This window comes from Nostoc sp. (assembly GCF_036917155.1).
Lineage (GTDB): Bacteria > Cyanobacteriota > Cyanobacteriia > Cyanobacteriales > Nostocaceae > Nostoc.
In genome coordinates this window covers 57,672-115,342 of record NZ_JBALDZ010000225.1, presented here as the reverse complement: position 1 = coordinate 115,342, position 57,671 = coordinate 57,672, and the positions used below count along the sequence as shown (strand labels likewise).

At 43.4% G+C, this 57,671-nt stretch carries 51 protein-coding genes, 2 pseudogenes and 2 riboswitches (1 of these 55 only partly in view); of the genes and pseudogenes, 27 read left to right on the top strand and 26 right to left on the bottom strand.

From position 1 onward, the window contains the following. Positions 1-422 precede the first annotated feature (422 nt). A complete protein-coding gene (locus V7K67_RS30215; protein ID WP_334734077.1) occupies positions 423-548 on the top strand; it encodes a hypothetical protein in 126 nt (41 codons plus the stop codon). Between the two features lie 142 nt (positions 549-690). Here the strand turns inward: V7K67_RS30215 and V7K67_RS30210 are convergent, their stop codons facing one another. Continuing rightward, on the bottom strand, positions 691-1,602 hold the full coding sequence (locus V7K67_RS30210; RefSeq protein WP_335169665.1) for a general stress protein: 912 nt from the start codon (positions 1,600-1,602) through the stop codon (positions 691-693). Positions 1,603-1,660: 58 nt separating this feature from the next. Next, the gene (locus V7K67_RS30205; protein ID WP_334697054.1) at positions 1,661-1,939 is read right to left on the bottom strand and encodes a GlsB/YeaQ/YmgE family stress response membrane protein; all 279 of its coding nucleotides are present in this window, start codon (positions 1,937-1,939) and stop codon (positions 1,661-1,663) included. 204 nt (positions 1,940-2,143) lie between these two features. Between V7K67_RS30205 and V7K67_RS30200 the strand changes: the two genes are divergently transcribed. The 11 genes from V7K67_RS30200 to V7K67_RS30160 all read left to right on the top strand — a co-directional run bounded on the left by V7K67_RS30200 (position 2,144) and on the right by V7K67_RS30160 (position 12,024). Next, entirely contained in the window at positions 2,144-2,302 is a 159-nt protein-coding gene (locus V7K67_RS30200; RefSeq protein ID WP_334734079.1) for a hypothetical protein, read from the top strand. Between the two features lie 108 nt (positions 2,303-2,410). Then, positions 2,411-3,220, top strand: coding sequence for an SDR family oxidoreductase (locus tag V7K67_RS30195; protein ID WP_334734080.1), 810 nt, complete (start codon positions 2,411-2,413; stop codon positions 3,218-3,220). A gap of 104 nt (positions 3,221-3,324) precedes the next feature. Beyond that, positions 3,325-4,518, top strand: coding sequence for an NAD(P)/FAD-dependent oxidoreductase (locus V7K67_RS30190; RefSeq protein ID WP_335169662.1), 1,194 nt, complete (start codon positions 3,325-3,327; stop codon positions 4,516-4,518). A 142-nt stretch (positions 4,519-4,660) separates the two neighbouring features. Further along, positions 4,661-5,308 carry an HAD-IA family hydrolase gene (locus tag V7K67_RS30185; protein WP_334734082.1) on the top strand — a complete coding sequence of 216 codons (648 nt, stop codon included), beginning with the start codon at positions 4,661-4,663 and terminating at the stop codon, positions 5,306-5,308. Between the two features lie 205 nt (positions 5,309-5,513). Beyond that, entirely contained in the window at positions 5,514-7,247 is a 1,734-nt protein-coding gene (locus tag V7K67_RS30180; protein WP_334734083.1) for an ABC transporter permease, read from the top strand. A gap of 25 nt (positions 7,248-7,272) precedes the next feature. Then, positions 7,273-8,661 (top strand): ABC transporter ATP-binding protein, encoded by a 1,389-nt coding sequence (locus V7K67_RS30175; RefSeq protein WP_334707540.1) that lies wholly within the window; start codon positions 7,273-7,275, stop codon positions 8,659-8,661. A gap of 203 nt (positions 8,662-8,864) precedes the next feature. Next, positions 8,865-8,975: a DUF6888 family protein gene (locus tag V7K67_RS34645; RefSeq protein WP_442943968.1), complete on the top strand. Its 111-nt coding sequence runs from the start codon at positions 8,865-8,867 to the stop codon at positions 8,973-8,975. An 83-nt stretch (positions 8,976-9,058) separates the two neighbouring features. Further along, complete coding sequence (locus V7K67_RS34640) at positions 9,059-9,166, top strand: DUF6888 family protein (protein ID WP_375491707.1); 108 nt, start codon at positions 9,059-9,061, stop codon at positions 9,164-9,166. Next, positions 9,163-9,357 (top strand): DUF6887 family protein, encoded by a 195-nt coding sequence (locus V7K67_RS30170; RefSeq protein WP_334707539.1) that lies wholly within the window; start codon positions 9,163-9,165, stop codon positions 9,355-9,357. Before V7K67_RS34640 ends, V7K67_RS30170 begins: the two co-directional genes overlap by 4 nt. A 146-nt stretch (positions 9,358-9,503) precedes the next feature. Next, positions 9,504-10,364: a Tab2/Atab2 family RNA-binding protein gene (locus V7K67_RS30165; protein WP_334734084.1), complete on the top strand. Its 861-nt coding sequence runs from the start codon at positions 9,504-9,506 to the stop codon at positions 10,362-10,364. A gap of 346 nt (positions 10,365-10,710) precedes the next feature. Next, positions 10,711-12,024, top strand: a complete 1,314-nt coding sequence (locus tag V7K67_RS30160; protein ID WP_334734085.1) for a TldD/PmbA family protein — start codon at positions 10,711-10,713, stop codon at positions 12,022-12,024. A 130-nt stretch (positions 12,025-12,154) separates the two neighbouring features. On the opposite strand, the gene V7K67_RS30155 is transcribed toward V7K67_RS30160, so the two are convergent. From V7K67_RS30155 to V7K67_RS30140, 4 genes are all read right to left on the bottom strand, one after another. Next, positions 12,155-12,796 carry a type I restriction endonuclease subunit R gene (locus V7K67_RS30155; protein ID WP_334734086.1) on the bottom strand — a complete coding sequence of 214 codons (642 nt, stop codon included), beginning with the start codon at positions 12,794-12,796 and terminating at the stop codon, positions 12,155-12,157. A 3-nt stretch (positions 12,797-12,799) separates the two neighbouring features. Then, entirely contained in the window at positions 12,800-13,696 is an 897-nt protein-coding gene (locus V7K67_RS30150) for an ROK family protein (RefSeq protein WP_334734087.1), read from the bottom strand. A 135-nt stretch (positions 13,697-13,831) separates the two neighbouring features. Further along, positions 13,832-14,041, bottom strand: coding sequence for a hypothetical protein (locus V7K67_RS30145; protein ID WP_334707568.1), 210 nt, complete (start codon positions 14,039-14,041; stop codon positions 13,832-13,834). Positions 14,042-14,121: 80 nt separating this feature from the next. After that, positions 14,122-15,018, bottom strand: a complete 897-nt coding sequence (locus V7K67_RS30140) for an ABC transporter permease (protein WP_179069241.1) — start codon at positions 15,016-15,018, stop codon at positions 14,122-14,124. 238 nt (positions 15,019-15,256) lie between these two features. On the opposite strand from V7K67_RS30140, the pseudogene V7K67_RS30135 reads away from it, so the two are divergent. Further along, positions 15,257-15,391, top strand: a pseudogene (locus tag V7K67_RS30135) (element excision factor XisI family protein); the annotation flags it as partial. Positions 15,392-15,577: 186 nt separating this feature from the next. Here the strand turns inward: V7K67_RS30135 and trxB are convergent. The 3 genes from trxB to V7K67_RS30120 form a co-directional block, all read right to left on the bottom strand. Next, positions 15,578-16,948, bottom strand: a complete 1,371-nt coding sequence (gene trxB, locus V7K67_RS30130) for a thioredoxin-disulfide reductase (protein WP_334734088.1) — start codon at positions 16,946-16,948, stop codon at positions 15,578-15,580. Between the two features lie 209 nt (positions 16,949-17,157). After that, positions 17,158-17,799 carry a PepSY-associated TM helix domain-containing protein gene (locus tag V7K67_RS30125; RefSeq protein ID WP_335169671.1) on the bottom strand — a complete coding sequence of 214 codons (642 nt, stop codon included), beginning with the start codon at positions 17,797-17,799 and terminating at the stop codon, positions 17,158-17,160. 72 nt (positions 17,800-17,871) lie between these two features. Beyond that, positions 17,872-18,014: riboswitch (cobalamin riboswitch) on the top strand. Between the two features lie 126 nt (positions 18,015-18,140). Next, the gene (locus V7K67_RS30120) at positions 18,141-18,269 is read right to left on the bottom strand and encodes a hypothetical protein (RefSeq protein ID WP_334733617.1); all 129 of its coding nucleotides are present in this window, start codon (positions 18,267-18,269) and stop codon (positions 18,141-18,143) included. Positions 18,270-18,411: 142 nt separating this feature from the next. Between V7K67_RS30120 and V7K67_RS30115 the strand changes: the two genes are divergently transcribed. From V7K67_RS30115 to V7K67_RS30100, 4 genes are all read left to right on the top strand, one after another. Then, positions 18,412-19,413 carry a methyltransferase domain-containing protein gene (locus V7K67_RS30115; protein WP_334707530.1) on the top strand — a complete coding sequence of 334 codons (1,002 nt, stop codon included), beginning with the start codon at positions 18,412-18,414 and terminating at the stop codon, positions 19,411-19,413. Positions 19,414-19,687: 274 nt separating this feature from the next. Then, positions 19,688-20,746, top strand: a complete 1,059-nt coding sequence (gene cobW, locus V7K67_RS30110; RefSeq protein ID WP_334707529.1) for a cobalamin biosynthesis protein CobW — start codon at positions 19,688-19,690, stop codon at positions 20,744-20,746. A 964-nt stretch (positions 20,747-21,710) separates the two neighbouring features. After that, positions 21,711-23,120: a serine hydrolase gene (locus V7K67_RS30105; protein ID WP_335169657.1), complete on the top strand. Its 1,410-nt coding sequence runs from the start codon at positions 21,711-21,713 to the stop codon at positions 23,118-23,120. 645 nt (positions 23,121-23,765) lie between these two features. Further along, complete coding sequence (locus tag V7K67_RS30100) at positions 23,766-24,425, top strand: pentapeptide repeat-containing protein (RefSeq protein ID WP_334707527.1); 660 nt, start codon at positions 23,766-23,768, stop codon at positions 24,423-24,425. A 156-nt stretch (positions 24,426-24,581) separates the two neighbouring features. On the opposite strand, the gene V7K67_RS30095 is transcribed toward V7K67_RS30100, so the two are convergent. The 3 genes from V7K67_RS30095 to fraC form a co-directional block, all read right to left on the bottom strand. After that, positions 24,582-25,361, bottom strand: a complete 780-nt coding sequence (locus V7K67_RS30095; RefSeq protein ID WP_334707525.1) for an ABC transporter permease — start codon at positions 25,359-25,361, stop codon at positions 24,582-24,584. Between the two features lie 114 nt (positions 25,362-25,475). Further along, positions 25,476-26,498: a septal junction protein FraD gene (gene fraD / locus V7K67_RS30090; protein WP_334707524.1), complete on the bottom strand. Its 1,023-nt coding sequence runs from the start codon at positions 26,496-26,498 to the stop codon at positions 25,476-25,478. A gap of 64 nt (positions 26,499-26,562) precedes the next feature. After that, entirely contained in the window at positions 26,563-27,114 is a 552-nt protein-coding gene (gene fraC, locus V7K67_RS30085) for a filament integrity protein FraC (RefSeq protein WP_335169654.1), read from the bottom strand. 237 nt (positions 27,115-27,351) lie between these two features. Here fraC and V7K67_RS30080 point away from each other — a divergent pair, with 237 nt between their 5' ends. Together V7K67_RS30080 and V7K67_RS30075 are read left to right on the top strand one after the other, a co-directional pair. Beyond that, positions 27,352-28,488: a cob(I)yrinic acid a,c-diamide adenosyltransferase gene (locus V7K67_RS30080; RefSeq protein ID WP_334733611.1), complete on the top strand. Its 1,137-nt coding sequence runs from the start codon at positions 27,352-27,354 to the stop codon at positions 28,486-28,488. Between the two features lie 99 nt (positions 28,489-28,587). Next, the gene (locus tag V7K67_RS30075) at positions 28,588-28,776 is read left to right on the top strand and encodes a hypothetical protein (protein ID WP_334733610.1); all 189 of its coding nucleotides are present in this window, start codon (positions 28,588-28,590) and stop codon (positions 28,774-28,776) included. Between the two features lie 309 nt (positions 28,777-29,085). On the opposite strand, the gene V7K67_RS30070 is transcribed toward V7K67_RS30075, so the two are convergent. The 3 genes from V7K67_RS30070 to V7K67_RS30060 all read right to left on the bottom strand — a co-directional run bounded on the left by V7K67_RS30070 (position 29,086) and on the right by V7K67_RS30060 (position 35,401). Further along, entirely contained in the window at positions 29,086-30,054 is a 969-nt protein-coding gene (locus V7K67_RS30070) for a PleD family two-component system response regulator (RefSeq protein ID WP_334733609.1), read from the bottom strand. Continuing rightward, positions 30,051-34,268 (bottom strand): PAS domain S-box protein, encoded by a 4,218-nt coding sequence (locus V7K67_RS30065; protein ID WP_334733608.1) that lies wholly within the window; start codon positions 34,266-34,268, stop codon positions 30,051-30,053. Before V7K67_RS30065 ends, V7K67_RS30070 begins: the two co-directional genes overlap by 4 nt. Before the next feature lie 896 nt (positions 34,269-35,164). Continuing rightward, complete coding sequence (locus V7K67_RS30060) at positions 35,165-35,401, bottom strand: hypothetical protein (RefSeq protein ID WP_334711485.1); 237 nt, start codon at positions 35,399-35,401, stop codon at positions 35,165-35,167. A 326-nt stretch (positions 35,402-35,727) separates the two neighbouring features. Here V7K67_RS30060 and V7K67_RS30055 point away from each other — a divergent pair. Next, positions 35,728-35,958 (top strand): annotated as a pseudogene (locus tag V7K67_RS30055) (cyanophycin synthetase); the annotation flags it as partial. Positions 35,959-36,110: 152 nt separating this feature from the next. On the opposite strand, the gene V7K67_RS30050 reads toward V7K67_RS30055, so the two are convergent. From V7K67_RS30050 to V7K67_RS30035, 4 genes are all read right to left on the bottom strand, one after another. Next, positions 36,111-36,461, bottom strand: a complete 351-nt coding sequence (locus V7K67_RS30050) for a hypothetical protein (RefSeq protein ID WP_334710278.1) — start codon at positions 36,459-36,461, stop codon at positions 36,111-36,113. Positions 36,462-37,368: 907 nt separating this feature from the next. Beyond that, a complete protein-coding gene (locus V7K67_RS30045) occupies positions 37,369-37,848 on the bottom strand; it encodes a YbjN domain-containing protein (protein WP_334710279.1) in 480 nt (159 codons plus the stop codon). A gap of 232 nt (positions 37,849-38,080) precedes the next feature. Beyond that, complete coding sequence (locus V7K67_RS30040) at positions 38,081-42,970, bottom strand: CHAT domain-containing protein (RefSeq protein ID WP_334733607.1); 4,890 nt, start codon at positions 42,968-42,970, stop codon at positions 38,081-38,083. Positions 42,971-43,216: 246 nt separating this feature from the next. Then, positions 43,217-43,489, bottom strand: coding sequence for a hypothetical protein (locus tag V7K67_RS30035; protein ID WP_335169650.1), 273 nt, complete (start codon positions 43,487-43,489; stop codon positions 43,217-43,219). A gap of 63 nt (positions 43,490-43,552) precedes the next feature. On the opposite strand from V7K67_RS30035, the gene V7K67_RS30030 reads away from it, so the two are divergent. Both V7K67_RS30030 and V7K67_RS30025 read left to right on the top strand, forming a co-directional pair. Beyond that, positions 43,553-45,388: a ShlB/FhaC/HecB family hemolysin secretion/activation protein gene (locus V7K67_RS30030; protein ID WP_334733605.1), complete on the top strand. Its 1,836-nt coding sequence runs from the start codon at positions 43,553-43,555 to the stop codon at positions 45,386-45,388. 351 nt (positions 45,389-45,739) lie between these two features. Then, the gene (locus V7K67_RS30025; protein ID WP_334733604.1) at positions 45,740-45,994 is read left to right on the top strand and encodes a DUF7219 family protein; all 255 of its coding nucleotides are present in this window, start codon (positions 45,740-45,742) and stop codon (positions 45,992-45,994) included. 159 nt (positions 45,995-46,153) lie between these two features. Here the strand turns inward: V7K67_RS30025 and V7K67_RS30020 are convergent, their stop codons facing one another. After that, the gene (locus V7K67_RS30020; protein ID WP_334733618.1) at positions 46,154-47,185 is read right to left on the bottom strand and encodes a VOC family protein; all 1,032 of its coding nucleotides are present in this window, start codon (positions 47,183-47,185) and stop codon (positions 46,154-46,156) included. A 187-nt stretch (positions 47,186-47,372) separates the two neighbouring features. Then, positions 47,373-47,927, bottom strand: a complete 555-nt coding sequence (locus V7K67_RS30015) for a hypothetical protein (protein WP_334733603.1) — start codon at positions 47,925-47,927, stop codon at positions 47,373-47,375. A 424-nt stretch (positions 47,928-48,351) separates the two neighbouring features. Here V7K67_RS30015 and V7K67_RS30010 point away from each other — a divergent pair, with 424 nt between their 5' ends. Then, positions 48,352-50,340: a S8 family serine peptidase gene (locus V7K67_RS30010; RefSeq protein ID WP_334733602.1), complete on the top strand. Its 1,989-nt coding sequence runs from the start codon at positions 48,352-48,354 to the stop codon at positions 50,338-50,340. 147 nt (positions 50,341-50,487) lie between these two features. Here V7K67_RS30010 and thiC read toward each other — a convergent pair whose 3' ends face one another. From thiC to V7K67_RS29995, 3 genes are all read right to left on the bottom strand, one after another. After that, positions 50,488-51,861, bottom strand: coding sequence for a phosphomethylpyrimidine synthase (gene thiC / locus V7K67_RS30005; RefSeq protein WP_334707888.1), 1,374 nt, complete (start codon positions 51,859-51,861; stop codon positions 50,488-50,490). Positions 51,862-51,868: 7 nt separating this feature from the next. Continuing rightward, positions 51,869-51,965: riboswitch (TPP riboswitch) on the bottom strand. A gap of 75 nt (positions 51,966-52,040) precedes the next feature. After that, positions 52,041-52,256, bottom strand: coding sequence for a DUF6887 family protein (locus V7K67_RS30000; RefSeq protein WP_335145455.1), 216 nt, complete (start codon positions 52,254-52,256; stop codon positions 52,041-52,043). Continuing rightward, positions 52,253-52,390: a DUF6888 family protein gene (locus V7K67_RS29995; RefSeq protein ID WP_335169646.1), complete on the bottom strand. Its 138-nt coding sequence runs from the start codon at positions 52,388-52,390 to the stop codon at positions 52,253-52,255. Before V7K67_RS29995 ends, V7K67_RS30000 begins: the two co-directional genes overlap by 4 nt. Positions 52,391-52,925: 535 nt before the next feature. On the opposite strand from V7K67_RS29995, the gene bioU reads away from it, so the two are divergent. Further along, positions 52,926-53,948: a (S)-8-amino-7-oxononanoate synthase BioU gene (bioU, locus tag V7K67_RS29990; protein WP_334733600.1), complete on the top strand. Its 1,023-nt coding sequence runs from the start codon at positions 52,926-52,928 to the stop codon at positions 53,946-53,948. A gap of 67 nt (positions 53,949-54,015) precedes the next feature. On the opposite strand, the gene V7K67_RS29985 is transcribed toward bioU, so the two are convergent. Then, positions 54,016-54,138, bottom strand: a complete 123-nt coding sequence (locus V7K67_RS29985; protein WP_335169644.1) for a hypothetical protein — start codon at positions 54,136-54,138, stop codon at positions 54,016-54,018. Between the two features lie 42 nt (positions 54,139-54,180). Here V7K67_RS29985 and V7K67_RS29980 point away from each other — a divergent pair, with 42 nt between their 5' ends. Continuing rightward, positions 54,181-55,134: an alpha/beta fold hydrolase gene (locus V7K67_RS29980; protein ID WP_335169642.1), complete on the top strand. Its 954-nt coding sequence runs from the start codon at positions 54,181-54,183 to the stop codon at positions 55,132-55,134. A gap of 41 nt (positions 55,135-55,175) precedes the next feature. On the opposite strand, the gene V7K67_RS29975 is transcribed toward V7K67_RS29980, so the two are convergent. Continuing rightward, a complete protein-coding gene (locus V7K67_RS29975; RefSeq protein ID WP_334733598.1) occupies positions 55,176-55,541 on the bottom strand; it encodes a phospholipid-binding protein in 366 nt (121 codons plus the stop codon). A gap of 268 nt (positions 55,542-55,809) precedes the next feature. Between V7K67_RS29975 and ilvN the strand changes: the two genes are divergently transcribed. Then, positions 55,810-56,328 carry an acetolactate synthase small subunit gene (gene ilvN, locus V7K67_RS29970; RefSeq protein WP_179064652.1) on the top strand — a complete coding sequence of 173 codons (519 nt, stop codon included), beginning with the start codon at positions 55,810-55,812 and terminating at the stop codon, positions 56,326-56,328. Positions 56,329-56,952: 624 nt separating this feature from the next. Further along, positions 56,953-57,671 carry the start of a metallophosphoesterase gene (locus V7K67_RS29965; protein WP_335169640.1) on the top strand. The gene runs 922 nt beyond the window's last position, so the window shows 719 of its 1,641 coding nt (coding positions 1-719); it begins with the start codon at positions 56,953-56,955; its stop codon lies off the right edge, out of view.

Genomic DNA, 57,671 nt, shown 5'->3' with positions numbered 1-57,671 from the left:
TTTTTTCAAAAATCAAATAGGATTCCTATAATTCAACGCTAATTTAATATCCTAGTACAACACGACGTAAATAAACCACCCATTTAAAATAGGCATAATGCTTACAAAATAAGCATTCTTTCTTTTTACTTTTGCCTTCTTGTACTAGTGGCGTGGCAAGCAAAAAAATTGTGCATTAGATAGACGTAGGTTGGGTGGAGCGGAGCGCAACCCAACATATATCAGGATGTTTGGTTACGCAAAGCCTCCAACGCCACTTGCTACAACGCGGGTTCCCCGCGCAACGCAGTGGCTCCCCAACCTACAATTTTTTTGTAACATTTTAGTCTTGCCACGCCACTAGTTATGATTATTCAACAATTTTGTGTCTTTAAAAAAGCTGGATAGTAAAATCAAGTAGCCGAATAATGAAAATTAAGTTTATGAAAACACAATTTCTAGAAACGCTAAATATAGTAGCTTTCGCGGTTGAATATCACATCAACGCCATTGTACATCAATACACAGTTAAACTGATACCTTGGCGATCGCAAGCAGTTTTCTGGTAGAAAGTTAAGGTTTCAAAAGGCAACCAATACTCTTATGAGTAGATGATTTATAGAACAAGTGTATTACTTGGCTAATAAATTTTCAGGAATACACACAATCGCGATATTTACCGAAGCCTCTTGATATTAACTTGACGTTGAATTATAAATTTGTCATAATCTGGCGATCGCTTCTAGTCGCATCAAGTTCAGATGGGCTATAGATAGTAAAATGTTGAATCTTGTTACTCTCTAAAATAGCTCTTGCACCAGCTACGTATATATCAGTGCTTTTTAGGACTACGAGGTAATGCTCCAGGGTCAGATGATGCTCATAATACCTGGCTAGATCGTCAGAAATTCCTAAAACAGCGTATTTATCCTGGGAACTGCTGATGTTTACCTCCGAAATACCATCTAGACTGCTTGTATTTTTAGTAACTATCGATATTTGACTCATTGGAAAGCCCGCAGTTCTCAGTTCAGTAAGTGCTTTTTCCGCATCTTGGCACGTATAAAAAATACCAAGTGCGTGTTTATAGCGACTATTTGGGGTAGAGTATGGCTCATAAGCCCCCCACTGTTGAATATCACGACGATTAAAAATCCTCTTAGCAATGCGAATTTCTATCTCTATGCCAGTTACTATCACTAAATAGTAACCTTTGCAGACAAGATCGCTATAACCCTGTGCTTGCTTTTCAGCGATTCCCAAACTTAGCAACAAAGCAGGCAAACCACCTGCTAAAGTGGTAGCGATCGCAGTTACTTCTGTTCCGGCTAAGATGACTGGACCGATACCAGGAATTACCAAGAGTACTAAACCGACCAATAAGCCAGTAAGACCATCTAAATCAGCACCAGTAACGGCTCCAGTAGCATCTCCTGAGGATGTATTGCTAGTGTGTTCTCTAATTTTAACACCAGCAATATCACTTTGTTTTTCTGTATTCCGTGCAACAACAGAAACTTTGTGCATTGGAAAATTAGCAGCTTTTAACTCCTGAAGTACCAATTGTGCATCGGAATACCCAGCGAAAACTCCTACAGTTCTTCGCTCTTTTTCTAGTGTCATTTTATCGGTTTATTGCAGCTAGAAGTGATTCCCAAAACTGTTAGCTAACTTGAGGTAATTACACAGCTCGACGAGTCAGTAAACCCCAAAGGAAAATCAGTATCATCGCCCCAATCACAGAAAATAAAATGCTTCCCAGAGATAAAGCTCCTACAGATGCGGCGGCGGCTGAACTACTTCCTAGCAATACTTGACCCAAATAACCCCCGAATACGGCTCCAAGGATTCCTAATACAATGGTGGAGAGAATACCACCACCTTGGGTACCGGGATAAAATAACTTAGCTAATGCACCTGCAATTAAACCCAAAACCAGCCAAGCAATAATGTTAGTCATAGAATTTCTCCTTCTTTGAGGATCGGCTTTGTTTGTTTTTGACTTACTTTATATTAAAGTTTGCCTGCAAAATTTCTGATCTATCTAGAGAACTAATATCAAAAATCTTTAGATATTACTGATAGGTAAGCTGTTCGACTTTTAACTTGCATAATTAAAACGGGTTTTTCGACGCATCCCACAAGAGCTATATAAATTTTAGATATGCAAACTAGATGTCATTTAGCTTATGGCGATCGCCAATTGATGATTGTGCTGATTTTGCGACTCGAATCGGGATTGCAATTACAAATTCTGCACCCTGTCCTGGTGATGAAATACATTGCAAAGATCCAGGATGAAAGAATGACTGGGGACTGGTGACTGGTATTTTTACTCAGCACTCATTACTCAGCACTTAGGAATACTGCCCGACGCATTTTTTCAGTAGATTAACAATAGACTAAGATTTTGAATTCGGAGCGAAGCGACGTGACTTCAGTTGAAGATTTGGTACTAGTTGCTGGTGCTACTGGCGGAGTAGGGCAACTGGTGGTAGGCAAGTTGCTAGAGAAAGGCTTGAAAGTTCGTGTCTTGACACGCAATGCCGTAAAAGCTGAAGAGATGTTTAACCAGAGAGTGGAAATTGCTGTTGGTGACATTCGCCAGCCAGCGACACTGCCAGCTGCAACCCAAAATGTTACCCACATCATAAATTGTACTGGAACTACTGCCTTTCCCTCTGCGCGCTGGGAGTTTGACCAACCCCCGAACTTGATTGAATGGGGAATCACTTTCCTTAACCCCAAATCTAGTGAAGCAAAAGCAAAGAATAGTCCGGCAAAGGTTGATGCCCAAGGTGTCAGCAATTTAGTGGCAGCAGCACCCCGGAATTTGAAGCGATTCGTTTTCGTTTCTTCTTGTGGAATTCTCCGTAAAAATCAGTTTCCTTTTAGTATTCTTAATGCCTTTGGCGTGTTAGATGCCAAACAAAAGGGTGAGGAGTCCATTATTAATTCAGGATTACCCTACACCATTATCCGCCCAGGACGGCTTATAGACGGGCCCTATACCTCATACGACCTTAATACCCTCCTGAAGGCAAAAACAGGGGGTAAATACGGCGTAATCGTAGGCACTGGCGATCAACTTTCGGGTGATACCAGCCGGATTGACGTAGCCAGCGCTTCTGTGGAATGCCTTTTTCAGCCAAGTAGTTCTAGGAAAGTTTTTGAAATAATCAACCAAGGACAAAGACCGCCTGTAATTGACTGGGGAACTCTTTTATCTAAGCTGGAGTGAGTAATGCCTAATTCTGGGTTGACCATCTCACCCAGGTCTTTCCGTTTCAGTTACCCTGAAGTTAGTTATCCAACTAGTATTGACTGTCCCATAGTATAGAATAGATGACTCAACAAACTTCTAGAATTTGTATCCTTGGCGGAGGCTTTGGTGGTCTATACACAGCCCTGCGCTTAAGTCAATTACCTTGGGAATCTACGCAAAAACCTGAAATTGTTTTGGTAGATCAAAGCGATCGCTTCCTATTCTCTCCTTTACTTTACGAATTACTCACTGGCGAACTGCAAACTTGGGAAATTGCCCCACCCTTTGAAGAACTTTTACAAGGCACTGGTATACGTTTCTATCAAGGGGTTGTGTCTGGAATTGACATCGACCAGCAACGGGTAAATATCCAAGAAGGGCCAGAAATCCCTTACGACCGATTAGTGCTGGCGCTAGGAGGTGAGACACCGCTAGATTTAGTACCTGGTACAGCAGCTTATGCCTATACATTCCGCACAATCTCTGATGCCTATCGTTTAGAAGAACGCCTGCGATTTTTAGAAGAATCCGATGCTGATAAAATTCGAGTAGCGATCGTTGGGGCTGGCTACAGTGGTGTAGAGTTAGCCTGTAAATTAGCCGACAGACTAGGCGAAAGAGGACGCTTTCGGATCGTTGAAATCGCTGACCAAATCTTACGAACTTCCCCAGAGTTTAATCGGGAAGCAGCAAAAAAAGCAATAGAAGCCCGTGGCGTGTTTCTTGACTTAGAAACCAAAGTCGAATCTATAGAGCAAAATTCCATTTCCCTAGAGTACAAAAACCAGTTAGATACGATTCCCGTAGATTTGGTAATTTGGACTGTAGGAACTAGGGTTGCGCCCGTAGTCAAATCTCTTTCTCTCAAGCAAAACCAGCGTGGTCAAATCAGCACCACACCTAACCTGCAAGTTATTGATCATCCAGAAATCTTTGCCTTGGGAGATTTAGCAGACTGTCATGATACTGAAGGACAGCAAGTACCCGCTACCGCACAAGCGGCTTTCCAACAAGCTGATTATACTGCTTGGAATATCTGGGCAACTCTGACTAATCGCCCTCTTCTTCCCTTCCATTACCAACAGTTAGGAGAAATGATGGCACTAGGAATAGACAATGCTACTCTCACTGGTTTAGGAATTAAACTAGATGGTCCATTGGCATACGTCGCCCGCCGTGCTGCCTATTTATACAGACTACCAACTTTAGACCATCAGCTTAAAGTTGGTTTTAATTGGCTAGTCCGTCCGATCATCGAAACACTTTCTCACTAACTTAAGGTTGGGCATTGGTGAAGAACCAAGACATTCCAAGACATTTACGATGATTTGCTTTATTTTCGCCAACCTACTTAGCAGATGTTAGACTCTACCCACAGAAACTTTCTAACAAGCCAAAATCTAAAATTCAACATTGATGGAACAACCGAAAGTTATTTTTTTAGATGCTGTGGGTACACTCTTTGATGTCAAAGGTAGTGTGGGTGAAGTTTATAGTCAGATAGCCCAAGAATTTGGCGTTATAGTTTCAGCCGAAACATTAAATACAGCCTTCAGCCAAAGCTTTAAATCAGCGCCGCCACCGATATTTCCAGATGCGGAACTGCAAGATATTCCCCAGCGCGAGTTTGATTGGTGGCGGATAATTGCCCTGAATACTTTTGAAAATGCAGGTGTTCTCAAGGAATTTTCTGACTTTTCGGCTTTTTTTAGCGAACTTTACATTCACTTTGGCACTGGCGAACCGTGGTTTGTCTATCCCGATGTCTTACCTGCTTTAATCAACTGGCGGCGCTTGGGAGTTAGCTTGGGGGTGCTGTCCAATTTTGATTCTCGGATTTATTCAGTATTGCAAAGTTTGGGATTGAGAGAGTTTTTTACCTCCGTCACCATTTCTACCCAGGTGCGTGCAGCTAAACCCGATCCTCAAATTTTTGCTATTGCTTTAGATAAACATAAATGTTCCCCAGAGGCCGCATGGCATATTGGCGATAGCATTGTAGAAGACTATCATGCAGCTAAAGCAGCTGGATTGAGAGGCGTTTGGATCAATCGGGGAAAATGAGGGTTGATTGACAGTAGTCAAAATGTCAATTTAATGCCTAGAAAACTGTGCAATCTCAACTGTAATACACTAAAACATAAACTACTTAGTTAGCGATCGCAGCAGAGTTAATTCACCAGATACGAGATTATTTGCCGTTGTACACGGGGGGCAGTAATGTATTATTAGCTCAAAAAAGGTATGCCGGCCCTCTAATTATCGTTAAATGCTGAAGCAAACTTTTCCTTCCCCTGAGGCACTCCGACGGTTCCCTTTTGGCCTGGCTGATATTGCCCTCATCCTTGGCACATTAGTGCTGCTGGCGTTGATTGCACGTGTCGGTGCTGGAACATTGGTGAGCTTTGTACCACCAGATGTAGTGCCAGGCATCAGTCTTGACCCGCGTAATCTCCCCTATTACGCGGGGCGCTCAACCCTGCGAATGTTTATTGCCCTGTTTTACTCAACGCTGTTCACTTTAATTTATGGTTACATTGCTGCCAAAAGCCGCCGGGCTGAACGAGTTCTGATTCCGCTACTCGATATCTTGCAGTCGGTTCCAGTACTAGGCTTTTTATCCATCACGGTTACAGGTTTTATTGCCCTGTTTCCTGGAAGCCTATTAGGACTAGAGGCAGCATCAATTTTTGCGATTTTCACCAGCCAGGTCTGGAACATGACCTTTTCGTTCTACCACTCACTGAGAACACTACCACCGGAACTGGATGAGGCCGTCAGGCTTTATCGGTTGTCGGGATGGCAGCGGTTCACCAAACTAGAATTTCCTACGGCCATGATTGGGCTGCTTTGGAATGCAATGATGAGTTTTGGAGGTGGCTGGTTTTTTGTAGCTGCGAGTGAAGCGATCAGCGTACTCAACCAGCAATACACTCTACCGGGAATTGGCTCCTACGTAGCAGCCGCAGTTGCCGCCGAGAATTTACCTGCCTTGGGTTGGGCGCTATTGGCGATCGCTATCGTAATTATCCTAGTAAATCAACTATTTTGGCGGCCGTTAGTCGCTTGGGCAGATAAGTTCCGCTTGGAACAGAGTGCCGCAGCCCAAGCGCCCGAATCCTGGGTCTACGATCTGCTAAAAGCAGCCCGAATTCCTCATCTGCTGGGGCGGGTGTTAGCTCCTTGGGGTGAAGCTATCAACCGTATTCTCTCATTGCTAACACCACCGCGAACTCCCCGTGTTGTAGAGACTGGTGGGCAAGCAATGGGCGATCGCCTCTACAACTTGATCTTACTGGTTGTAATTGGTGGGCTGTTGGTTGTCGGGTTACACTTCATTTTCACAACTGTGGGACTGAGTGAAGTCATCAAAACCTTTGGGCTGGGATTACTCACTCTGTTACGTGTGCTGGTATTGCTAGTATTTTCAACTCTAGTTTGGACACCCGTTGGAGTAGCCATTGGGTTTAATCCCCGACTAGCAACTTTGTTGCAACCTGTGGTGCAATTCCTGGCTTCATTTCCAGCAAACTTTATCTTTCCCTTCGCTACCCTCTTTTTTATCCGTTCCCATATCAGCATTGATTGGGGTAGTATTCTGTTGATGTCCCTGGGCGCCCAGTGGTACATCCTCTTCAACTCCATTGCTGGAGCGATGAGCGTCCCAACAGATTTGCGCGAGATGGCAACCAGCCTCGATTTGCGTGGTTGGCTACTGTGGCGCAAGTTAATCATTCCCGGCATCTTCTCCGCCTGGGTAACAGGTGGTGTCACTGCCACTGGTGGCGCATGGAACGCCAGTATTGTCTCTGAGGTTGTCGCTTGGGGGTCAACTACCCTGACTGCCAGCGGATTGGGAGCATATATTGCTCACGCCACCGGAGCAGGTGACTGGCCTCGGATTACCCTGGGGATTGGAATGATGAGCCTATTCGTTGTTGGGCTGAACAGAGTTTTTTGGCGACGATTGTATGAGCTAGCAGAAACCAAATACCATCTCTAAACCATCGCTCGCTAGAGGAGCAAGCATGACTTCTACCCAAGTTACTAATAACGTACTAATTGCTGTCGAACAGGTCAATAAGAGTTTTCCACTACCAGAGGGCAAAGGGGAATTTAAGGTTCTCCGCAACATTAATCTGACGGTAGCTGCGGGTGAAGTAGTAGCATTACTGGGGCGTAGTGGCAGCGGTAAAAGTACCTTACTGCGGATTATGGCAGGCTTAATTCCACCAAGTGAAGGTAGGGTAATCAGCAATGGTAAACGCCTGCAAGGTGCTAACCCTGGTGTCGCAATGGTATTTCAAAGCTTTGCGCTGCTGCCCTGGCTGACAGTACAAGAAAACGTCGAGTTAGGGCTAGACGCCCAAGGTGTTGGTCGCGATGAACGACGACAACGAGCGCTTAAAGCCATTGACTTAGTAGGTTTAGATGGTTTTGAAAGTGCCTATCCTAAAGAGTTGTCTGGGGGAATGAGACAGCGGGTTGGCTTTGCCAGGGCATTTGTGCTGGAGCCACAAGTACTATTTATGGATGAGCCATTCAGCGCCCTCGATGTATTGACGGCTGAGAACCTGCGGGGGGAAATTGATGATTTATGGAATGCTGGCACATTTCCATCCAAAAGCATTTTGATTGTCACCCACAACATTGAAGAAGCCCTGTTTCTGGCAGATCGGGTAATTATCTTGGGATCAAATCCGGGGTATATTCGCGGTGAGGTGGTGATTGATATGCCGCGGCCTCATGACCGCACCAGTATCCGCTTCAAATCACTGATAGATTATATCTACACGGTGATGACTAACCCAGACGTGGAAGTAACTGGGGCAGTTACAGCAACCACATCAACTACTATAGAAGTATCGCGATCGCCTGGTGCAATCCAAGAATCACCTTATGCCAAACCCCTGCCTCATGTCAGAGTCGGTGGTATTAGCGGTCTATTGGAGTTAATTGTCGATCAACCAGAGGGCAAAGATGATATTCCCCGTTTGGCAGAACGAATCCGGCTAGCCGTTGACGATCTCCTACCAATGCTTGATGCAACCGTGATGTTGGGCTTTGCTGAGGTTGCACAAGGGGATGTCTTTCTTACTGAGATTGGACAAGATTTTGCAACTACAACTATTCTTCGTAGTAAAGATCTATTCCGGCAGCAGGTGCTATCAAATGTGCCAGTCGTAGTTAGCATGGTGCAGACATTGCGGGAAAAACGGAATCGCTCAATGCGAGCGGATTTCTTTATCGATTTACTTGATGAATACTATCCCCATGAAGAAGCCGAGCGGCAATTTGCCACAGCCGTAGATTGGGGGCGTTATGCCGAATTGTTTGAGTATGATGCTAGTGAAGATAGATTGTACCTGCCAGAACTAGCAGCAACGCCAAGTAGTGAATCTGAGTCGATGGAATGAGGGTTAACAATTCAAAATTCAAAATTCAAAATTAAAGACATTTCAGACGGGGATTTAAACCCCGACTGAAATGGGTGCTAAATGTAGATTGCAGGTTCTTAAACCCTTTAATTTACGATCAGGGGGAGGAGGAATTCAGCAACGCCAAATTTTAAAGTGGAATCCAAGCCTTGGATTCAGAACCTAGATAACTGAGTATAGAGGTGAAATTGGAACCAACACCAGAGCAGTTAAAATCGCTCTACCAAAGATCAGTAAGAGTCACCGCACTACTGCTACCGATTAACTTAGTACAGCTTTGCATAAGTTCGTAACTTTTTTAAACGCAGAGGAACACAGAGGTAAACGCAGAGGAGCGCAAAGTTTATTTTAGTCCTATTCGCTATGAATTAATGAAATGTTGTACTTAGTTCGCTTGGACTCTCGCACCAATCGAATAGTTATGCTAGTTGGAGACACAATACAAATAGAGATACTTCCAACCGGAGAGGTACTAATCGAATGACTGCATCAAATTATAAATCACTCACAGAACAAGAATTACGTGATTATGTGCGGCGGAATCCTCAAGATGAAGATGCATTTCAGCACTATTTGAACATTATTCGCTCTCGCCCCGGTGTGCTTTGCACCACCGATGAGGAGTTTGAAGCAGAATTGCAAAAGCGAATTAATTCTTCACCTCAAGAAACTTAAGCTGCACACTTTTGTAAACACCTCAGAACTCCATTCATCCCCCACTCCCCACTCCCAATTCCCAATTCCCGATGCCAAATGCTGCCCCAAGACTCGTATGATCAACATATCAGGAAAACATAACAGCCAGATTTTTACCGCAAAACATGGGCAGTATTTGGGAAATCGATTTTTACTCTCGTCCGATTTTGGACGCTAACCAAAAAAAAGTTTGGGAAGTCTTAGTCTGCGAAAGCCCCTTGGATATCGGCGCAAAAGCTGATTCTTTGTTTCGTTATGCTCAATATTGTCCCAGTACCCAGGTAAATTCGGGCTGGTTACGGACAGCATTGCAGGAGGCTATTAACCAAGCTGGAAAAGCACCAATTAAAATCCGCTTTTTCCGCCGCCAAATGAACAATATGATTACTAAAGCCTGCCAAGATTTGGGCATTCCCGCCCAGCCTAGCCGCCGAACCTTAGTTCTCAACCAATGGTTAGAACACCGGATGAAGGAAGTCTATCCCCAAGAACCAGGGTATCAAGGGGGGACTAATCCCTCAGTCCGCCTGGAGAAACCTTTGCCGCAACGTTTACCAGATGCTTTGGAAGGACAGCAGTGGGTATTTGTCACCTTAGATGCTGCGGATTTGGCAGAAATGCCAGAGTGGGAAATTGGCTTTGGTGAAGCTTTTCCTTTAGAGTTGGTGCAAGTGTCACCCGAAGCTCGTATTCCTGGTATTTTAATTTTCTCACCAAGAGCCTTGCCCTTAGCAGGTTGGATGTCTGGTTTGGAATTGGCTTTCATAAGATTTGATACCAGTGAAGAGGCGAGATTGCTGTTAGAAACTGGTGTCACTGAAAGCTGGATTGTAGCAAATATCAAAAAACCTCAGATTTTAGCAGAAGCCAAAGGTTTTGAAGAAGCCAAGCAAAAAGCTAACGGAGTGCATTTTATCGGTGTACAGTCTGATCCCAAAGCCCAATCTTTTGCTGGTTTTTGGCTGTTGCAAGAGGTTAATCTTTGAAAATGGGGATTGGGCATTGGGCATTGGTCATTGGTCATTGGTCATGGTTATTCTCCTTGTCTCCCCAGTCCCCAATCCCCAATCCCCATGCCCCATGCCCCATACCCCATGCCCAATGACTAATGACTAATGACTAGAAACGTTGAGACATGGCAATGATTTGGGATAATTAACTGCGTCCATCAGTGTTGATCTGTGGTTTCAACGCAACTGCTGAAACATGCTGATGATTTTTGGATGGTTATCTGCGTTTATCAGCGGAAAGTCTAATCGTCGGCTTTTGGCGATTCAGACTTTCTTGGACAGCGTTGATATGCGGTTCAAAATCCACAATTCACTAAGGGTCATGGGTTCTGAAAATTTGTCACAAGATACACTAGCAGAACAGCTGCTGGAACTAGCTATAAAATCTGGAGCAGAAGCAGCTGAGGTGTATCAGTCGCGATCGCTTTCTCGTCCAGTGTTTTTTGAGGCAAACCGACTCAAACAGCTAGAAACCAACCAATCTGAAGGTACAGCACTACGGCTTTGGCAAAACGGGCGTCCGGGACTCACGGTAGCTTACGGTTTTGTCACGGCCGAAGTTATGGTGGAAAAAGCTCTGGCACTAAGTCAACTTAATCAACCGGAACCAGTAGAATTAGGCTCTAACTTTCAGCCCTCCTACCCAGATTTAGGGGAAAGTGTGCCCATAGAGGTTTTGGTAGATTGGGGCAAAGAAGCGATCGCACTCATCCGTGATTCCTATCCCGATATTGTGTGCAATGGTGACTGGGAATGTGATATTGAAACCACTAGATTAGTCAATACTAAAGGTTTAGATTGTCACTATACCGACACTACCCTCAGTTGCTATGTATCCGCTGAATGGGTGCGTGGTGATGATTTTTTGAATGTTGCCGATGGACAAACTCAGCGGGGAGAACTCGACCCGAAGAGATTAGCTAACCAAATTTTACAACGGTTAATTTGGGCTAGAGAAAATATCTCACCTCCGACTGGTCGCATCCCGGTTTTGTTCACTTCTAAAGCTGCCGATATGCTTTGGGGTACTGTGCAAGCAGCGTTGAATGGCAAGCGAGTCTTAGAAGTAGCTTCCCCTTGGGCAGAACATCGGGGTAAGGCAGTAGTTGCACCCAGCCTCACCCTCTACCAAGATCCGGAAGCTGGCCCTTACAGTTGCCCTTTCGATGATGAAGGTACTCCGACTCAATCTTTAGTATTTATCCAAAATGGGATTTTACAGCATTTCTATGGCGATCGCACCACCGGACGCCAACTCGGTACTGACACCACCGGAAATGGTTTTCGCCCTGGTTTAGGCAGCTATCCCACCCCTGGTTTATTTAATTTTCTCATCCAGCCAGGTTCGGCATCACTACCAGATTTGATTAAACAACTAGATGATGGCTTAATTGTGGATCAAATGCTGGGTGGTGGCGGCAGTATTTCTGGAGATTTTTCGATCAACGTTGATTTAGGCTACCGCGTCCAAAATGGTCAGGTAATTGGGCGCGTGAAAGATACGATGGTTGCAGGTAATGTCTACACAGCCCTGAAGCAATTGGTGACACTGGGCAATGATGGTGATTGGAATGGTTCTTGTTACACTCCATCTCTGATTGTAGAAGGGCTATCCACCACGGGGAGAAGCAATTGAAGAAGAATTCAGAATCAAGACACTCTTGCTTCTTGGTAGGAGTACGCTGACTTGCTACCGCTACACCAGTGGGGGATTTAGATCCATCACTTTTTTGTTGATCTAACTTGCGATCGCTTCGCTAACACCACTAGTTCTCAGTGGGTAAAAGCACAATTAATTCTCCAAGGCGCTTCAATATAGTGAGTACTTGGTGTAGTTCTGAATCACGTTCAATTGATAGCGCATCAGATCGGGCATACCAAGGATGTTCTTGTTGAATCAATTTGACAAAAACAAATTCTCTCCCGTTGATTAGTAAACCAAAAATCGGTTGTGCAGGATTTGGACGATCAAGCATATAAGCGAGTGCTTGAGGTAGGGCTGTCATCACATCAAATTTACTGCTTTTAGATTCGATGACAAGTACCCAAAAACGTTTTTGGATGACAAGAACATCAATGTTTCCTTTAACGAGAAAGCTTTCGTCTTCGGCAGAAATCTCCACAGAAGTCTCGGTTTCAATCTCAAAAGGAGGTTGATAAAACCCAGCTAAATCGAGTAAAGGAGATCGCACTACCATCTTTACCGCCTCTTCTGACATCAGACGGTGCTTATTCAAGTTTAAATAGTTGCTTTTGACTCGTGCGATTGCTTGCTGTTCACCATCAGTCAGAGTTGGTAAATTTTCTGTCCATTCTGGAAAGAGGTTAATGTCTGTAGCAAGTTGCAAACCAAATTTTTCTTCTAATTCATAAAGACTTATATCTCTAGCTGGGATTGTTTGAACCATAATCTAACATTCCGAATAGCGTTGCCATGCCAACTTTGCTGCACCTACCATCCCCGCAAAATTGCCTAACTCCGCTGGCAATATTTGTAAATCCACTCGTGATAAAGGCTGCACTCGCTTCTCAATTTCTGCCTTCACACCTGGTAAGAAAAACTCAAAGCTGCCACTGATACCACCACCAATCACGATCGCTTGCGGTGTGAGTACATAAATCAAACTCGTCAGACCAATTCCCAAGTATTTACCATACTCTTGCCAAAAAGTCAATGCTATGGCATCTCCTTGTTGGGCAAGAAAACCCAATTCGATGGGTTCTTTGAGAGTGCGGCGGCGAATTGCAGTCGCACAGGCATATTGTTCCAAAGAGCCTCGATTGCCACTATTACAAATTGGGCCATCAGGATTTAATGAAATTAAACCCAATTCTCCGGCGGCTCCTTGATGTCCAATAAATAGTTTGCCATCGAGGATAATTGCGCCACCAACCCCAGTACCTAAAGTTAGCAGAATCAGATTTTGAAAGTGGCGACCGGCTCCCAGCCAAGCTTCTCCTAAAAGAGCGCAATTAGCATCGTTAGCGATCGCAGTTGGCTTGCCAGTTTTAGCTTCTAACCAGTCTGCTAAAGGTACATCGATCCATCCAGGTAAGTTAATGGCGATTTTAGCAATGCGTCCTGCGGCATCGGATGGGCCAGGAGTACCAACACCAATCGCAACAGCTTGATTATCTGGATCAATTTGTGCGATCGCATCTACCATCACCGTCAGCACCGCCTCCGGCGTTGTCGGCTGGGGAGATACCACAGTCAAAGATTCCAGACAAGCACCATCAACTGCAAAACGCCCCAGCTTAATTGCTGTTCCTCCCACATCAATGCCAATTACTTGAGAACTCACCACTTTAAAACCTCACACCAAGCCATAAACCTTTGCGTACCCTCTGCGCTCCTCTGCGTTTAAATTTCACCCCTCAATTCGCCATTATTTTCCGCAAATCTATACTTAGCATCTTGGCGCGAAAAAATTCTAATTTTTCTATTTTATTGAATGCGAGTCGTTTTCATCACCGATATTAAGACGTGGGGCTTTCAACTCTGCTCTCTGTAAATCAGCAACAGTCATGATACGAAAATTCGATTGCTCCTGCCAAGCTGTAATTGGCGCACCTCGTAAAATACCAGCAAGGGCAACAGAAAGGATAAACCCGCCAGTAGCGGCAGCAATTAACGTTAAATTATCTTTCATACAAATCTCTCTATTGTTTATTTGTCCTTTGTCCTTTGTCATTTGTCCTCCGTCTTTTGCTAATGACTAATGACCAATGACTACTTTCGGATTCTATTTTCTCTTCGTAATCGGGGATTGACAAATTCATTTAACCCTTCACCAAGTAGTGATAACCCTACCACCATAAATGTCATCGTTAAACCAGGGAAAAGCGTAGTCCACCAAATGCCAGTAGGTAGAGCTTCTAGGGCTTGTTTTAAATCATGTCCCCATTCTGCCACTTCTTCAGGAAGTCCTAGCCCCAAAAAGCCCAAACCGCCCAACACCAAAATCGCATCAGCGGCGTTGAGTGTAAATAGAACGGGTACGCTTTGAATGACGTTGAAAAACAGATAACGAGAAAGCACAACCCAAGTAGAAGCGCCCATTGCTTGAGCAGCTTCGATGAACACTTCCGTTTTCACGCTGACGGTGTGGTTGCGAACAACGCGGTAATATTGGGGAATGTAGGCAATGCTAATCGCGATCGCTGCATTTAATATCCCACGCCCTACCACAAATGCCAGCGTCACAGACAGCAGTAACCCTGGTAGAGTGTAGATGCTATCCATAATAAACAGCAACACTTTATCCAATTTCCCGCCAAGATACCCACTCAGCATCCCCAAAGGCACACCGATAATCATACTCAGCGCCGTTGCCAAAATTACCACTTGCAAAGCAGCTTGAGCGCCGAATAATGTCCGGGAGAACACATCATAACCCAGGCGACTAGTACCAAACCAATGTTTTGCTGAGGGTGGCTCGTGAATTGGATTAGAGAGAAAATCTTTCGGGTTTTGCAGCCATCCCCAAGCCTGCAATACGGGAGCGAAGAATGCCAGGAAGATGAAAAATAGGGTAATGGCTAACCCGATGAGCATGAGTTTTTGGGAAAGATTGGGACTTTTGCCAAACTCTAAAAATGTCGGTAGTCGCCGTTTTGTAATGGCCATAAAGCGATCTCTTGGAGCAAAGCTTGATACGCTGACCATTTTACATATTAGCTCGGGGATTGCGTAAACATCCTCAATGAAAGTCCGACTAATTTACGATAAATACAGAGCTTGACTGAGTTAGAGGTGAAATTATCGAACAGAATTCAGTAGTCAGAAGTCAGAATGAATTTTGACCGAAAAAGCGGATAGCGCAGCGGGCCTAGCCCATTCTGACTTCTGAATTCTTCTTCAAGCCTTATTTTTGCCACGGGATGACACAGAAGATGGTGTAACCTACGAATTAATAGCAGCCGGAATTCCTAAAGATAAAATTGTCTTGGGATTTCACCCGCCAAATGTTAGGCAACACACAGGATATGCTATTGCCTAACTTATTAAAGCTAACAGTCTTGGGCATTGGGCAAAACAGTTCCGAGTCCCGAGTCCCGAGTGCTGAGTAAAGAAATTAGATTCCCTACTCAGCACGGCCTAAACGCCCCGCTACCGCTAACAGCACTCCTGAAGGCATTGGTTATTTATCCCTCATCCCCATGCCCCATGCCCCATTCCCCATTCCCTAAAGATTACTTTCAATCAACTGGCGGTATTCGCTCTTTTGCTTCACGCCTTTGACTTCCTTCACCAGTTCCTTGTTTTTGAACAATTGAACCGTTGGCGTTCCTGTCACACCAGCATTTTCAGCAATATCTCGGTCTTTGTCGATGTCAATTTCGACAAAGTGAATTTTGCTGTCAAATTCATCCACCACTTTATTTAAAATTGGCTTCAGGGTATGACAAGGGCCGCAACCAGGAGAGACGTATTTAACAAGGAGTAAGCGATCGCTTTCATGGAACAATTTCCGTAAAGCATAACCTCCCTCATGGCGTGTCCCATCTAAGTTAAATCCCGCTTCTTCCTCGGCTTCAGTCTTTTTGGCTGGCTGATGTTCTAATTCATTAACCGCCGTTTCTGGCTGTTGATGGAATTCTTGAATCAAACCACTGGATGACAACCAGCGTTCTGCTAACATCGCCGCCATACAACCAGTACCCGCAGCCGTAATTGCTTGCCGAAACTCATGATCTTGTACGTCGCCAGCAGCAAAAACGCCTTCTACACTGGTTTCCACAGTACCGTGCTTGGTGACAACGTAACCTACCTCATCTAGTTCTAATTGCCCTTTAAATAAAGAGGTATTGGGACTGTGACCAACGGCGTAGAATAAACCCTTAGCGTGCAGTTGACTCTCTTCACCAGTTTTAGTATTGCGGATTTTCACCCCTTCCATGCGATCGCTACCGAAGATATCCACGGCTTCTGTATTCCAATGCACCTGGATTTTCGGGTTGCTCAAAACCCTGTCTTGCATGGCTTTAGAAGCTCGCATTTTATCGGTGCGTACTAACATATTTACCTTAGAACCGTATTTGGTGAGGTAAATTGACTCTTCCGCCGCCGAGTCGCCAGCACCAATTACAGCTAATTCTGCACCGTGAAAAATTGGTGTTGCACCATCGCAAATTGCACAAGCGGAAATACCCCGACTCCAAAATTCATGTTCGCTGGGTAAACCCAAACGCTTTGCTGTTGCACCAGTAGCAATGACGATGCTGTTGGTTTTTATTTCCCTTTCTTGCGATCGCACTGTAAAGGGATGCTGACTCAAGTCAACTGATATAACATCTTCAGTATATAGTTCAGCCCCCCAGCGCTCCGCCTGTGCCTTCATCTGATCCATCAATTCCGGCCCGGTAATCCCTTGGGGAAATCCTGGAAAGTTCTCAACTTCCGTCGTTGTCATTAGTTGCCCACCAGGTAATCCCCCGGCTTGGAAACCTTCAAATACCACGGGTTTCAGGTTAGCGCGTCCGGCATAGATGGCGGCTGTGTAGCCTGCTGGCCCAGAACCGATAATTACCAAGTTTTCTACAGTTGGGTTAGTCATGAAAATATACGAACTCATAACGACTACGCTTAATATAGCATAATAATTCACGATTGGCTACGTCAGATGGTAAGCGATCGCCTTCAAGCGAGCATTTGCCAGATATTTTGTATACTATTCTGTACTAGGACTTACGCACACTCTATGAATTCCAAGTGAGTGATTCTAATTAAGAGTTTGAATGCGCTCCCGAACCTCTGGGCGAACGTTTATGTGGGTAAATTAGTCGTAGGTCTTTTGCGATACCGCCACATTACAAAGCCGGAGATAAACAAGATTAGCGGTGCAAGTCCTACAAAGACGTAGAGAATACGGGTGGGTAAGCCACCAAAAGTACCGTAGTGCAGGGGTACAAAAGAGTTGAGGAGGCGATTGCCCAATGGCATCTTTAAAGCATTATCAACTCGCAAAACCTCACCACTGTAATGGTCGAGATAAACATTACTATTCCCATACTCTTCATTTTCCTGCGGTAACTTCATGCGAATTCGTAGAGCATCTTCTGGTTTACTGGGAAAATAAATGCTTTTGGTAACAGCACCAGGTAAGGCAGCATCAGCAATTTTCAGTTGTTCTGTCAATCCTAAGGTTGATTTACTAGGAATTGGCTTGGATACTGGCTCGGATGGTTTTGAGGTGAATGTGACAGCGTAAATGATCGGCTCAGTCAAATCGTTGAAGTTCCAGCAAAAGCCTGTAAAACCAGTAAAGAATAAAAAAACTACAGTGATAATGCCAGCCACTTTGTGAATGTCAAAGTTCGCCCTTTGAGGATGAGCATCGAGCTTAATTTTGAAGCCGACAATTAGCTTACGCCAACCAGGCCAGAGAACTAAACCTGTGACTAATATTGCGGCGTTGCACGATTTGAATTTGGCTGCTAGTTATTGCTGATTTTTATGCAAGCAGATCGCAGTTGTGTTAGTATTCAGATGAGTCTCGGTTCTAGTGGGGAACAGCCGCTAGAGGAAACGGGGAAAGTCCGGTGTAAATCCGGCACTGTCCCGCAGCTGTAATCAAGGCTTGCCTTGTGAGTCAGAATGCCCGCCGAAGTGAACTTGTAAATTTTGTACATCTGCGAGGCACAGATAGGTATTCTTATGAAGATTTCTACAACTACTCAGCTTTACGTTCTCATAGCCCCACATATCATGATGCTACAGATTACGACTTTCTATGAGAGGGTAAGCAATTAATTTCCGGTATAAGTTGTGTCTTTAGATGCAGCGATCGCAATTACTACTCCAGATGAGAGTATCGCTTGCAAATAGTCACAGCAACAACGAAATGCTGTATTACCTAACAGGTGGAAGTTGTTCAAAAACAGGTAGTCAATGGCGTGTATATTGATATTGCAATCGCCTCCGTCGGGCGGTTACGACATCGCTGGTCTGATTCGGGACGAGCAGCAATGAGTAAACCGTTAGATCGACTCAAATAGGCGTACAGGAGCATTTAAAAAAATGTCAACTTTATTATATTCTATAATTGGTTTTCTTCTGCTTTTAGTAATTGGAATTGCGGCTTATTTCCTGACTGCCCGCAAGTATCAATCCTCATCCACAGTCGCCAATTCCTACGATCAATGGACACTGGACGGCATCGTAGAGTTTTATTGGGGGGAACACATTCACCTTGGTCATTACGGTTCGCCGCCACGAAGCAAGGATTTTTTGGCTGCTAAATCTGATTTTGTACATGAAATGGTTAAATGGGGTGGGATAGAAAAATTACCTGCTGGTACTACCGTCTTAGATGTTGGCTGTGGTATTGGCGGCAGCAGTCGGATTTTAGCGCGAGATTATGGGTTTGCTGTCACAGGGATTACCATCAGTCCACAGCAGGTGAAACGCGCCCAGGAGTTAACACCTCTTGGGCTAAACGTCCAGTTTGCGGTCGATGATGCGATGGCATTGTCGTTTCCAGATGCCAGTTTTGATGTGGTTTGGTCGGTTGAAGCAGGCCCCCACATGCCAGATAAAACCGTTTTTGCTAGAGAACTAATGCGGGTGCTAAAGCCTGGTGGAGTCTTGGTTGTAGCTGACTGGAATCAAAGGGATGACCGCCAAAAGCCCCTAAATTTTTGGGAGAAACCAGTAATGCGGCAACTCCTCGATCAGTGGTCTCATCCAGCTTTTTCCAGCATTGAGGGCTTTTCTGAGCTTTTAGTAGAGACTTCCTTAGTTGAGGGGGAGGTAATTACGGCAGACTGGACGCAAGAAACCCTTCCTTCTTGGTTCGATTCGATTTGGCAAGGAGTGGCTCGACCAGAGGGATTAGTGCGTTTTGGGCTGTCTGGTTTCATCAAGTCTGTGCGCGAGGTACCGACACTTTTGCTGATGCGTTTGGCGTTTGGTGCAGGGTTGTGTCGATTTGGAATGTTCCGGGCTGTGCGGGGGAACGGGAGTACAGAATTGATGGACAGAAACTTTGCCAACCAAAATCCCTCAAGCTTGGTTAGGTAGCTAATCTGACATAACTTTAACTAAGTACTGCTTTGCGCGAATTGAGGATTGAAATTTAAACGCAGAGGGACGCTGAGGAAAGCCCAGAGGTACGCAGAGGATTCGCTACGAAGTTGTGAAATCCTGTACTTAGGAACGAATTTAAGTTTTGTTTTGGGCGATCGCAGCTAGTTATGAATATTTGGATTTTAACGCTGGCAACATTGCATGATATCTGCGGTTAAAACTTCTTTCTTGTGATTGCAAGATTAATTAACAAACAACATACTTTAATATGCAAAAAATTCCCGTCACAGTAATTACAGGATTTCTAGGTGCAGGCAAAACGACGTTAATTCGCCATTTACTGCAAAACAATGAGGGACGACGCATTGCTGTTTTGGTAAATGAATTTGGGGAAATCGGAATTGATGGGGAACTTTTGCGTGACTGTCGAGTTTGTGACGATGAAGAAGACTCCAACAGTAACATTGTTGAACTCACCAACGGTTGTCTGTGCTGTACGGTGCAAGAGGAATTCTTACCAGCTATGCAAGAATTACTGAAGCGACGCGCGAGCCTTGATTGTATGTTGATTGAAACCTCTGGACTAGCACTGCCAAAACCATTGGTGCAAGCATTTCGCTGGCCGGAGATTCGCACAGGCGCTACAGTAGACAGCGTAATTACTGTGGTGGACTGTGAAGCGTTGGCAACTAATCAATATGTAGGCGATTTAGCAGCCCTCTTAGCACAGAGACAAGCCGACTCTAGTCTAGAACACGAAACACCCATTGAGGAGCTGTTTGAAGATCAACTTGCTTGTGCTGACCTAGTATTACTTACTAAGAGCGATCGCGTTGACGAACAAACGCAAGTTAGGGTGCAGGAATGGCTGAAACAGAACTTATCCCCTGGTGTAAAAGTCATTCCTTGTCAGGACGGTAAAATCAGTGGTGATTTGTTACTCGGTTTCAACGCTGCGGTAGAAGACAACTTGGATAGTCGTCCCAGTCACCACGACACCGAAGCTGAACACGAACATGATGAAGGAATTAATGCAGTGCAACTACTGCTAGACCAGCCATTTGAGCCGTCTGTCTTGGTTAAACGCTTGCAAACATTGGTGCAACAGCAAGAAATTTATCGAATTAAGGGATTTGTGGCAGTTCCGAACAAAGCCATGCGTCTGGTATTACAGGGTGTTGGTAATCGATTTGACTACTTTTATGATCGTCTTTGGCAACCCCAGGAACCCCGTCAAACGCGATTAGTATTGATTGGACGAGAACTTGAGCAGGTTCGCATTGAATCATTGGTGTTGGGGGAGGAAGTCAATGCAACCATCCAATAGTGTTTGGCAAGGAAATTTTGGCTATTACAAGTCTTGATACAGTTCCCTTCATCCTTCAATTTCTCCCCTCTGATCTGATTGGGTTTTACTTGCGTTCGCGTCAGCGTTGCGGAGCAATCTCGCAATTACTTAACTCATCCATGATCTCATCAATTTTCCCAGCAGTCGCAACATACAATCTCCATCAAGATATTCTTCTGGTGCTGAAAGCTTCTCCTCAGATTGAGGTTAATTTTTTACACAAACTAAAAATTACTCCACCTGATTGCTACGAACAAGTTTGCAAGCGTTGGTCAGAATTTAAACCAAGCCTAATACCCTAAAACTTACTTTTTAGTTCTGTTCAGCGAAAGCAGTCAATATATTGCTGTTGACGATTTGGCTCAAGGTGCAGCTCATTGCTGATGTTGTGGCGATAGCGAAGCGCTACGGCGAAACGCCGAACGCACTCCCACCATTATACTCACTCGGTCGTTGGGCATTTAAGTTTTTCTATTTAACTAAATTACCAATTACACCACTCCAATGTTACCAAGCTGTATGCAAAGAATGGGCAGAATTCCAACCTCAGCACACCCTCTCAATAGGAGCAAAAACACAATGAGACTCATCCAAAATAAAAAAGGTGAGTATTTTTCACCAGCAGAGAAAATCACACCCTGTACAGATAAAAAGACACAGAATGATTCTCAATAAACTAATACTCAATAGTAAAATCCCAAGCTAATGGGTGCTTCTAGAGTAATTTGGGAAAGCTTTGTCCACCTGTTTTTTTAACGGGTGTGAATTTAATTATACCGACTTTCATAAAGCCGAATCTATATTCACTGTATCAGCTTTCATTTACTATCTAAAATCCTTGACATTTTATATTTTCTTGCTTATGATTCTCAATCAGTTCTGATTTGATTTACTTCCCGAAAAATCTCTCTAAGTAAATTCAATATTATCCTCACAATACTGTATGAAATTACGCTGGTTCTTATTGAGCTTAATAAGTATTTTGCTCCTATCCTCTCCTGCAAGAGCAACTCGATTAGAATCTTGGCACTTTGACCCCAATCATAATCAGCTTGACCTAACTACTGACTCAGGTATTCAACCGAGAGTTTTTTTAATTGATAACCCCAAAAGGCTTGTCATTGACTTATCGGGAACTACTTTGGACTACCCTACAACCAAACAAAACTATGCTTGGGCAATTCGAGAAATTCGGGTAGCACAGCTTGACCCCCAGACAACCCGACTCGTAATTGAATTAGCACCTGGTTATAATGTCTCTCCGCAAAGTGTAATAGTCAGAAGAGGTTCTAACTTTCATTGGGTCGTAAAACTATCATCAATTGAAAAAATGCCTGCGACGGGAATTATGGAATGGGGAATAGGGGCTGGGGAACAATCCTCCCAAACACCAATTTCCATTACTCCTAATCTCCAGCAAAAACGCCAAGTTCTCTTATTCCAAAGTAAAGCGCCTTTAGAAAATATTGCAACTATTAATAAACTGAGTCCACCAGATATACTCACTAAACCAATCAATGCTTCTATGTTTGCTGGGGTAGTTCCTTTAGGTGAGGAAATACTACAACTAAAATCTCAAATTAATGCCTTGATGGCTCGTTACAGTTTTCTCAAGCCAGGTATGTTTTTTGTGGATTTAGAGACAGGTAACTATTTGGATATTAGTGGCAACAAAGTATTTCCCGCCGCGAGTACAATTAAGTTTCCAATTCTGATTGCTTTATTTGAGAAAATAGACGCTGGCACAGTCAAACTAAATGACACTCTGGTAATGCGGCGAGACTTGGTTGCAAGTGGCTCTGGAGACTTGCAGTATCAACGTGTGGGAACCAAGTTGACTGTGCTGCAAACCATAAACAAAATGATTAGCATCAGCGATAATACCGCCACAAACATGATTATTGACCGTTTGGGTGGTAAGGCAAAATTAAATCAACGGTTTGGTAGTTGGGGATTGAAAAATACTGTAATTCGTAATTTACTGGGAGATTTTAAGGGAACTAATACGACAAGTCCCGCCGATTTAGTAAAATTGTCAGCATTGATTCAGTATCATAAGTTAATTTCAGATGCGAGCCGCTCCCAGGCAATAGACATTTTAAATCATTGCCATAACAAAAAGTTGCTGGCAGCTGGTTTGGGTTCGGGAGCAATGATTGCTCATAAGACAGGGGATATTGGGTTTGTTATTGGGGATGCAGGTATTATTGAGATGCCCAATGGCAAGCGTTACTTAGCGGGGATTTTTGTGAGAAGACCTTACAATGACAACAGAGGTAGGGATTTTGTTCGTCAAGTTTCTCATCTGGTATATACATACTTAGACCTGGATTTCTCACAAGCGAGAAATTGAGGGGTGTGGGGGGTGTGGGGAGTGTGGGGAGAATGAGGAGGAACGCTTCATATCGAGCGCTTTGTGCAACGCAGCACCTCCCACACCTCCCACACCTCCCCACCCAAAAGCGTGAGAAATTCGGGTTAAACCTTGCTCTCTCTGGTTACGGCATTTGAGAGAGCGTCATTTTGAATTTTGAATTCGGAGCGTTTAGCCCGTGCGATGATTACTTTTTTTACGAAAAAGATAAGGTTCAAAGCCGTACTTCGTCCCGCTACGCTAACGCCCGCAAGTGGCGCGATAGCTCCCTTGCTCCCTAGCTTCCTTGGTTGAAGCCCCACCCGCAAGTGGCGTGGTTTTTCTCCTCTGCTCCTCTGCTCCTCTGCTTTTTCACTCAGCACTCGTTACGGGCTAAACGCCCCGCTACCACTAACAACACTCAGCACTGTTTTGGTGACTCTTGTTGTATGAATATTTCCTGACTTATGTCAGCATTTTTTGTTTTAGAAACTGTTGAAAAAGCGTATTTTCAGGTGATTGGCGATTTTTCGTCAATTTATTTTTGATTATTTACTGAGCTAATCTTCATTTGGGGTGTACTCTCAATATACGGTAACTATCACACTCGACCTTTGAGATAAATTACACCCAGAGGTGAATACCATGAACAATTATGCTGAACAGCAGGAACTTATATTAAGTCAAATCACAAATAAATATTTTCAGCGTCGAGATTTCAGTGGATGTGACTTGAGTGGAATTGACCTAAAAGGAATTGATTTAAGTGGTATTAACTTTATCGGAGCGGATTTGCGCGGTGCAAATTTGTGTGGCTGTGTTCTGACTCGTGCTAATTTAAGTGGCGCAAATTTGATGCAAGCTAACTTACGTGAAGCTAACTTGTATGAAGCATCTTTGTGTGAAGCCAATTTGACTAATGCTGATTTAAAAGGAGCAAATTTGTGCGGAACTTTTTTATGGCGCGTGAAATTTACAGGTAGCAATCTTTGGGGTGCTTCCTTGTGTGATGTGGATTTGAGAGAAGCAGACTTAAGTGAAGCCAAATTAATTGAAGCATCGCTGATTGAAGCTAATTTAAGTTTTGCAAATCTCACAGGGGCAAATCTTGCAGGAGCAAAATTACTAGAAGCTAATTTGACTGAGGCTAATTTAACTGGTGCAGATTTGACATGGGCTAATTTAACCAAGGCAAACTTGAGTAAGGCAAACCTCTGGAAGACAAATCTGATTTATGCGAAGTTCCGGGATACTATTATGCCTGATGGCACGATTGAGCAACCTCAGATAGTCATTTGTCATTAGTAATTGGTCATTAGACATCTCCGAAAAAGAATGTAGAGACGTAGCACTGCTAGGTCTCTACAAGGGTTTTGGATAACGCATATTTAGTTTCTGGAGATGTCTATTGGTCATTGGTCGGGAGGGAAGAACTTTCTGTTTATTTTCAATGCTCAATACCTAAAATTCGCGTTGTGAAAAGATAAAAATAGCGATCGCTAACAACATAGCACTATAAAGTAAACCATAGCCAGCATTCAGAATCAGTGCAGTTGTATCAGGTAGTGCTTGTAGACCATAAACGGCATGATTTTTTAAATCTAATCGAGATAGATCTGGCAAGATGAGAAATAAACCTTGAGTTAGACGTTCCATTCCAGGGTTACGGCTAAGACGACCAAGTTGCACTAAATCTTGAGTAATATTGCCGATTAAATATACCGCAAAGGTTAAGATAGTAGCTAGCAGAGACGCAGTAAAAACACCGAAGGTAATAGCCACGGCGGTGATTAATGACAACTGCAAAAATAAGAAAATTGCAGCAATTAAAATACTCGCTGTTGGATGAGGAATATTACCAAATTGCAGAAATACCAGATAAATTACTGTCATTATAGCGATCACTACAGCTAGTACTGCGGATAAACCCAAGTATTTGCCAACGATAATTTCGCTGCGACTGACAGGTTTAGCAATCAACACCAAGATAGTGCGCTTTTCAATTTCTTTATTAACCAGTCCCGTACCAATAAATATCGTAATAATTAATCCGATGGCATTCATCGCTGCCATCCCAAAGTCTAAAAACATTTTGTCTTCAGTCGTAGCTGCAAATTCAGGAAGGGTACGGAAGGCAATGGCGAGTATTAGCGCATAAAAGCCAATAATATATAGGATGCGATCGCGTACCACTTCCTGAAAAACATTCTTTGCCAATACAAAAATTCTGTTAATAGTCATTTGTTATTTGTCATTTGTCATTTGTTATTTGTTATTGGGAAGAGGTAGCGGAGGGGAAAGAGGTAATTCTATTCTCCCCCTTGCTCCCTGCCCCCTGCTCCTCTGCCCCACTCCTCACTGCTGTGGAAGCGGTGAACCAGGAATCAATTTACTGCCAGGATCGCATTCAATGTCTGCAACTGTAATCTTATTGCCTGAAGTGCTGGTTGCTGGAAGTTGTTTAATCCGACAAGATTTTTTCAAGTAATAGCCCCGTGGGTTAGAACTCGGGCCTATCCAAATACTTAGTAAATCTAATATATATCCAGACTTATTATTATCTACACGCGGTTCAACACGCCATAGTTCCTTTTCTTGATATTTACCGAGATTTTTTTGAATTACTTCCCTACCCAGAGTTACTACCCGATGTTCCCGATCTTTCTTAGGGATCAGCCATTTCTCTACTTCCGACCAAGGTTTTTCGGCTATTTCTTCTTCTACTATTGGTTGAAGTTTCTCCAGAATTATAGCGCCGTTTTGTGGGATTTTGACTGGTTCTTCTGTTCTGACAACAAAGGTACTACGTTTAAAAGTATCTGCCTGCAAACTAGGATATTGTTGTAACCAATTATCCATCACAAAATAAAACTGAATCCAGCAACTTAGCAGCATACTACTAGCAACTAAAATTATGATTCTTTGGCGGTCTTGTGGTTTAGGAATTCTAGCTTTTGCGTCGGTGTCATTTCCTTCAATAAATTCTGGTATTGCCGTAATTAGTGCTGAAAGTGTCGGCCAAAAAACAATTGTTTTTGACGTAATTACATCCTGTTGATTTCCAAAGGCAAAAACACTCACTAAGAATCCAGTGATTACTGCACCAACTGGCATAAAAGTACCAGGAACCCTTAAAGGATCTTCAGTTGTATACCAAGCTGTGCCAGCAATTAAAAATAACCAACCAAAAAAGGCAATGATATCTTTAATATAACCTGTAGCAAAATATGAGAGTCCCCAAGAAAAAACACTCATATAAATAAATGTCTGCCACGAATAAGCTTTGGGTGGGGCTAATACTTTCCGGACTCCCGCATAAAGCCCTTGCAAAAATTTAAAAATTCCAAATGCATCTATAAGGTTAAGTAGCGTATTCATTTTATTCCCTACACCTGATTATTCAATCACTAATCTTTCTCGGAATTAAACAAGTAACTTCTTGTTATTTTGAGCGAAATAATAAAATAATAGTTATCGCAGTATAGCTCAGAGAATTCGCTATTAATATAGTCGTAACTAAATTAGTATTTTGAAAGTTAACGCTGCTCAGACGAAGCCTTTGCTGTCTCTGAGATATTGGAGGTTCTTCTTCTTTATTAACTTCTTTTTTACCAATTGGTTCATGTAATGAAAATAGCAAAACTCTCAAAATGAAAAATTTCATCAAAAAGGTAGCAAAGAAAATTATACAGGCAGTTAATATAATTAAAGTTTGGGTACTTGGCAATTTAAAACTATTAAAAAGCATATAGTTAATTAATTCTGATTTCACCTGTATCGGTAACATTGGTTCAGATACAAAAAATATGAACCAACCAATTACACTAGAAAACAGATTAATAGAAATGGCATAAAAAATACTAGTTTTTTTGTCAAATTTTAGTCGAGAGTGCAAAATATAAGCTTCGATGGGGATGGCAATCAGTACAAATAAAAGGTCAAACAAAATTCCACCAATGGGAAAAATCCTGGGAGGCATCCAATTTTCAGGCATAAATCGTCAAGGGTAAGGGTTAACTGTAGAGAGTATAACTGGGATAGTGAGGGTAATGGGGGAAATTATCTCATTGTTCTTGTCCTTTACTATGTTGGTGTGCCAGTATTCAGTTATTGATATTTTTAATACATTAATTTAGCCATTGCACAGACACCCTAGAGGGGCAGTTTCTCTACCTGAGAAGACAAGACGTTAGGTAAGATTAAAGACTGCCACGTTATAGCTTTTCGAGAAATGACAAGGAACGGTATTGGTATTCGCACGGCGCAAGTGCGTCAGGAACGGCTCGTTGGTCAAATTCACGTCTACGATGGCGTGGGTAAAGGTAAGTCCCAAGCGGCTTTAGGGGTGGTTTTGCGCTCCATTGGCTTGGGGATAAACACGCCTAGCAACTCTAACCGCGTTTTACTGTTGCGGTTTTTAAAAGGGCCAGAACGTGATTATGACGAAGATGGTGCGATCGCCGCTTTGCAACGCGGATTTCCCCATTTAATTGACCAGGTTCGCACCGGGAGAGCCGAATTTTTTGGGCATGATGAAATTACCATCTTTGATCGAGATGAGGCGACGCGGGGTTGGGATGTAGCCAAAGGTGCGATCGCTAGCGGCCTATATTCAGTTGTCGTCTTGGATGAAATTAACCCCGTTTTGGATTTAGGTTTGCTACCAGTAGATGAAGTGGTACGGACATTAAAATCCAAACCCCAAGAGTTAGAAATCATCGCCACTGGACGCGCTGCACCGCAAAAATTGCTTGATATTGCAGATTTGCACTCAGAAATGAAACCTCATCACCATCCAACAGCCAAAGCCCTCTTACTTGAAGGGATTGAAATTTATACTGGTGCTGGTAAAGGTAAGTCTACTAGTGCTTTGGGCAAAGCCTTGCAGGCCATTGGTAGGGGAATTAATCATCCAGGGTCTACCCGTGTGTTGATTATGCAGTGGCTTAAAGGTGGTAGTGGCTACACAGAAGATGCTGCGATCGCCGCTTTGCAGCAGTCATATCCAGAAGTGGTGGATCATCAGCGCTGCGGTGGAGATGCCATCGTCTGGCGAAATTCCCGGCAAGAATTAGATTATGTAGAAGCCGAACGGGGTTGGGAAATTGCGAAAGTTGCGATCGCCTCTGGTCTGTATAAAACTATTATCCTTGATGAACTCAATCCCACCGTTGATTTAGAACTACTCCCCGTTGAACCCATTGTTCAAGCTTTACTTCGCAAGCCCCGCGACACCGAAATCATTATTACTGGCCGATGTCAAAACCCACCGGCGTACTTCGACTTGGCTAGCATCCACTCAGAGGTTTATTGCCACAAACACTATGCTAATCAAGGTGTAGAACTTAAACGAGGCGTAGATTTTTAAGCGTTGCTGATTAGTTTATATGCTAGATTATCTGGGAAAATAACAAATTTGTTTACCAAAATGATAAAGTTGTAAAAGTTGTGCTGGGAAGCAGGGGTTGTGCTTGTTTTAGTACCATCAATCAAGAAAGCGCACGTGAGTGGTGTTGCACGGTGGTTAAACCCACATAAGGCACTGATTGAACTTTCGCTTTACGGTAAAACCAATGACCGCTTCTGGTTTAATTTTTTCCATGAAGCTGCACATATTTTGCTACATGATCAAGAAAATATTTTTCTTGATGAATGAGACAGTGGGGAAAGTTTGAAATCGGAACAAGAGAGCGAAGCAGATCAATGGTCACGGGAATTTTTGATCCCATCTGAGTATGAAGGGAAATTAGCGGAGCTTAAATCTAAAACTGATGTGATTAGATTTTGCAGAACGTATCGGTATTCATTCGGCTATTGTTGTGGGTCAGCTGCAACACGATCATCTAATCGATCCTTCTTGGATGAATGGTTTAAAGGTAGGTTTGCATTTTCAAGGCATAGAATAAGCAGATGCTAATACCAACCAATACATTAAAAACAGGCTGGAATGTGTGAAGTTTGCGTACTAGCAGGAATTTTTACTTCTGGGTAGTAGAATATTTTGCACAAAGCGATCGCGTCCTGCTGCCTTTGCTTGATACAACGCCCGATCCGCTGCGGCAATCATTTCTTCTAAGTCAGAATCGGCCTGAGGAATTTCCGTCGTAAACCCAACGCTAATGGTTACATGAGGACTAACTTGGGAATTTTTATGAGGAATTGCTAGTGTTCGGACAGCATGACAAATTCTGTCCGCAACATGAGTTGCCCCCTCGGTGTCTGTGTTAGGTAAAACTACAGCAAACTCTTCCCCGCCATAACGGGCAACTAAATCTCCAGGACGTTTAATAATGTCTTTGATGGCTTGAGCGATTTCTTGAAGACAGCGATCGCCTACCCGATGACCATAAGTATCATTATATAATTTGAAGAAATCAACATCGCAAAGAATCAAGGAGAGCAGATGTTGTTCGCGTTTTAGGCGCTGCCATTCTTGGTTAAAATACTCTTCAAACCGTCGGCGATTAGCTACTTGAGTTAATCCATCGATAGTAACTAATCTCTGCAATTCCATATTCACGGCTTCCAGTTTTTGCTGTAACTGAGATTGCTCAATCAAGCGTTTTACCCGTTGTCGCAAAACTGGCCAGTGAATCGGTTTGGTAACATAATCCATTGCTCCCACTGCAAATGCACGGTCAACTGACTCTTGATCCTCAAGTCCTGTAATCATTAAAACTGGAGTGTGCTTGCTATAATCTAGAAGTTGTAACTGAGTGCAACACTCGAACCCATCCAGATCCGGCATTATGGCATCAAGTAGTACTATATCAGGGTGCAGTTGCTTAAAAACAGTTAAAGCCTCTATACCATTTTGAGCTTCCGCTATTTGATAGCCTTCCCGCTCCAAGAAATGCCGCAGTATCAGGCGAATAAAAGGTTCATCATCAACAATTAGAACTAAAGATTGGCTTTCTTGAGCAGTGGCTTTCATGGTGCTTCCTTCGCAAGTTCTTTTTCTAAGGCAGTTTTAACTTGTTCATATTCCTGATATAGTTGTGAAAATAATTCTAGGCTGTTTTCTAATTTACTACTGCGTCCCTGTGTTTCTAACAGCTTGCAAAGCTGCGCCAAGGCGATCGCTCCAACAGAAGCACTGCTAGACTTTAGTTGGTGGGCTGTCTTCCATACAGTTTCAGCATCTTGGCTTGTAATAGCTGTGCTTATATCTTCCACTAATCTCGGTGTTTCTGTAAGATAACACTCAATTAGTTGAGCAAATACCAAACGATCTCCTCTGACCATATTCCGCAAGGATTGGAGGATTTTGGCATCAATATTATTGGCACTTTTTAATCTCTGATTTTGCCCTGACTGTAAAATATTTGGCAAAGGTTGCAATTCTGGCCAAATCACTTTCCCTTGTTTGTCGATAGAAGTGAATTCAGAACTTCTTTGAGGTTGACATTTGCTGAGAGCCTGAGCTAACTCTGGAAGCTGAATTGGTTTGCTAAGGTAGTCATCCATACCAGCAGCAAGACAAACTTGGCGATCGCCCTGCATTGCATTAGCAGTTATGGCAATGATATAAGGACGAAAACCCACTCCCCATTCTTGACAGATTCTCCGAGTTGTTTCTAACCCATCCATTTTTGGCATGTTGACATCCATCAACACTACGTCATAAGGCTGTTTTTGCAAAGCTGCGATCGCTTCTAGCCCGTTGGTGACGACATCTGCTCCATAACCTATTTTTTGTAGCATCAGTAGGGCAACTTTCTGATTGACAACCGTATCCTCTGCCAAAAGAATCCGCAGTGGCAGTCGATGGGCCAAATGCCGATCAACCAGGGGAAAATGAGAAATACTAGCTGGGATCGGCTGATTTCCCAAAATACGGGTAATAACATCGTAGAACTGAGACTGTTTGATGGGTTTACTCAAAGAGGCAGCAAACTGGATATCATTAAAATCAGGGGGAGTTTCTACTTTACCCAAAGAAGTCATAATCATCAAAGGCAGATTTTGACAACCAGATTGCTTACGGATTTGACGAGCTAGGGTTATGCCATCCATTTCCGGCATCTGCATATCTAAAATGGCAATATCAAACTGTGTTCCCTGAGCCAGTTCAGCTAAAGCTTCTTTCGCAGATTTGGCAGCATAAGTTTCCATCTTCCAAGACTCTGCTTGCAAGCTAAGAATTTGGCGGTTGGTCAGATTGTCATCCACAATCAAGATTCGCTTGGATGCAAGCTGCACTGGCGGAGTGCTGAATTCAGGTTGTTCTGACTGAGCAGCTACTTTGGCAGTAATAGTGAAGTAAAATGTTGAACCTTGGGAAGAGTCAGGAGATGATAATAATTTTCCATTTTTCCATCTAGGGCTAGGATTGCCACCGACAAATCCCTGGCTTTCTACCCAAAGAGTGCCACCCATCATCTTACTCAGCCGCTTGCTGATTACCAATCCCAGCCCTGTGCCGCCATACCGTCTAGTCATGGAGACATCAGCCTGAGTGAAAGGTTGAAATAATCGCTCTATTTTATTTGGTGCGATGCCAATACCTGTATCTTTAATAGCAAATTGAATTTCGTAGAGAAATTGCTCTTTTTCAATAGGTATGGAGGATTTGGGACTGGGGATTGGGGATTGGGTACTGGGGATTGGGAATTGGAGATTGAGGACTAAGGATTGGGAAGAAGTTTCTTGATCCAAATCCCTATTACTCCTGATCCTGAATCTCCGATCCCCGATCCCCAGTCCCACAGAGAGTAGCACTTCTCCGTGTTCAGTAAATTTAATGGCATTGTTGAGAAGATTCATCAAGACTTGGCGTAGACGAGTCATGTCGCCGATAATCTGAGTTGGAACTTGGGGCTGGATCAGGTAAACTAATTCGATATCCTTTTGGGCAGCTTTTAGAGCGACAAGGGAAATAGCCTGCTCCACACAAGCCCTTAAATCAAAAGGCTGTTCTTCTAATTCCAGTTTGCCCGACTCAATTTTCGAGAAATCTAAAATGTCGTTGATGATGGTGAGCAAAGCATCTCCGCTACTGTGGACTGTTTCCACAAAGTCTTGCTGTTGAGGCGTGAGGTCAGTATCCAGCAGTAAACCTGTCATGGCAATAACAGCATTCATTGGAGTCCGAATTTCGTGGCTCATCATCGCCAAAAACTCACTTTTTGCCCGATTTGCGGCTTCTGCGTGACGTTTTGCCTGCTCCAAGGCAAAGTTTTTCAAGGTAAGTTCTTCACGTCGGCGCGTTTCTTGTTCCAGTAATTGAGCTTGTGCTAGAGCAATACCTAGTTGAGCTGCCACTGCTTCTAGTAATTCGATTTCGTCTTGTGTCCACTGGCGAAAATAGCTGCACTGATGTAAAACGATCGCACCATTAGGTTCTCCTTGATAGGATGTGCGGATTGATAGCATAGACTTCAGCCCAATTTTTCGGCAGATGGCTTCAGCCTCCTGGAGTAAAGGATCAACATACACATCACAAGAAGCGATCGCACTTTCTTGTGCCATCATCTGCTCTGCATAGGGATTATCAGTCAGGGAAACTTCCGATTTCAACATATTGCAGCGATCGGGGAGTATATTATACTCTGCCACGAATGGAATTCGGGGTGTGGGGTAACTAATATAAGAATGAATCAGACAGCGTTCAACTTCAAAGGCTTGTCCAATTTGGGTAGCAGCCGTCTCAAAAATTTTGCTAGTATCAAGACTTTGACGAATTTCCTGAGTAATTTGTTCAAGTAGTAGAGTGCGATGCAATTGCCTTTGCAGCGCCTCTTTAGCCCGTTTGTTTTCGGTAATGTCGTGATTGATGCTAACAGTGGCGATAGTTTTCCCCTGTTCATCCTGTAAGGAAACTACGGTTGTTTCAGAAATTCCCTCACTACCATCTTTACGAATAAAGTGTATTTCCCCCGACCAGCGTCCCTGCTGGTTGATTGTTTCGAGAATTTTGCTACTTAATGTTGGGGCTACTTCTGGCTGTTGCAAAATACTGGGAGTTTTAGCTAAAACCTCTGCTTTGCTATAGCCATACATGGTTTCGGCAGCAGGATTCCAGTCAATAATATTGCCGATTAAATCTGTGATAATTACACTATCATGCATGTTTTCAAAGGTAAGGGCTTGCCGATGTAGACTCGCTTCGGCAAGCTTGCGTAAGCGCAGCTCCTCGTAGACATCGCTAACATCTGTCTGAATCCCAATAAAGTGGCTTAACTTGGTATTTTCGTCATAGATCGGAGAAATACTCAATTCATTCCAAAACAAAGTACCATCTTTGCGATAGTTGCGGAGAACCACTTTACAACTCGTTCCAGCTTGAAGGGATGAGCGCAATTCATTGAGTGCTGGTTGCTGGGTATCTGTGCGTTGCAAAAATCGACAGTTTTGCCCAATCACCTCAGTCGCACTGTAGCCTGTTATTTGCTCAAAGGCGTGGTTGACGTAAATAACTGGATTGTAAGCGAGTCTAGCATCGGCAATAATAATTCCATTACTGGTAGCAGCAAGCGCCCTTTCCCTCAGTCTCAAGGTTTCTTCAACCATCTTTAAATCAGTAATGTCAAACATAAACCCCCTCAGCATGGTAGGAGTTCCTGCTTCTTCAACTACACTAACAATGTCTCGTAGCCAAATAACTCGCCCACCGGCTGCTAACATTCGGTATTCTAATTCGTGATTTTCGCACCTAGCAGTTGCTTCTTGGCGAAAATAAACAGACTTTTGCTTGTCATGTGGATGCAGATGATTAACCCAAAAATTTTCTTCGTACCACTCTGCGATCGGATAATTTAGCAAGTCTACCGCTTGCGGCCCAACGTAAGTAAATCGCCAAGTCTTCAAGTCTAATTCCCAAGGGATGACTTTGACAGTTTCCAACAGCTGTCGCAAACGATTTTCACTGGTGCGGAGGGCAATTTCTGTCTGTTTCTGTTCAAGAATCCGATGAGTTAATTCCTGATTTATTGCTTTTATCTGTTGGTTACTTGCTTTCATCATCAAGGTTAAATAGATTGATAATATCAGAGTGATAACAATAAACAAACCTGATATTATCAATACTACTTGTATGAATAACCCCGGAGTTTGGATTAAAAGTCTCTGCCAGAGTAGGATTACAGAGATTAAGAAGAAAATCCCCAGCAACAGCGCTAGTAATTCTTGTTTGCGGAAAAATTTCACAGCTTTGAACCACTCATATCAGTGCTGTTTGACCATTTCATTTATTAACCCTCCAGCACTTTTAGGGCTTATCAGATAGATAGCACAGCCTAAAGCCTTCTCTTCTGCCTTCTCTACGAGACGCTTCGCGTTCGCGGAGCGTCTCGTAGAGAAGGCGCTAGCCTCTCCCTTTGGGATTCGGGGAGACGCACTCGCTTTCGAGAGGCTTGTCTGCGACACGCAAAGTCTCGTAGAGAACGTCGGGCAATTCTTGCAAGAGGAAAGAATTATAAATGATTTCTGGGCCATTACCCAGTTTAAAAAGAAGAATTGTATCTCTTACTATGCGTCTTGATACAAAGCTTCCAGTCTTGCTTCAATCCCACATTTAAAAGCGTGGGTTACTTCTGCCTCCATACGTTTTGCCTCCTTCCTTCTGAATGCACTAACTTTTACTTCTAAGTAATCTAAAATATCAATGGCAAGGGGGCAATTACGGAATTTTTTTAAGTAAAATATTTGTATATAATCTCGGCAGAAAAACTTAATAATTTATAGTTATATAGGAATCATATTTGATTTCTGAAAAAATCAAATATGATTCCTATAGTTCAATACCGTTCAGTTAAGAAAAATAGTAGGTTGGGTTGAGCTTAAGCGTTACCCAACAAAACCGTGATAATGTTGGGTTTTGTTCTTCAACCCAACCTACTAGCCCAGCAAGCTTAATTTGTTGGGTTGAGTAATCATAAGAATAGTTCTATTTGGGACTTTCTAGATTTTTTGAACCCAATGTTTTAAGCTTGCCGCGCTACTACACCAGTTTTAGTTTTTAGCCTTAACCCAAGCGTATTGGGTTATTGTCACCTGTAAGCTGTTCCCTATTTTCAAGATAGGTCTATTCCTATACTTGTTTTTTAAATTACAGCTTCTTGGCGTTGACAATCAAAAACAACCATATAGGAAGCATTTGGTATTTCCTGAGGGAGGTGTCGCATATAGCCATCAGCATCAGAACGGGTGCGGAAGCGAGCAACAATTTCCTGTTGTGTATTAGGAAGTAGACGAGCGATCGCCCAAGAATTGAGGCGTTCTTTATAAGCAATAGCCTGATTGTCTGATTTGGAAGCCTTGTTATCCGTATTTTCTGGCATAATTATGTTATCCGTATGAAGTTTAATGAAGGGCGTTAATTAGTTTCTAGGTAGGAATGCACTAACGCTTTTTTTAATGCTGCTGCCACCTTGTTATTCGATTATTAATAAATTGTCAACACTTAGCGCTATATTTTAGACCAATTAAGTTGAGATTTTCAGATAGTTATGAATCTCAAATCCTTAATCTGTAATTGTTTCCAGGACACAAAAATGCTCAAGCAAATAGTTTGGCAATTATTGGGTTTGCATGATTTATATGCCTACACATAAGTAAAGTCCGCATCAGTGGTCAAACAAACATCAATGTCTTAAAAAAGACTATTAAAAGCTCACTAAGTATTACAAAAGATATGGAATTGAGATTAGCAGGTGTGGACATTCTCACTAACGATCTAACGTCACCAATGCTAGATTACACGCTCATTGAAGTAAATGGCGCTCCTAGCTTAACTCACTATGCTTCATTTGGTGAAGTTCAGACGAAAAGAGTAGAAGATTTATATCTCAAAGTTCTCAAAGTACTGGAAAACGAGAATAATAGAGAAAAGCATTGATTTTGATTTGAGGCGGAGTCATATCATGTCCAGTTAAAGACTTATCATTAAGGCAGCAGAGGAGAGGGGCTTTTGGGCTTTCTGCATAGATTCGGGAATTACAACTAATTAGCCGGACTTGATATAACTTCTACTCTGCTTTAGCTATCTCTTCATAACTCCTTATCTAGTAAGGATTCAAACTCAGCTTGTAAGGCGGTTATGTCTGCTAATCTTGTGACTAGTAAATTATCTTTACCAGCATCACTTAAACGTACTTTCCAATAACGAATACTATCTGAGTTGTTCAACCAAAATTGAATTACGGTATCTACCACTTGATCTAGATTCCAACCCCACTTTGCTGGAACTGATTCCACCGATTCTAGAAATGTATCTAGTGTACACGTATGCATCCCCAAGTATTCCACACCTTGGTGGGGTGATTGTTGCCCACTTTGCTGTTGATGATTAAAAAACTGCAAAAGTGGAGAGACTCCTACAATATCAAAAGTGTATTTCATGCCAGTACTCCCAGTTTTAAACTATTTGTAGGGAAGATTTAGTTTTTTCTAAAATCACGTCTGGAAAGGAACTAAAGCATCTAGAAAAAGTTTAGGTTTGGTTTAGATCATCGGCATTAAACCTCAGTCACGTCGCTTTTCTACGAGACGCTGCGCGTAGCAATATCCCCAAAGGGGTACGCTCCGAATTCAAAATTCAAGCAGGACGCTCTCTACGAGACGCTGCGCGTAGCTTGCTTCCCTGTAAGGGTACGAAGATTCGCTAACGCTGCGCTAACAAAATTCTTGCATTATTGATCCCCATAAATAAATTTAGTTGCTCTGTATATGAGTCGTTTTCGGTCATAAATTAGCACTGGCGAACGTTGAGTGCTAATATTTATTTAGAAATTTGATTGATTATTAAAGAGTTTCAGGCATTAATTAAGGGAATGTATATATTTTTAATAATTATTTAATGTTTTGCGGAAGTCCCTATTTTGTCTGCGAGATGCTAACGCGAACAAGGTACTCCCAAGATATAACTTGAAAAGCGCTGTAAATTGGTGGTGCAGTTCTGAAAGTGTCACTCACCATACTCGCCTTTTGATTGAAGCAGTGATACGATTTAGTTGTGTGAGGAGCAAGTTAAAAATAAAAAGCGTCTCGGGTGGAAACACGGCAACACTCCCAGGCGCTTTTTAATTGGTATACAGAAAAAGTTTTTGAGATAATTACCTACAGTTCAAAGTATCGTATACAGCCTTTGCTGCATAATCAGCAAACTCAAAGCGAAACTTGGTGCATTCATGGCATGAGGCGCGCTCGATGTGCATGTTGGTCAAAGATTCTGCACCAAATACTTAAGCAAACAAATCGGCATCAGATGTAGCAATAACCAAATCTAAAATCTAAAATCCAAAATTCCTTAATTCGCACCGAATTCAGACTGTAAAGCTTCATCGTTATTATCAGCGATCGTTGCCACAATGGTAATTAGCCGAGATACTTCGCCAGGAGCTAATTCTGCTAAGGTGCGTGTCGATATTACAACTACGCGATTTTCAATAATACCGAAACGTGCTTCAAAAGTGCTAGAGCAGTTCAACTCCAAAAGATAACGCAGCAATCTAGGTTCATCTTTAGCAGGTAAATTTAGCACTGTAGACCAAACCGTTATGGTGTCTTCATCGGTTGTGCCATTGAGTTGGACAAAGACTTCTACACTTCCGTACTTAAACTTCCAGAGATAACCACCTTCTGGAGTGTGGCTAACCATCGCACTACCATCTTGTTCCAAAGAGTCGATGACATTTTCAATTACATCCACATGGTTAATGCTGGTTGTCTCAGTGATTAGCCCATTAATGGATTCGTTACTAGTTAGGGTTTCTGGGTAGCTTGTCATACAGATTTTTTTCTCAACATACTCGCTATTTTATCTACACATACTTGATAATACCAATTTGAAAAAAGAATGCGGCAAATGGTAAATATTGTCTGGAAGCAGGATTTGGGTGGGTGTGACGGTAAGGAAACTAGAGTCACTGCTATATCAGCAGAAAGCGATCGCTAATTTTTGTAATGATCATAGTTGCCTGGATGAAGCGATCGCAAGCGATTACTCCCTATTCCCATCTTCACCAAGGATTACCAACCATTGTGAATCCAGCCCAGTAATAAGGATGCGTAAGGGATTCATCAGCACTGTCAGCAGGTAAAGGCAAGTTCCCGACTACTCCCAAACCTTGTACTTGTCCATCCTTTACGTAAATCTGCCCTTTGGCCATAGCTACCTGAGCCTCTCTGAGGGCTTCTGCCTTAATCGGGGCTGTTTTTAAGTTCTCATAAAATTTCGTCATCAGCGCTGCTGTCCCAGCATCATTAACCGACCAAAGACTAGCAACACTAGTTTTCACACCTGCCAGCACTGCTAAACCCGCAAATCCTAGTTCGGATTCTTCATCACCCAAAGCTGTTCTACAAGCACTCAGCACCAGCATTTCAACTTCGGGTTCATTGAACCGCAACTGTCGTAGTTGATTCAAGCGTAACTTGTCTTCCCACAGTTGAATATAGGAATTACTCAAAGCGCCAGTAGCAAAATCGGCATGGGTTGCTATATGAATAATTCCAAAAGGTTGTTGGCGGCGGATGGTTTTGAGATTTTCTAAGGTGGCTTGCTTGTCTAACAATAATTTGCCCTGCCAGAGTTTAGACACCAATGTTGATAACTCCAGGGGAACTGCTGGTAAAGGCTCTTGTCCTTGTGTACTCTGAGAAACCCCCAACGCTAAAATTTGAGATTTTCTAATGTCTTTATAAAGGGTGTTAGTCAAGCTAAGACTAGGCATCAAGCCAATGCTGTATTTTTCTACCAGAAACCCCTTACCATCATGAAGTGCTGCCATAGGGGTTGAACGTAACCCGATGTCTGGTAAAAAGACCAGATTGTTGATTCCTCTTGCCTGTAAATCTGCCTCTAGTGGTGCAATAATCCAGCGATAAAGTTGTTGAGATGAACGCAAATAACCAGTGCGGCGACGGTTTTGTGGACTAACGATTTGGTCACGAAATTCCTGAGCTACTTGGAGAACTTTGGCTCTGGTCGTTTCTGGGATGCGCTTGCGGATAGGATCACCTTTTCCAGTGACTACCACTAGTTCAAGTTGGTCAGTATCCTGTTCTGCTATGGTATTTAACTGTTTAGTAAATTTTTGAGCTTTGCCAAAATTTACCGTTGGTTGAATCTCCACAGGAACAAAACTGGTGTAGATAAATGCAGGTTTAGCACCAGTAGCTTCTTCAATTTTGCGAGCAATATCTTTGGCATCATCCAGTGTTTTGATTTGAGGAGTGGGTATGCCTAAATGGTTGGCAAAATCATCTGTGAAATCACCTTCGGGGGTGCGATCGGTATTCAGAACGGGGTTATCAATCTTAGGATTATTGGGGCCAGGGTCAATGGGTTTAACTGGACTGCACATTACAGTGCAGATGTTTGGCGTGACGTTGATTTCTACCTGTACAGGTGCTGAGGATGAAACGCGATCACTAGCTCTGACGCTGAATGCATTGACTAGCCCTATGGTATCAGTTGGTGGTGTGTAATTTAATGTCTCACCTATAGTTAATGTGTCTCCCGCAGCTAAAACCGTATTGCCTCGTCTCAAGGTTCCTGCTTGGATGGCATCAATGACAACGGTGGTGTTATCTAGATTGATATCGCTAGTGCTGGCAGTAAATGTGAAGCTCAAGGTTTGATTGGCTTGAGCATTGGATGAGAGGGGTGAGTTTGTTGTCAGTGTAGGCGGGGTGTTGACGGAAGTAATGGTGATGCCGGTTGGAGTACCTGTAGCATCTCCGCCATTAGGCAAAACTGGAAAGTTATTTAAAGCGGTGATTGAAGTTGCTCCCGTATTAATTGCCCCGGCTGTGCCATTGACACCAGCATTACCGACGATAAAATCCACATTGTTTGGGCCACCATCATGTCGAATGCTGACAGTACCTCCCGCTAAAGGTTGAACGTTAGTACCTCCTTCACCAGTAAAAAACCCACCAGTTGCGATGGTGTCACCCGTCCCTATTCCTTGAATTAGGCCATTAGTTAGCACTTGCACCTTGCCACCTTGAACGGTGTTACCCTCAACAAAGTCGTCGGCTGTGGCCTGAGTGTTGATGCGGGTAAAACGAATATTGCTGCCAGCAGTGTTAGTAGTCTGTAAAGTCACGTCTCCAGCTGCAACCTTTCCAGTCCCATCCACTCCGGTGGCGCTGGCTGAGGCATCAATAGCGTCATTCACAGTAATATTATCTGTGGCAGTTAAGGTGACTGCACCAGCTCTGCCGATAAAATTGCCACCTCCTTCCTTGACTACAAAAGAGTTAATTGCCCCAGTGGTGATACTGCCATTTGTCGTTGTTGCTACTACACTACCACCCGTACCTAAGCCACCAGCACCATTGGAAGAGGAGTCAATCCTTTGTGTAATAATGTTGCCACCCGCAGACAAGTTTACATTCCCGCCAGAGTAGCCCCCACCAGTGGTAATAATGTTACCTACTGTGATGCCGCCGATCGCCGATAAATTCACGTTGCCACTAGTTCCACCACCATTACTTGTATCTAACTTTCCTAGTGATAGGCTGGCTCCAGAAATATTTATTGCTCCTCCGGTTGTAGCAATTGTGTTGGTAGTGTCAACAAAGTTTACAGAACCAGTTTGTGAACTGAGGCTGAAGCTACCACCATTACCCAAGTTTAATGTAGCGACACCAGCGGCGGTCGTGACTCCAGGTGTAGCTCCGGTAACGTCATTGATGGTAATATTCCCTGTGGCTTGTAAGTTGATATTTGCACCCGAAGCGGCGATCGCACCCCAAGAAACGGTATTAGCCCCAATATCTGCATCGCTAAAGGCAATATTGCCTGCTGTGGCATCAAAATTACCTGTCCCTGCTGCACCATCGATAATGGTCAATGTGCTGGGGTCTATTAATAAAGTCCCAAAGCTGCCATTGGCGGCTGAAGTATCTACTAAACCTCTGAAGGTCAAGGAATCTTTGCCTGATACTTCTACAAAACCACCATTGCCGGCATTTGCTCCTCCACGAGCCGAGATGTTACCAAAATATTGGGTTGTGTCATTACCCCAAACAATTACCCGTCCGCCGTTTCCATTCAAATTACTATCAGCATTAATGACGGAGTTGGAGTCAACATAAGTCTGATCTGCGTTCGGTAAAGTCCCCTTACCTTGGTAATCACCACCAATTAGCACAGTACCGCCGCCATTGTTTCCAGAGGCGTTAATATTGGCATCAACTACCGCGACTCGTTTGCCCAAAGCAGTTACCGTACCGCCTGTTTGACTCGATACATCTACTTTACCAGAAACAATGGTTGTCCCTGGAGTTGTGGGAATTTTGATATTAGAGCCTGTTAGTTGCACAGTCCCATCAGGATTAGCAGTTAACCCTGTGTTTCCGACTGTGAGCAATTCGGGTAAAGATGCAATGGGAATTGTCCAGTTATTGGGTTGGCTGCTACTAGAGGCGAGGGGCTGAATTTCTAGACTTAACAGATTTCCTGGTTGACTAAGACGCACCCAATTTTCCCCTGGTACGGATGTGATAGAAATCTGCCCTCCTGGTGCTGAAAGTTGCCCGGTATTAACTACAGTACCGCCCAATAAATTCAAATTCTGCCCAGCACCTACTGCCAAATTTCCAGCATTGGCGATCGCCCCCGGCTGGTTCGTACTAAAGGCAAATCCGTTGGGGTTTCCAACTAAATTGCTGTAGTTATTTACACCAATTGCATTGAACCAACTGCTGCCAAAACCAATGCCATTAGCTGTTGTCACCGTGAAAGCACCAGGCACATTTAAACTGGCGTTTGCTCCAAAAATAAATCCGGCTGGATTCATCAAAAAAAGGTTAGGATTGCCACCTGTTACTTGAATTAAGCCATTAATAACCGAGGTATTCCCGCCTGTAATTCGACCAAGGATATTTTGCAACGCCGGACTAGCTTGAAAGTTAGCAATTTGTTCTGGTGAAATCCCAAATTGTTGAAAGCTGTGAAAAAGATTTGCGCCATCCCTAGAAGTTGTACCGCCAGTAATATCAAATCGATTGCCGTTGGGTGTAACAATTGTGTTTGTCCCATCAGCAGCAGGAACTATTTGTTGTGCTTGGGCTAATCTGGGACTTACCAGCGAGGCAATAACTAGCACTGAAGCGGCAATGCTGGGCAGTAGAGATTTTTTGCGGCGCAATATGAAGCGACTTGTGGGTAATTCTACATCGATTTGTAACTTATCTGCTAATCCGCGCCGCCAGAGTGCTTGAGCGATCGCTCGCTTAGACCAGAGTATTTGTTCTTTTTGTCTAGTAACAGAGATGCTTTGAGAATGATTTCGATACAAGTAGAGAGGCTGTTTGATTTGGCGTACCTGGGTTATTTCTGAAAGTCTTAGACACAGTTCGTAATCATAAGCACTACCACTAAAAGATGCATTTACACCTCCCACGCGATCGTAAACCGAACGGCGCATGAGGCGGAAATGGAAAGTCATGAAGTTTACCAACAGACCTTCTGGAGAGTAGGGAATGTCACAACGATCACCATAGCCGATAACTTTGCCATCTCGATCAATATTTAAGTAGTCGGTATAAACAAATCCTGTTTCTGGGTGCTGGTTGAGAACTGTAGCGGTTTGAGCAAGAGCGGTAGGAGCTAGGATATCATCACTGTCTACGATCCCAACGTAATTGCCGCTAGTTTGGCTAATCGCCGCCTTGCAAGCCGCAGCAACTCCCTGATGGTGTGCTTGAACTACCCGCACTCGCCCATCTTGTTGAGCATATCTGTGAGCAATTGCCACTGATCTATCTGTAGAGCCATCATCCCAAATTAGTAGCTCAAAGTCTTGCCATGTCTGCTTTAAGACGCTGGCGATCGCTTCTTGAAGGTAAGACTCGCGGTTGTAATTGACGATGACAATGGAGATCAGTGGCGACATCGAAGTATTCCCAAGTTTTTTACCTGTTACCACAATATAATGCTAGGGACTATCACTTAGAATAAATCGCTGTTAATTATAGTTTTAGTTACAAATCTTCTGAAATATGAATGTCAAAAATATGATATTGAAATACTTATCGTGGGGATTGGGTACTGGGTACTGGGTACTGGGTACTGGAAAAAATTCTTTTAAGATTTGGTTGCGGTATGAATCCACATACTTGTCTTCAAGGATACCCAGCGCTTAGTCCCCAACCCCCAATACTTCTCTACGAGAGCTACGCCAAAGGCTTGCCTCGGCTCCAGTTCTATCAAGCGAAGTCAAGATGCTCGGTACAAGTTCCCAATCCCCATTACCCCTTATCCCCAGAGGGGGCCCCACCTTCCCCAATCCCCAATCCCCAATCCCCAGTCCCCAGTCCCCAATCCCCAATCCCCAATCCCCAGTCCCCAGTCCCCAATCCCTAGTCCCCAGTCCCCAGTCCCCAATCCCTAGTCCCCAGTCCCCAGTCCCCAATCCCTAGTCCCCAATCCCCAATCCCCATCAGCCCAGTCGTTAGATAAGGCACTCTATTGAGAAATGAGCAAAGAAACAGAAACTAGTGTTAAATCTGAAATAATTACTCAGCAAAAGATTGTCTGTTTCTCTCATCAGTTAGACACTTGGCGGAGTTTGGCAACTACTAAATGGAGTAAGCACAGTTTCAGTTTTCAGTGTGGCTTGCTAATTCTGCCTGCGGTCTGGATTTTAACTGCAAATGAACTGAAAGCTACAGCGAATGTTTTTACACCTGACTCGGCTAAAAATAGTAGTCAGCCAGAGTTACAAATAGTACAAGAAACAGAACCTACCCCGACAACTAAGCCCAATCAAACCGAACTGAATCTGCAACCAGAAACACCGCAACGCATTCGGGTTCGGAAAATCCAGGTTGTAGGTAGCACAGTTTTTCATGAAAATGACTTTAATCCAGTAATCAAACCCTTTGAAGAACGGGATTTAACTTTAGAAGAAATTAGACAAGCCGCAGATGCAGTTACCCAGCTTTACCTAAATAAAGGCTATATAAATTCCAGGGCAGTTCCAGACACTCAACAATCTAATAGCGCAGATGGTATTGTGGTAATTCGTGTCATCGAAGGGCGTTTGTCAGAGATTGACATCGAAGGGACGCGACAATTAAACCCATCTTATATTCGTAGTCGCATTCAACTAGGTGCTGGTATCCCTCTCAATACTGGCAAACTCGAAGAACAATTGAAACTATTACGACTCGATCCCCTATTTACAAATGTGGAAGCACGTCTGCGGCCAACGGGTAAGGTTGGTCAAAGTGTTCTCATTGTGAGAGTTGAAGAGGCAAAACCTTTAACTGGTAGTTTGGGTGTAGATAATTATTCGCCGCCGAGTATTGGGGCAGAAAGATTGGGTGTTGAACTGCACGATCGCAATTTAACCGGTATGGGAGATGAGTTAGCAGGCTCATATTACCATACACTCTCTGGTGGTTCCGATGCCTTTGATTTTAGCTATCAGATTCCTGTGAACGCCATGAATGGCAAGGTGCAGATTCGAGCAGCATTGAATCGCAACAAAATCACTGAGCCACCCTTTAACGCCTTTGGCATTCGGGCAAACCAGGATCTTTATGAAATCAATTATCGTCAACCATTAATGCGATCGCCTAAAGAAGAATTTGCTTTATCTTTAGGATTTACCTATCAAGATGGTCAAACTTTCCTCTTTGATAATCTTGCAACTCCCTTTGGCATTGGGCCTGATGCCAATGGTGTGAGCCGCACCAGTGTAATTAAATTTGGTCAAGATTATATCAAGCGCGAACCTCAAGGAGCTTGGTTTTTGCGATCGCAATTTAACTTTGGCATTAATATATTAGATGCAACTATCAACAATGACCCCATACCCGATGGTCGTTTTTTTAGTTGGTTAGGTCAAGTCCAGCGCGTGCAGCAACTCAGCAACGATCATTTATTGCTCATCCAAGCAGACTTGCAGCTGACACCAGATAGCCTTTTACCTTCCCAGCAATTTGTGATTGGCGGTGGACAATCTGTAAGGGGATATCGCCAAAATATCCGTTCTGGGGATAATGGATTTCGGGTAGCGATCGAAGATCGGTTTACAGTGCAGCGTAATGAATCTGGATTATCCACAATTCAACTTGCGCCATTTGTGGACATGGGAGCCGTCTGGAATCAGTCTAATAATCCTAATCAGCTACCCAATCAAACTTTTTTAGTGGGTGCAGGCTTAGGATTCTTGTGGAATCAGGCATTGGGAATTGATAATCTCTTTATGCGCCTCGATTATGGATTTCCATTTATCGATCTGAGCGATCGTGGTAATAACGCTCAGGATGATGGCTTTTACTTTAGTCTTCGCTATCAACCCTAATAATTTCTTTTCCATACCGCAGTGCAAAAACTTGAAAATTCTTCTCCCCTTGCACCCTTGCAGTTTCAATAATAAGTCTTTAACCGGACATGATATCACTACTGTTTCGGTGACATAGTGTAGCACATTAGTGTTTTCCGCAAGCAAAATGCCATTTGACTTGCTCAAAATGCCATTCAACTTACTTATTTCAGTATTTTCTACAGTTAACGACCTTTTCTTGCTGCGTTACTCTAATCTTTAAACCTAAGAATATTCACTTTTTCTGGAATTTAAATTTTCCGGTGTGTATTTACACACAGATAAAAATTAAGTCTATGACTTTAACAAAGAATTACAAGGAGTAAACTTATGACAGAATCTAACTCGCAAGACAAAAATAGCTTTCTCTACCCTCGTAGTCGATATTATGGTAAATTCCAGCCAGAAAACTTAGTGTTTAATGCCAACCTCCAAGAATTTGCCCAAAAAATTAGCTACATCACTTGCCTAGAAACAGGGGGAAAACTGTCTCAGGATGAAGCTTACGAGCAAATTAAGGCACTTTGGAAACAGTTGAAACACAGTAAAAAGCAACTGGCTATTAGTGAAAATAAAGAAGTTTAAAATAATGGGCATTGGGCATTGGGCATTGGAAAGAGGCAGAGGGGAAAGAGGTAATTTTATTATTCTCCCTCATCTCCCTCATCTCCCTCATCCCCCTCATCTCCCTCATCCCCCTCATCCCCCTCATCCCCCTCATCGCCCTCATCTCTCTTCCACGAGTTAATTACCTTCTACCAAAGTCCAAAAATAGCCATCTGGTGAGACAAAGGAGAAACTTGTCTCGCCAAATTCATTACTAATTATGTCTGTAACTTTTTGTGCAATACTTGCCTTGATGCGATCGCGATATTCCTGTATTCCCTTAACCCGATAGGTATATAAAGACATACCCAAGCTACCTGGTTGGGCTGCCTCAAAGCGCGATTCTAAATCAATGGATTCTGGGAATCGAATCACATAAAGTCTACCACTGCGTGCAGCCATCAGGTCAGACTGAGAAGAACGAGGATCGTCAAAGGTAGTGACAATAAACTTTTCACCAGGATTAAGGTCAAAAATATCTTTACCTGCTGGCGAAGATTCATAGCTAGTTTCGACACCATCCCGCACACGCAGCAAACCCAAAACTTCTTCATAAAACTTCAGGGTTTCTTTGCTGTCATCCTGAACAATAATCCCCATGTGGGTAAACTGACTAGTCTTGAGTGCCGCATTATGATTAACTTGTCCGTAATGCGGTAGTGTATAGCCAAACCGTTGAAACAAAACCTGTCGAGCGAAGGGTTGCAGTACCAGCATTTCTCGCACGCCAACTGCTGGCTCAATAAAAGGACGGCTTTTCCTCTCTTTGTTGTAGATGACTTCCCAATAAGGGTTAGAGTACCTAATAGGGAAACCTGCTGCCTTTGCATCTTCTATATGATTTAAGATACTTAAAACATCCGCAGTTAAGCTTGTCGCCCAGCGATTTCCTTTAATTTTCATTGACGCTGTTCCCAAACCTTCATGGGTGGGATTTTGCCAAACCATCAGCCGAATCAAACCATGATCTGCATTTTGGTGGTATAGGCGAATTGAGCGTAAAGACGAATTCACCCCATATAATTGATGGGCTACATCTGCGGTTAATTCTCCCACTTCACCAATGCGATAGCCAAATTGCTCCCAATACTGAATTGCAGAAATTGGCTCTGGGATGCCGATGCAGACTTCATAGATACCTTCAATAGCGGTTTGTTGTTCGTGAGTCATAATGAGTGCTGAGTTAGAAATAGAGACGCGATGAATCGCGTCTGTACAAGGGTATTGAGTAGAGACGCGATTCATCTCGTCTGTGTTTACAAAAGTATCTCTTAAAAAATCAGAAAAGCAACAGCTTTATTTAGCTAACAAATTGGCGATCGCCCCAGTTACCCTGACTAGATGTATAATTTATAACTTATCTCAAACCTCTTTCCATAAGCATTTGAGGTTCGATATTCTCAACATTAGCGATCGCTTCTAACTGCGAAATCCCAGCGATCGCATCAAAAATATTACCTGATTTGGCACGCAACCAAGCGGCATGAGGCGCATAAGAAAAGCTTTGTGCTACTTCATAACCCGCTTGATTAATGACCTCGCGCTGCGACTCCACGTCAACGCCTTCAGCAAAGCGAATGAAAACCAGTCCAGTTGGTACTACTAAGGAAGCATTTGCTTCTAGTGTATAAATCGGACTCAATATACCCTTTTCTGATTGATTGGGTTCGCCTGAAAAAACTGCGATTTCACCGTTATTAAGTTGTAAAATAGCTCCTGCTGGCACGGTGCTGGGTTGATTGTAATGTATTGCATAGTATCCAGACTTACGAGTGTAGGATACAGCAGTACGACCGCTACCAACGCGAATTTGTTGGGGATACTCAGAAAAAGAGTCTTTTTGCAATCTCACTTCAGCACTCAGGGGTAGAGAGTAAACCTGTAGAAAATACCCAGATGGAAAATAAAACATTTTTCTCAAGTTCTAATGATGTTATAGCGTTTTTCAGTGGTATGGAATAGATTTTTTTCATCGTGACGCACAGTTTACCCCTACTGGTAGTGAAGATTCTTAAAGTAACCTGATTTTGAATCTCCTCTTTTCTGGAAAAACGAATCGAAGGCTTGTATGAACTTAGATAGATTAAATTCTGTATCGTAATACACATATAACACATGAAATAAAAAACATCCATAAACTAAACGGCAGCTCACTATGTATGCAGCAGTCCTTCAAATTAAGGCATAATACGGTTTCCCCATGCCCGTTGGGAGTGCTGAGTAATGAGTAATGAGTGCTGAGTGCTGAGTAATGAGTGAAATTCCCCACTCAGGACTGGGAACTGTTTTGCCCAATCCCCAATACCCAATTTTCAAAACATTTAGGAGATTAAACAATGGTTCAGGTTCGCTATGGTGGACAGAACGGCCAACAGTATGAATTTGCTATCAGTAACGAACATGTTGTAGTACGTACTGAAAGCCGCAGCACTATTGTGGGTGCAAGATCCTTTGAAGTCGCACCTGTATCACCCATAGCTCGTAGTATCCTCAATCAATTTGAGTTAACAACACGGTTTCGGCAAGCGGGTGTAGAAATTTTGCAAGCGAAAGTTCCGAATCAGGGTGTTGCTTTGCGCGATCGCGCCCGTGAAATTCTCAACAATGAGTCTGAAGTCCAATTTGCCGGACGTGTCCTAATCGATCCAATATCCCAACAACCTGTAGTTTACACTGAAAACCTTTTTGTTAAATTTGACAGCGAGGAAGAGTCAAGGGTCTGCCAAGAAGTTTTAAGACGTTACGGCTTAACAATTAAACGTCAACTTGAATACGCACGAAATGCTTATTTTGTCAGCGCGCCTGCAAATACTGGTATGGCCGTCTTTGACATCGCCGAGAGACTTCTGAATGAGGAATCAGTTGAACTGTGCCATCCTGAACTAGCGCGTGAGTCACGCCAACGTCAGGTTTTCCCGCAGCAGTGGCACTTAAAGCAAACAACAATTAATGGTAAGATAATTAACGCCCACGCCAACGTTGAAGCAGCTTGGAAGTTGGGCGATGGTACAGGGACAATTATTGCAATTATCGACGATGGTGTGGATCTCGATCATGAAGAGTTCCGTTCCTCTGGCAAGATTGTTGCCCCGCGTGATGTCACACGTAAAACGAACAATCCCAGACCGGGAAACGATAATAACCACGGTACATCCTGTGCCGGAGTAGCTTGTGGAAACGGCAACTTTGGGGCATCTGGTGTGGCACCAGGCGCAAAGCTGATGCCGATTCGTTTAGCTTCGGCGCTGGGGTCACAAGATGAAGCAGATGCTTTTATTTGGGCGGCTCAAAATGGTGCCGATGTAATTTCTTGTAGCTGGGGCCCAGCGGACGGTACTTGGTTTGAGCCAGACGATCCTGTACACAAGCAAAAAGTACCTCTGCCTGATTCCACACGACTTGCTATAGACTTTGCAATCAATAAAGGACGCAACGGCAAGGGTTGTGTAGTTTTATTCGCCGCTGGCAATGGTAATGAAAACGTCGATAACGACGGCTACGCCAGCTACCAAAAAGTGATTGCGGTGGCAGCTTGTAATGACTACGGTAAGAGAAGCGCTTACAGCGACTTTGGTCAAGCGGTCTGGTGCGCCTTTCCCAGCAACAATGGTGATAGTTCTCAAACCTCTGGAATTTGGACGACTGATCGCTCTGGTGTACTTGGTTATAATTCGGGTAATCAGAATCTAGGTGACGCCGCAGGCAACTACACAAATGAATTTGGCGGAACTTCCAGCGCTTGCCCAGGTGCAGCGGGTGTTGCAGCCTTGATTCTTGCCAGAAACCCAAATCTGCGTTGGGATGAAGTGCGAGATATTTTTAAACGCTCTAGCGATCGCATTGATCCCACTGGAGGTAAATATGATGCCAATGGTCACAGCCCTTTCTACGGTTACGGTCGAATCAATGCTCTCAAGGCTGTAGAGTTGGCCAAGCCTGCTCAAACATCACCCATTAGCATATTTAAAGCAGTCCAAGATATTCCAATTAATGACTTGCAAGTATCAACATTATCGTTGGCGATCGCTAATACCACCCTTTTGAAATCCATCAAAGTTCTAGTAGATATCGAGCATACTTATATTGGGGATCTTATAGTTACTCTGCTTCCCCCAGTGCAAATCGGCATACTGCCAATAGTTCTGCACGATCGCCAGGGCGGAGCTACAGATAACATCAAAACAACTTATGATGAGGTAAACACCCCTAAACTTGCTGCCTTCAAAGGTAAAAGTCCTCAAGGAACCTGGACTCTAGAAGTTGCAGATAAAGCTAACGCAGATATAGGAAAGATTCGGAGTTTGACCATTGAAATTGGATTTTGAGTTAAGGATAATTGTTGGTTGGATAGAGCGATCGTTCTATCCAACCTTTTTACATAAATTCGTGGTGAATTGAGAGTTGAAATTTAAACGCAAAGGATCGCAAAGATTAGCGCAGAGGAACGCAAAGGTTTAATTATCACAATGGTATTAGCTTTGAGTCACAGCCTCTTTCGCCAAGAACTTCTCTAATTCTGTCAGCGCATCAGCATCAACCTTAGTTTGCATTGGGCAGAACTTAGGCCCACACATCGAACAAAACTCAGCAGTTTTATAGATATCTGCTGGTAGAGTTTCATCGTGATATTCCTTAGCTCTTTCTGGATCGAGTGATAATTCAAACTGACGGTTCCAATCGAAGTTGTAACGCGCCTTAGAAAGTTCATCATCTCTATCTCTTGCACCAGGGCGATGTCTAGCAATATCAGCCGCATGAGCCGCTATTTTATAGGCAATCAAACCATTCCGCACATCTTCGGCATTTGGTAGACCCAAATGTTCTTTAGGTGTTACATAGCACAACATTGCAGTACCGTACCATCCAGCCATTGCTGCCCCAATCGCTGAAGTGATATGGTCATAACCAGGAGCAATATCTGTCACCAAAGGCCCCAACACATAGAAAGGTGCTTCCGAACACTCTTCCATCTGCTTACGGACGTTGAACTCAATTTGATCCATTGGGACGTGTCCAGGCCCCTCCACCATCACCTGTACATTATCTTCCCAGGCTTTGCGAGTTAGCTGTCCCAGGGTTTTCAATTCAGCTAATTGTGCTTCATCTGAGGCATCATGGGTGCAGCCGGGACGCAGGGAATCTCCTAAACTGAAGGAGACATCATATTTTTTGAAAATCTCAATAATGTCTTGAAAGTGGGTATAAAGCGGGTTTTGTTTATGGTGATGTAGCATCCACCGCGCCAAAATGCCGCCACCACGAGAGACAATCCCAGTGATGCGATTTCTCACTAAAGGCAAATGCTCAATTAAAATCCCTGCGTGGATAGTTTGATAGTCTACTCCTTGCTGGGCGTGCTTTTCGATGATATGGAGAAAGTCATCAGCAGTCAGATTCTCAATTGTGCCGTGGACACTTTCTAAAGCTTGGTACACTGGTACTGTACCAATGGGAACAGGTGAAGCTTTAATAATCGCGGTGCGAATTTCATCCAAGTTACCGCCACCTGTGGATAAATCCATCACGGTATCAGCACCGTATTTCACCGCTAGGTTTAGCTTATCAACTTCCTCCTGAAGATTAGAAGAATTGGGGGAAGCACCGATATTAGCATTTACTTTACATTTAGAGGCGATGCCAATAGCCATCGGCTCTAAATTAGTGTGATTAATATTAGCCGGGATAATCATTCGTCCCCGCGCCACTTCCTCACGAATGAGATCGGCTGGGAGATTTTCCCGTTGGGCGACATAGTGCATTTCTTCAGTGATAACACCTTGGCGGGCGTAGTGCATTTGAGATACATTAGCCTGCCCACGCCGTTTAGCAACCCATTCTGTCCGCATATTGTCATTCCTCAATAAACAGCTTCCCTCCGCTGGTATTACCCAGACTCAGGTGTTAAGGGTGTGATCTCAGCCTGGTTATATAGGCACCCCTAGCATGGATGTAGTGTACCACTTTGGTCATATCTGGGGGCAAGGGTGTTAAAAATTTATGCTGTTTTTTTGGAGTCTGGCGATGTCTACGACGAGCTGCGCCTACGCTGTTTTTGTTGAATAATGTCTAATACTGCCTTGTGGATTTCCTCTGGAGTCATTGAAGCGGGATAAGTCGCAGAGGGAGGTTTTGCCGTCAAACGATCCGCAAGTGCGTAAAAAGCCTCTTGATCGTCTTGGTGTGCAATGACGTAGGCGCGTAATTCTGCCTTGCTCATAGCATCAAAGTTTGGTTTACTCATGGATATTCCCAGTTGCCATCACGACTAATCAGAATTTCTATATCTTCTCCAGCCAAGATGAATATTTTTCCAGTGCGCTCATCCAGACGCACCATGTAAATTGGTTTGTAGGTATTTTTGACACTCCCCGCCATTTATGGCTGGGGAGTGTCAAATAAAAGCTTATCTATATTTTATAGTAATTTAATGGAGCCAAAGCGATACCATAGTCTGTTAATTTGGCGTAGTTTATAGATAGAGGCATCGCTGAGATTTATGGCTATTGGCGTGTAAACATCTTGTGGTTTAGCAAGCTGTAACTCGAACATCAGAAGTGACAGTCCAGCGCGAATTGCACCTGAGAAAAGGCACTACCGCTGCCATCTCGATCAAAAAACTTTGTACTTTTTAGAGTAGATTTTTGCGTATTATTACTAGCATAAGGACTAATTGTAAAAGTTAAGATGTACTCTTCAAACACCGATTAAATAAGCCTTAAGGTGATGTGTGGGTTAGACTAAAAGCGATCGCTAACAGATAAATATCTGCAATATCAGGTCAAAGAACCCAGGATAATGAATCATAATTAATCTCTATAGCTTTGATTTATCAGCCATCAGCCACCAGTTACAAGCCGGAAGCTGAGATGCCGATTACTCAAGGCTTTTGATTCAACTTAACGAATTGACTATGAATTCTGAAAAAATCAAAAATTCTCTAAATATTTCGCCAGCGATACGTGTGGGAGTACTGGGTTTCGGTGGACTCGGACAAGCGGCCGCCAAGGTACTTGCTGGCAAACGAGAAATGATTTTAGTTGCAGCAGCAGACCAAAAAGGCTACGCTTACGCTGCTGACGGTTTAAATACTGAAGCATCCATTGCAACCTATCAGTCTCAAGGTTCGGTGGGTTATTTAGAGCCAATTGGTACATTAACAAATCAAAGTATTCAAGATTTAATCGAAATAGCCCAACCTGTAGATGGGTATTTTTTGGCTTTACCCAACCTGCCAAATGACTTTATTCCCACTGTCGCCAAGGAATTTATCAAATCTGGTTGGCGTGGGGTACTAGTAGATGCAATTAAACGCACTACTGCTGTAGAACAACTCCTCGCGATGAAAGAGGAACTACAAGCTGCCGGGATTACTTATATGACAGGATGTGGTGCTACACCTGGACTGTTAACAGCAGCAGCAGCTTTAGCCGCCCAAAGCTACGCCGAAATTCATCAAGTTGAAATTACCTTTGGGGTAGGAATTGCTAACTGGGAAGCTTACCGCGCCACTGTTCGGGAAGATATCGGCCATATACCTGGTTACACAGTGGAAACTGCTAGAGCGATGACTGATGCCGAAGTAGAAGCACTATTAGATAAAACTAATGGCGTGCTTACCTTGACAAATATGGAACACGCTGATGATGTGATGTTAGAAGTAGCGGGGATAGTGGGACGCGATCGCGTTACAGTTGGTGGCGTAGTCGATACCCGCAATCCCAAAAAGCCCCTCAGCACCAATGTGAAGGTAACAGGACGTACCTTTGAAGGCAAGATTTCCACCCATACCTTTACTCTGGGAGATGAAACCAGCATGGCAGCAAATGTTTGCGGCCCTGCCTTCGGCTATCTCAAAGCTGGTAGGCAATTGCACCAACGCGGCATCTATGGAATATTCACTGCTGCCGAAATTATGCCGCAATTTGTTAGGTAAGTAGGGAATGGGGCATGGGGAGAAGAGTTTTCTCTGCTCTGTGCGCCCCACGCTCCTCTGCCTCTTTTCAATGCCCAATGTCCAATGCCCAATCCCCAATGCCCAATCCCCAATACCCAATCCCCAATCCCCAATACCCAATGTCCAATGCCCAATCCCCAATCCCCAATCCCCAATCCCCAATCCCCAATTCTTATAATAGAATTTCAGTGCTGATAAATCGGAGGTAAGTGTGACCACTACGGTACACTGGCAGGAACGGGTTGGTAATCAAAGGGATTGGATTTGGCGGGGCTGGCAAACCCGCTACACTTACATTCGTCCTAGCCAAAATCACCACAATACAACACCTCTAATTCTGTTACATGGCTTTGGCGCTTCCATTGGTCATTGGCGACATAATTTAGAGGTTTTGGGTGAACATCACACAGTTTACGCCATCGATATGTTGGGTTTTGGCGCTTCTGAAAAAGCCGCAGCTAATTACAGCATTGAATTCTGGGTTGAGCAAGTTTACGATTTCTGGAAAACATTTATCCGTCAACCAGCGATATTAATAGGCAATTCCAACGGTTCACTAATTTCGATGGCCGCTGCCGCCACCCACCCCGATATGGTGCTGGGTATGGTAATGATGAGTTTACCTGATCCTTCATTAGAACAAGAAGCAATTCCTTCTGTGCTGCGCCCACTCGTCACAGCAATTAAAAATGTTGTTGCTTCGCCGTTGATACTTAAACCTGTATTTAACTTCGTGCGCCGTCCTGGGGTGCTGCGTCGCTGGGCTAGTATCGCCTACGCTAATCCAGAGGCGATTACTGATGAACTCATTGAAATTTTAGCAGGGCCTCCCCAAGATCGGGGTTCTGCGAGGGCGTTTAGTGCTTTGTTCAAAGCTGCGATCGGAATTAATTTTAGTCCTAGTGTCAAGGTAGTATTACCAACCTTAACAATTCCCATGCTTTTAATTTGGGGACAAAAAGACCGATTTGTTCCGCCAGCCTTAGCTAGTCAATTCGCCCAATACAACAAAAAATTGGAAGTGCTGAATCTGGAGGATGTCGGGCATTGTCCCCATGATGAATGTCCAGAACAAGTTAACCAAGCGATTTTAGATTGGATTGAGAAATGGGATGGCGTAGGCGAAGCCCGCCGCAGGCATCGCCATCCATTGGTTATTCCCTAAATGTTATGGTTATGCAATGGGTGCGATCGCATCGGCAGTACCTACTCAATCGTCGCTTGGTTAGTGTCAACATCTGTAGTGCCATTCACAGAACGCGCCACAGAAACCATTTTATTGAGAATTTCTTGACTGGGGACTTTACCTTTCAACACTACAGTGCTACCAGTCTGAGCAACCCAAAGGGTATTAACATCGTCAAGTTGATCGTCTTCATCAAATGCCAACGCTACCCGTTTTGCTAAACCACTTTGGTCATATTCTCCGCTTAATCCTAGACGTTCTGGGGGTATCGATTGCGTAGCAGTAGCAACATCACTACTAGGAGCTTCCACCACAGCCTGTGGAGCCGGATTTACTTCTGCATTTTCAGGTTTTTCCATTCCAAACAATCTTTGCAACCAACCCATATATTTTTTCTCCTATTAAAAGCTCATTAAATCTGAGTATAAAAGCTTTACAAAAATGCCGCATCTGCCAATAAAAAGATATACATTCAATGAAATTTTGGCTTGCAGTATGATTTCTAAAGAATTTCTCGATTCAGAATGCAATGAGTGCATCTCTTAAGTTTACAATAGGAGGTCGCACTAAGTTTTTAGTGCGGTAGTAGGTCTAGCGTTGCCTTTTGCTAGTGTCTGCGTTCCTCAATTCCTGCTCTAGCCTCTGTTGGCGAAGATGAAACATACCCTTTCAGTTCTCGTAGAAGATGAGGCGGGTGTTCTTTCCCGCATTTCTGGTTTATTTGCACGTCGCGGCTTTAATATTGAAAGCCTTGCTGTTGGCCCTGCTGAACAAGGAGGAGTCTCTCGAATTACAATGGTTGTCCCTGGTGACGATCGTATTATCGAGCAACTTACCAAGCAACTGTACAAATTAGTCAATGTCTTGAAAGTCCAGGATATTACCGAAATTCCTTGTGTTGAGCGGGAATTGATGCTTTTGAAGGTGAATGCTAGTACCAGCAATCGCTCAGAAGTAATCGAACTGTCTCAAATTTTCCGGGCGCGAGTCGTGGATGTGGCAGAAGATTCTCTCACCTTAGAAGTTGTGGGAGATCCAGGTAAAATGGTAGCGATCGTGCAAGTGTTGCAAAAATTTGGTTTGAAAGAAATCGCCCGCACCGGCAAAATTGCCCTAACTCGTGAGTCAGGCGTCAATACTGAGTTACTAAAATCTTTGGAAGCAAAGGTTTAGTTGGGAATTTAAATCAAGGCTCAGAAATACTCAACAGCAAGGGCATAAAACAGGAGTCAGAATACAGAATTCAGAATTCAGAATTGGTGAATACTCTACCCATAAAGAGATAGAGTTTTAAGGTGAGAATATTTTAATTTTTTTCGCTCACCAGGGGCGAGGTTTTAACCAATATTCAGACGCTCGCGGACTCGCTTGCCGCCGGCGCTATCACCCACTCGTACAGAATTCATACTGAATTCTGACTCCTGAGTTCTGAATTCTTCTTATAAATTAAACACAGCAGAAGTCATAGTAGCAGTTGTTACTATGACTTTCTGCTTGGATAAGCCCAAAACCCTGATGTAGAGACGCGATAAATCGCGTCTTCAAAGACCAATAACCCTTAACCCAAGCGCATTGCCTTAAAGACGACCAAAAAATTGAAGGAAGCAGGAGGTTTTACAATTCGTGTGATATTAAAAGCTAATAATAAAACTGTGTTCAGTAAGTTAATACCCGACAAAATTTGGGATGTTACTCATGCTCAGACGTAAAAGTAGTCGTAAAATATCCTCAGTGGTTATGCTTGTGCTTGTTATATGCTTTACTCTGATAAGTGTGCGTTCATTTGGGCAAACAATTATGACATCAGCACCCCAACTGCTCACCGATCCATTTTTGCAACTGCCAACTGAAAACTCAGTGCGAGTAGTCTGGTTTACTGAGTTTGCTGGTGTTAATCACACAGTCTTCTATGGAGAAAATCTCAAACAAACTGCTAAGGCAAATATTACCAAACTCAGTCGCACGCGCGAAGACCAAAAGTCAAAAGTTGCTAACCAAACCAAAGACGGCCAAATTAATCAAAAACCTATCCAGCGTCACATTTGGCGACATGAAGCTGAGGTAACTGGGTTAACTCCTGGTTTACGGGTAAACTATCGTGTGACAAGTGTGCGAGAAGATGGCGAGAGTGTTAACAGTGATGTTTTTACCCTTACAGCTACTCCCAAACCCGATACGCCACTCAAAATTTTACTCACTTCAGATCATCAATTAAAGCCCATGACCTCTGCAAATCTGCAAAAGGTGGTAGAAACAGTTGGCAGAGTTGATGGGGTGTGGTTTGCTGGTGATTTGGTTAATGTCAGCGATCGCGCCTCAGAATGGTTTGATGATAGTAGTGGTGGTGCATTATTTCCGGGTTTACAAGGTCGTGCTACTTATGACATCACTCACAATGGTGTTAAGACAACCTACATCGGTGGACAAATAATTCAACACGCACCCATGTTTACTTGCATTGGCAATCATGAGGTGATGGGGCGCTTTGCCAGAACAGGAAGTTTAGATGGTGAATT

Coding starts and splice junctions, on each gene's coding strand:
- V7K67_RS30095 (WP_334707525.1), bottom strand. CDS start 25,361: ATGACTATTAACAGAATTTTTGTATTGGCAAAGAATGTTTTTCAGGAA.
- V7K67_RS30000 (WP_335145455.1), bottom strand. CDS start 52,256: ATGAGTAAACCAAACTTTGATGCTATGAGCAAGGCAGAATTACGCGCC.
- V7K67_RS30200 (WP_334734079.1), top strand. CDS start 2,144: ATGCAAACTAGATGTCATTTAGCTTATGGCGATCGCCAATTGATGATT.
- bioU (WP_334733600.1), top strand. CDS start 52,926: ATGAATTCTGAAAAAATCAAAAATTCTCTAAATATTTCGCCAGCGATA.
- V7K67_RS30045 (WP_334710279.1), bottom strand. CDS start 37,848: ATGACAAGCTACCCAGAAACCCTAACTAGTAACGAATCCATTAATGGG.
- V7K67_RS30180 (WP_334734083.1), top strand. CDS start 5,514: ATGCTGAAGCAAACTTTTCCTTCCCCTGAGGCACTCCGACGGTTCCCT.
- V7K67_RS30210 (WP_335169665.1), bottom strand. CDS start 1,602: ATGACACTAGAAAAAGAGCGAAGAACTGTAGGAGTTTTCGCTGGGTAT.
- V7K67_RS30165 (WP_334734084.1), top strand. CDS start 9,504: ATGGGCAGTATTTGGGAAATCGATTTTTACTCTCGTCCGATTTTGGAC.
- V7K67_RS30020 (WP_334733618.1), bottom strand. CDS start 47,185: ATGACTCACGAACAACAAACCGCTATTGAAGGTATCTATGAAGTCTGC.
- cobW (WP_334707529.1), top strand. CDS start 19,688: ATGCAAAAAATTCCCGTCACAGTAATTACAGGATTTCTAGGTGCAGGC.
- V7K67_RS30205 (WP_334697054.1), bottom strand. CDS start 1,939: ATGACTAACATTATTGCTTGGCTGGTTTTGGGTTTAATTGCAGGTGCA.
- V7K67_RS30060 (WP_334711485.1), bottom strand. CDS start 35,401: ATGCCAGAAAATACGGATAACAAGGCTTCCAAATCAGACAATCAGGCT.
- trxB (WP_334734088.1), bottom strand. CDS start 16,948: ATGACTAACCCAACTGTAGAAAACTTGGTAATTATCGGTTCTGGGCCA.
- V7K67_RS30050 (WP_334710278.1), bottom strand. CDS start 36,461: ATGAAATACACTTTTGATATTGTAGGAGTCTCTCCACTTTTGCAGTTT.
- ilvN (WP_179064652.1), top strand. CDS start 55,810: ATGAAACATACCCTTTCAGTTCTCGTAGAAGATGAGGCGGGTGTTCTT.
- V7K67_RS30145 (WP_334707568.1), bottom strand. CDS start 14,041: ATGAAAGATAATTTAACGTTAATTGCTGCCGCTACTGGCGGGTTTATC.
- V7K67_RS30190 (WP_335169662.1), top strand. CDS start 3,325: ATGACTCAACAAACTTCTAGAATTTGTATCCTTGGCGGAGGCTTTGGT.
- V7K67_RS30010 (WP_334733602.1), top strand. CDS start 48,352: ATGGTTCAGGTTCGCTATGGTGGACAGAACGGCCAACAGTATGAATTT.
- V7K67_RS30140 (WP_179069241.1), bottom strand. CDS start 15,018: ATGGCCATTACAAAACGGCGACTACCGACATTTTTAGAGTTTGGCAAA.
- V7K67_RS34640 (WP_375491707.1), top strand. CDS start 9,059: ATGTTGTACTTAGTTCGCTTGGACTCTCGCACCAATCGAATAGTTATG.
- V7K67_RS30030 (WP_334733605.1), top strand. CDS start 43,553: ATGAGCAAAGAAACAGAAACTAGTGTTAAATCTGAAATAATTACTCAG.
- fraC (WP_335169654.1), bottom strand. CDS start 27,114: ATGCCTGAAAATTGGATGCCTCCCAGGATTTTTCCCATTGGTGGAATT.
- V7K67_RS30185 (WP_334734082.1), top strand. CDS start 4,661: ATGGAACAACCGAAAGTTATTTTTTTAGATGCTGTGGGTACACTCTTT.
- V7K67_RS30155 (WP_334734086.1), bottom strand. CDS start 12,796: ATGGTTCAAACAATCCCAGCTAGAGATATAAGTCTTTATGAATTAGAA.
- V7K67_RS30070 (WP_334733609.1), bottom strand. CDS start 30,054: ATGAAAGCCACTGCTCAAGAAAGCCAATCTTTAGTTCTAATTGTTGAT.
- thiC (WP_334707888.1), bottom strand. CDS start 51,861: ATGCGGACAGAATGGGTTGCTAAACGGCGTGGGCAGGCTAATGTATCT.
- V7K67_RS30015 (WP_334733603.1), bottom strand. CDS start 47,927: ATGTTTTATTTTCCATCTGGGTATTTTCTACAGGTTTACTCTCTACCC.
- V7K67_RS29975 (WP_334733598.1), bottom strand. CDS start 55,541: ATGGGTTGGTTGCAAAGATTGTTTGGAATGGAAAAACCTGAAAATGCA.
- V7K67_RS30170 (WP_334707539.1), top strand. CDS start 9,163: ATGACTGCATCAAATTATAAATCACTCACAGAACAAGAATTACGTGAT.
- fraD (WP_334707524.1), bottom strand. CDS start 26,498: ATGAATACGCTACTTAACCTTATAGATGCATTTGGAATTTTTAAATTT.
- V7K67_RS30115 (WP_334707530.1), top strand. CDS start 18,412: ATGTCAACTTTATTATATTCTATAATTGGTTTTCTTCTGCTTTTAGTA.
- V7K67_RS30105 (WP_335169657.1), top strand. CDS start 21,711: ATGAAATTACGCTGGTTCTTATTGAGCTTAATAAGTATTTTGCTCCTA.
- V7K67_RS30215 (WP_334734077.1), top strand. CDS start 423: ATGAAAACACAATTTCTAGAAACGCTAAATATAGTAGCTTTCGCGGTT.
- V7K67_RS30160 (WP_334734085.1), top strand. CDS start 10,711: ATGGGTTCTGAAAATTTGTCACAAGATACACTAGCAGAACAGCTGCTG.
- V7K67_RS30100 (WP_334707527.1), top strand. CDS start 23,766: ATGAACAATTATGCTGAACAGCAGGAACTTATATTAAGTCAAATCACA.
- V7K67_RS30040 (WP_334733607.1), bottom strand. CDS start 42,970: ATGTCGCCACTGATCTCCATTGTCATCGTCAATTACAACCGCGAGTCT.
- V7K67_RS30025 (WP_334733604.1), top strand. CDS start 45,740: ATGACAGAATCTAACTCGCAAGACAAAAATAGCTTTCTCTACCCTCGT.
- V7K67_RS30175 (WP_334707540.1), top strand. CDS start 7,273: ATGACTTCTACCCAAGTTACTAATAACGTACTAATTGCTGTCGAACAG.
- V7K67_RS30080 (WP_334733611.1), top strand. CDS start 27,352: ATGACAAGGAACGGTATTGGTATTCGCACGGCGCAAGTGCGTCAGGAA.
- V7K67_RS29995 (WP_335169646.1), bottom strand. CDS start 52,390: ATGGCGGGGAGTGTCAAAAATACCTACAAACCAATTTACATGGTGCGT.